Raw genomic sequence first — 54610 nt, 5'->3', positions numbered from 1 at the left:
ACGGTGAGGCGGACCTGTCGGGCTTTTCGCTGGCGACCTATCGCGACATACGTTGCTCGCGCTGGCATCGGGGACAGGCGGTGCTGATTGGCGATGCGGCACACGGCACCAGTCCGCAACTCGGACAGGGTGCCAATCTGGCGCTCGGCGACGCGGTCGCACTGGCTGACACGCTCGAACCGGGGCGGCTTCTGCATCCGGTCCTCACGCGGTTCGAAAACAGGCGGCGGCCAACCGTGCGCTTCTACAGCTGGGCGAGTTGGGCGCTGACCCCGCTGTTTCAGAGCCGCTCGCGCTTTCTCGCCTTCTGGCGCGATCTGCTGTTCGGCCCGCTTTCCCGCCTGCCGGTCATCCGCAACATCATGGCCGCGACACTGACCGGAAGGGGCGCCTTCCCGCCCTGGGGCGGAAACCGCCGCTAGACCCGGTCGCCGAACGACGCGGCGAGGTGATCGACGAACAACCGTACCCGGCGGGCGAGGTAGCGGCTCGAGGGGTAGACCGCCCACAGATCGCGGTGATCGGGCTCCCAGTCCGGCAGGATGCGCACCACGCGGCCCTGGTCCAGCGCCTCGCGCGCCGCCCATTCCGGCGAGCAGGCGATACCGACACCCTGTGCCGCGGCCTCGATGGCCGCTGTCGCGCCGTTCAGCGTCAGCCGGCCCTTGATCCGGACTTCGGTCGTCCGGCCGTTGCGGGTGAAATTCCATTGCTGCGGGGCGGGCTTGTTGCGGTCGATGATGCAGTCATGCCGGGTGAGATCGTCCGGCGTTTCCGGTGACCCCGCCGATTCGAGATAGGATGGCGCGGCCACGATCGTCATGCAGGCCGCCGCCAGGCGCTTGGCAATCAGGGTTGAATCCGCCAGCAGGCCGATCCGGACCGCGACATCGAAACCTTCGTCGACCAGGTCGACCATCCGGTCCGACAGCGACATCCGCACTTCCACACCCGGCCATTGCGCCATGAAGTCGGACACCGGCTTCATCAGCCGCCGCGCCCCGAAATCGACCGGCGCGGACACGCGCAGCAGGCCGACCGGAGCGGAATTGTCCTCCGCGAGACCGCTTTCGAGCGCTTCGTATTCCGCCAGCCAGGGCCTGACCCGTTCGAGCAGTGCGGTTCCGGCATCGGTCAGGCGCACGGACCGCGTGGTCCGTTCCAGCAGACGCGCCTGCATGCGCGCCTCCAGCGCGGTAATCTGCTTCGAGGCCGCACCGGGCGTCATTCCCTCGCGTTCGGCCGCCTTGGTAAAGCTGCCAAGCTCGGCGACGGCGGCGAACAGACGCAGGGAGTCGATTCGGTCCATTTGTGTCATCCCGGAAACGATAAGGCGTATATCGCGCTATTAATGAATTCCGGAAAGCGTGTCATGTGAAATCGGTATGATCCACGGGAGCAACCGATGACCGTCCGAAACCCGATATTCCTCTCGCATGGCGCCCCGAGCCTTCTGATTGACCGGTCGCGCGCCAACGCCTTCCTGCGCAGCTGGGGTCCGACGCTCGGTCAGCCAAAGGCCTGGGTCGTCGTCTCCGCCCATTGGGAAAGCAGCCCGATCCGGGTCACGGCCTCACAGCGCCCCGAAACGATCCACGACTTCCGTGGCTTTGGCCCGGTGCTTGAGACGTTTCAATACAATGCCAAAGGCGACGCGGCGCTCGCTGAGAGGATCGTCAAGTTGATCGAAGCCGAGGGACTGAAGGCGGTCGCTGACCCGAATCGTGGCCTCGATCACGGCGTCTGGGTTCCGCTGGCCCTGATCGACCCGCACCCGGTTGCGCCCGTCATGCAGGTCTCACTGCCGGGACGGCACGCCAGCGAAGACGACACCGTGACGCTCGGACGCGCCCTCGCCGCGCTGGCGAAAGAGGGCGTGCAGTTGATCTTTTCGGGGTCGATGACGCATTCCCTGCGCGACGCGCTCGGAGCCGCGGAGGACGAAACCCCGCTGGCCTTCGCCGAAGACTTTGCCGCCTGGACGCGCGAAGTCTTCCGGTCCGGTGACTCGAATGCGATCCGGCAATGGCGGTCGGCCCCGCAGGCGCAACGCAATCACCCGACACCGGAACATTTTCTGCCGCTCATAGCGGCAATGGCCGCGACGGGCGGCCCAGGCAGACCGCTCCACCAAAGCTGGTCGCACGCCGCACTCGCGATGGATGTCTGGGACTTCCCGCCGCAATAGAAAAAGCCCGCCGGAATGGCGGGCTTCAACTCATTTCTTTTTCTTCTCGTCCTCGGGATTCTTGATATTCGAGGGGTCCGCCGTGCCCGGCGACCAGGCCGGCGGGTCGGATGCCGGGAATGTCTCTTTCAGCGCCTCGTCGACATCACCGCGATCCTGTTTGGGATCCTTCGGCTTGCCCTCGGGCGTATCGTTGTTCGCGGCCCGCTCGAGCGCTGCTTCGGTTTCGCTTTCGGGCCGGACGCCGTTCAGCTCGGCGCCCTCGCCGGCTGCGACGCCGCGATCACGTCCGGCGCGTTCGGCGGCGTCTTGGGGAACGGTCTCGTCGAACCGTTCGCCCTGACGACCGGCAATGCTTTCATCGACTGGAGCGAACCCCTTGCCCGCGTCGGGGCGGCGCTGATCGGCCCGCCCGCCATGCTTGTCCTCATCGAAAATCTCCGATTCGTCGGGAGTCGGGGCGGCATCGGGGCCATCGTATCGGTCGGCCATGGCACTCCTCCATTGTGACTTGAGGAGAAAACGCCCGGCCCGGCATGCCTGTTCCGTTATTCGGGCAGTCTTTCCCGGATCGCCCGAACGACATCGTCCCATTCATAGGCTTCGGCAGCCGAAAGCGCCGTATCGCCGAACCGGCCTTCCACCGACAGATCGGTGCCCGCCTCGACGAGGCGCAGTGCCGCCTCGTGCGAGCCTTCGAACGCGGCCCACATCAGCGGGGTCGCGCCCATCGTGCCCACGGCGTCCGTATCCGCCCCGGAGCCCAGCAGGGCTCCGACCACATCGACATGATTGCCGATCGCCGCAAGATGCAGCGCCGTCAGCGACAGCGCATTCTCGTTGCTGACATGGTTCACGTCCGCACCGGCGGCGATCAGCGCTTCGACCGCGTCCAGCGCGCCGTCCCGAGATGCTTCGAACAGCGCGGTAAAGCCGATCGAATCTTCCCCGTCGACCGGAGCCCCCGCCGCGATCAACGCAGTCACTGCATCGGCGCGGTTCGCCCGCGCCGCGGCGTGCAGCACAGGCCGCCCGGCCCAGTCGCGGGCGGTGGCCATATCGACATAGGGCGCCAGCACCGCAATGGACTCTCCGTCGCCCGCCAGAGCCGCTGCCTCCAGTGCTGCTTCGGCCGCGCTGCGATCCGGGCGTTCTCCGCGATGGTCGAGCAGCAGCGCGAACGAAGCCTCATGCCCGCGTCGCATGACGATCTCGACCGGCGTGCCATGCCCGATCAAATCGGTATCCGCTCCGGCGGCGAGCAGCAGCGCGATCGCATCCGTATTGCCGTAATAAGCCGCCCAGTTGATCGCCGGATCGCCCATCGCATCGCGCACATCGACCTCGGCCCCGGCCTCCAGCAGCACCCGGGTGTAGTTCGCCTCACGCCCCGTCGACCACATCAGCGGCGTGGCTTCGAGTCCTTCGCTCTGGCGCTGGTTGACGTCCGCTCCGGCTTCGATCGCCGCTTCGAGACCCGCCATGTCGCGGTCCGAGATCAACGCGAACAGGTCCGGCGCTTCGTCCTGAGCGAAGGCATTTCCGGTCAGCACGGCGAGCGCGGACAGGATGGTGGTCAAACGGATCATGGCGCTCCCCCTCTTTGGCACAGCCAGACTAGTCCCGCGGCGGCGGAAGGGGAGTCACGATCTTGTCAGCCCGAGTGGGCGCAGTCACGCCGGTTGAAGGACAAGACTTCGCTCCCTCGTCGCGATCCATGCCATGATGGGCGTGCCGGTTCGACGGCGGAGGCATCACCATGGCTCGCGACATCAACGATCTGATCGCGCATATCCGGGCGCTCGAGGAGGAGTTGGAGACTGAGCTGATCGCGCGGCGGCGCGAACTCGGCTACCGCTTCACCGAAGGCCGCGCCCGCTTCACCGAGGCCGTAAAGGAACGGCAACGGGAGTTGAAGATTTCCGCCGGGCGCTTCCTGGCACAGTCGGGTTTTCTCGAAATCCTCACCGCGCCCTTCATCTACGCCGTCCTCGTACCGATTGCCTTGCTCGATGCGGTGGCGAGCCTGTTCCAGGCGATCTGCTTCCGGGTTTACGGGCTGCGGCAGGTGAAACGGCGCGAATACCTGGTCTTCGACCGCCACCGGCTGGCCTATCTCAACTGGATGCAGAAGCTGAACTGCCTCTACTGCTCCTACGCCAACGGCGTACTGGCCTATGTCCAGGAAATCGCCTCGCGCACCGAGCAATACTGGTGCCCGATCAAGCACGCCGAACGCATCAAGGGCACCCACAAGCGCTACCCGGCCTTCCTCGAATACGGCGACACCGAGAATTATCCCCACAGCCTTCGAAAGCAGCGCACAAGGCTGCGCGATGAGGAGGAGGCGGGCGAAACACCGCCACAATGAAAAAGGCCCGCCCTTCGAGACACCGCCTTGTGGCGGCTGAAGACAGGCCTTCGTGTGTGGAGTCATAAATACATGGGGCTCCCGCGAAAGCGGGAGTCCGAAGTGTGGCGGGACATTCGGGTCCCCGTTTGCACGGGGACCCTATGTCGGTTGACCTACGCCGCTGCCTTGTCCTTGCCGAAGCGGGAGTAGAAGCTCTCCCCCTTCTGGGCCATTTCGCGCAGCAGGTCCGGCACCTTGAACGGGTCGCCATATTTCGGGCCAGCGCATTTGTGTCGCGACCCGGAATTGGTGATCGGATTACCGGCGCTTCCGGTTGCCGCTGCCACGGCCATATCCCGCAGTGTCTGCGTTGGCACCGTTGTCGGCGTCCGTCAGGCCGGTATAGCCGCTGCCTCCGCCACTCCCTCGGCCGGACTGCGAGCCCCGGCCATAGCCCGCGGCATCGGCATTCGTCCCTCTGTCCGAGTCTGTCAGACCGGAATAGCGACGGTATTGCGCCAGGCCGCCATTCCCGTAGCCGGCGCGGTCGGCGTTGGTGCCGGTATCGGTGTCGGTATAGCCGGTGTATCGGCCGGTCGATCGTCCCTGACCGATTCGATCACGCGTATCATTGTCGCTGACGCCCGGAAGCCGACCGCCGGTCCCCCGGCCCGAGAGATCGGTCGGGTCCTGATCGGAATATCCGGTGCGCGGGTTGCGTTGCGGACTTCCCGGAGGCCGCACACCATCGCGAAAATCACTGTCACGAACGTTGAACGTGCCGCCATATCCGCGCTCGTCACGCGTATCGTGGTCCGTAAGCCCGGTATAGTGCCGGTTGCCGCCTTGCACCGTTCCGCGTCCCCTGCCCGCCGCGTCGGCACCAGCACCCTGGTCGGCATCGGTGATCCCGGTGCCGCCGCCGCGCCCCTGACCGACTGGATCGGCATTCTGTCCGCCATCGGAGTCCGTGATCCCGGTGTAGTTCCGCCCGGGTGCCTGCGTTCCGCCCGTGCCCCCTCCCGCCGGGTCGGCATTGGGACCGCCATCGGCATCGGTCATGCCGGTATAGACATAGCTTCCTGCCCCGCCGCGGCCCCGGCCCACGGGGTCGTTGGGATCTCGGTCGACATAGGGCGTCTGCCTGGCCCAGGCTTCGCCGGTCACGACGCCAAGCGATCCGCTTGCCAGGGCACCTCCCGAGACCTGTAGCAGGAAGGACCGTCTCGATATCTTTCCCTTTTTCATGGCTCAGCGCTCCACCTGAACGAAGCGGAAACTGCCGTGATAGGCGCCGTAGGCCGATGTCGTCAGGCCATTGCGTGAACCAGCTTGGTAGCTTTGCTGGCCAGGCAGGATCTGGATCCAGACCAGCCCGCCGGCATCGCCGATCCAGCCTTCGAATTTCGCCGCCGTGCAGATGGAGGAATCATCGGTATAGATGCCCGATCCCCAGACCGCCCCATGGCTGCTATTGCCCCGCTCGGGACACCGGAACAGGAAGGCCATGTTATCCTGACCACGAAATTCACGGGCGCTTGTTCCCCAATTGGCGTCGCGGGCCCGTGGGTCGCTGGGGCCTCCGCCCCCTCCGCCGCCGGGGTTGCCGCCACCGGAATTTTGTCCTGCACAAACACCGTTCAGCATGCAGTCGCGCAGATAATTCCGGATGTTTCCGGAATTCTGCTGCAGCGAATTGACTTCGATGACGATGAGCACGCGCGGCGCTGCAGCATTCGCGAGGCGCTCTGTGTTGTCGTCACCGACACAGGCAATCTGAAGGTGGATGGGCTCGTTGCTGTTTCCGACCAGCCAGCCGTCATAGTCGCCGATGGTAAGGCCGAGTCCGAACGCGGAATTGGCCTGCCGGGCGGCCTGCCGGGCGCGATTGAAACATTCGCCCTGCGTGATGTTCACCCAGTTGAACTGGCCGGCCGGGTAGATCACCTGCGCCGACGCGGCAGGTCCGATTGCCACAAAGAATAGAGTTGAAACCAGGAATGCCAGGATCCAGCGTAGTCCCCGGTTCGGCAGCATGAATTCCATCTACCCCTCCTGCAGTGTCGCTCCTGCGGGAGAATGTAGCATGAAATCAAGTCTTGTTCGCAGAATCTTCTAACTTGACTTGAACATTAAGAATTTCTTGATTTTTTTGATTTGCGTCCGCGCCTTCAGCGTCGAATTTTAACGAAAGGCGGGCGCCTGCGGGCGCCCGCCTTACCGCTCTTGATTGTATTCAAATCAAGCCGCTGCCTTGTCCTTGCCGAAGCGGCCGTAGAAGCTTTCGCCTTTCTGGGCCATCTCGCGCAGCAGGTCCGGCACCTTGAACGGGTCGCCATACCTGGCGGCCAGCTCATCGGCGCGGGTCACGAAATTCGCGACGCCCACCGTATCGATGAAGGACAGGACACCGCCGGTATAGGGCGCGAAGCCCCAGCCCAGGATCGAGCCGACATCGGCCTCGCGCGGGTCTTCGACAATGCCTTCGGCCATGGTCCGCGCCGCCTCGATCGCCTGGGCATAGAGGATGCGGTCCTTGATCAGCTGCAGTGACGGCTGCTCGCCCAGCGGCAGGACGCCGTTCAGCGCGAACTGACCGAGATTGTCCCACAGATGCTTGCCGGCGTCGGTATAGACGTAGAAGCCCTTGCCATTCTTGCGGCCAAAGCGACCGGCCTCATACATGCCGGTGATGATCGCCTCGGTCGGTCCCGGATTGTAGTCCGGACCGAGGTCGCGCTTGGTCTGCTGCAGCACCTTGTAGCCGAGATCGATGGCGACCTCGTCCTGCAGCGAGAGCGGCCCGACCGGCATGCCGGCGGCCTTCGCGCCATTCTCGATCAGCGCCGGCATATAGCCTTCCGACAGCATCGCCATGCCCTGCTCGATATAGCGCATGACGCAGCGATTGGCGTAGAAGCCGCGCGTGTCGGCGACGACGATCGGGGTCTTCTTGATCTTCGCGACATAGTCGATGCACAGCGAGATTGCCCGGTCGCCGGTCTTCTCGCCGACGATCAGCTCGACCAGCATCATCTTTTCCACCGGCGAGAAGAAGTGCACGCCGATGAAATTCTCCGGCCGCAACGACGCCTTGGCCAGCGAGGTGATCGGAATGGTCGAGGTGTTCGATCCGAAGATCGCGCCTTCCGGCATGTGCTCTTCGGCCATCTTCGTGATCTTGTGCTTCAGCTCGCTGTCCTCGAACACCGCCTCGATGACGAGATCGACGTCCTTCAGCATGGAATAGTCGGTCGTCGGGGTGATCAGGTCGGCCAGCTTCTGCGCCTTCTCGGCGGTCAGCTTGCCACGCTGCGCTCCCTTTTCGAAGAAGTCGGTGGCGTGCTTCTTGCCCTTGTCGGCACCTTCCTGGCTGACATCGATCAGCACGACTTCGATCCCGGCCTGCGCCGAAACCGTGGTGATGCCCGCGCCCATGAAGCCGGCACCGATCACGGCGATCCTCTTGACCTCTTCCCTCTCCTGTCCGGCGGGGCGGCGACCGCCCTTTTCCAGCGCCTGTTTCGACAGGAAGAGCGAGCGGATCATGTTGCGGCTTTCCGGCCGCATCAGAAGCTTGGTGAAGTACCGGCTCTCGATCCGGAGACCCGCATCGATCGGCACCTGAATGCCTTCATAGACGCAGGACAGGATGTAGCGCTGGGCCGGGTAATTGCCCCAGGTTTCCTTGCGCAGCATCGGGTTGGCCGCACCGAACACCTGCATGCCCTGCGGCGTGTAGACCGCGCCGCCGGGGATCTTGAACTTGTCGCCGTCCCAGGGTTGTTTCGACTGAAGCGGGTTTTCCTTCACCAGCGCCTTCGCCCTGGCGACGATCTGGTCCATCGGCACGACCGCCTGGACGAGGCCTTGCTGCAGCGCGGTGGCGCCGTCGAACTGCTTGCCCTGCAGCATGATCGGTGCGGCATTCATCACGCCGACAAGGCGCGGCAGACGCTGCGTGCCGCCGCCGCCCGGCAGAACGCCGACGAGGGATTCGGGCAGACCCAGCTTGACTTTCGGGTGGTCGGCCATGACGCGGTAATGGCAGGCCAGCGTCACCTCGAAACCGCCGCCCAGCGCAATGCCGTTGATCGCCGCGGCGACCGGCTTGCCGCAGGTTTCCAGCTGGCGCAGCGTCGCGTTGAGCGCGAACGCCATGTCGAACAGCTTCTGCTTGGCCTCGTCCTCGGAGAGGTTCTTCAGGTCGGCCATGCCGCCGCCGAGTTCCGACAGGTCGGCCCCGGCACAAAAGCTGCCCTGCTTGCCCGAAGTGATGACCGCGCCCTTGATGGCGTCGTCACTGGCGATCTTTTTGGTGAATTCCTGCACCTCGGCGATCACCTCGCCGGACAGGACGTTCATCGACCGGCCCGGGCTGTCGAAGGTGATCAGCGCAATGCCGTCGGAATCGATTTCAAGTTTGAAGTGTTTCATCTGTTTGATCCTTCGGTCCGATCCTAGACGCGCTCGATGATGGTGGCCGTGCCCATGCCGCCGCCGACGCAGAGCGTGGCGAGGCCGGTGCCCTTGCCGGTGCGCTCCAGCTCGTCGAGCAGCGTGCCGAGGATCATCGCGCCGGTGGCACCCAGCGGGTGACCCATCGCGATGGCGCCGCCATTGACGTTGGTCTGGTCATGGGAAATGCCCATATCGTCCATGAAGCGCAGCACGACCGAGGCGAAGGCCTCGTTCATCTCGTAGAGGTCGATATCCTCCGCGCTCATGCCCGCCTTCTTCAGCGCCTTCTTCGCGGACGGCGCCGGACCGGTCAGCATGATGGTCGGCTCCGACCCGATCGACGCCATGGCCCGGATGCGGGCGCGGGGCTTGAGGCCCAGCCTCTCGCCGATCTCCTTGTTGCCGACGAGGATGGCGGCTGCGCCATCGACGATGCCCGAGGAATTGCCGGCGTGGTGGACGAAGTTGATCTTCTCCACATGCGGATATTTCTGGATCGCGACCGCATCGAAACCGACGAAAGCCGAAAGATCCTTGAATGCCGGATTGAGCGAGGCCAGCGACTGCATGTCGGTGTCCGGGCGCATCAGCTCGTCATGGTCGAGCTGCGTCAGGCCGAGCTGGTTCTTCACCGGCACGACCGACTTCTTGAACCGGCCTTCTTCCCACGCCTTCGCGGCGCGCTTCTGGCTTTCCACGGCATAGGCGTCGACATCGTCGCGCGAATATCCGCCAAGCGTGGCGATCAGGTCGGCCCCGACGCCTTGCGGCACGAAATAATGGTCGAAGGCCATTTCCGGGTCGGCGGCCATCGCGCCGCCATCGGAACCCATCGGCACGCGGCTCATCGCCTCGACGCCGCCGCCGATCGCCATTTCGGCTTCGCCGGACATCACCTTCGCGGCGGCCATGTTGGTCGCTTCAAGGCCCGAGGCGCAGAAACGGTTGATCTGCACGCCCGCCGTCGACTCCGCGTAGTTGGCGTTGATCACCGCCGCGCGGGCGATGTCGGAACCCTGCTCGCCGACCGGCGAGACGCAGCCCAGGATCACGTCGTCGACGTGGGCCGTGTCCAGATTGTTGCGATCGCGGATCGCCTGGAGTTGCTGGGTGGCCAGCTGCAGCGCGGTAATCTCGTGCAGCGAGCCGTTCTTCTTACCCTTGCCGCGCGGCGTGCGCGTGGCGTCGTAGATATAGGCTTCGGTCATGGGGGTAACTCCCGTTAAATCGATAGGGACTAAAGCGTCCGCGAGATCAGCAGCTTCATGATTTCGTTCGTGCCGCCATAGATGCGCTGCACGCGCGAATCCCGCCACATGCGGGCGATCGGATACTCGTTCATGAAGCCGTAGCCGCCGTGCAGCTGGACGCATTCATCGACCAGCTCGCACTGGATGTCCGAGACCCAGTATTTCGCCATCGAGGCGGTCGAGGCATCGAGCGTGCCCTCGATGAGGCGCTCCGAGCAGTGGTGGCAGAACACCTCGGCGATCGTCGCCTTGGTCTTCAACTCGGCCAGTTTGAACTGCGTGTTCTGGAAGGCGATGATCGGCTTGCCGAAGGCATGGCGTTCCTTGACGTAGCGGATCGTCTCGTCGAGTGCCCGCTTCATCATGCCCACGCCCTGCACCGCGATCTGCAGGCGTTCCTGCGGCAATTGCTGCATCAGCTGGATGAAGCCCTGGCCTTCCTCCGTGCCCAGCAGCGCTTCGGAGGGAACCCAGACGTCGTCGAAGAACAGCTCGGCCGTGTCCTGGCCCTTGAGCCCGACCTTGTCGAGCAGGCGGCCGCGGCGGAAGCCTTCGAGGCCATCGGTCTCAACCATGAAGAGCGAGGTGCCCTTCGCGCCGGCCGCCGGGTCGGTCTTGGCCACGACGATGATGAAATTCGCCGTCCCGCCATTGGTGATGAAGGTCTTCGACCCGTTGATACGGTAGCCGTTGCCGTCCTTCTTCGCCGTCGTCTTGATGCCCTGCAGGTCGCTGCCGGCCGCCGGTTCCGACATGGCGATGGCGCCGACATATTCGCCGGAGACCATTTTCGGCAAGATGCGCTGCTTCTGCTCTTCCGTGCCGTAATGCCAGACATAGGGCGCGACGATGGAGTTGTGCAGCGAGGCGCCCCAGCCATCGACGCCCATTTCCGCGGCGGCCATGTGGAAGACGTAGTCGTGACGCCAGTCACCGCCGGCACCGCCATATTCCTCCGGGCAGGCCGGGACCAGAATTCCGGCTTCTCCCGCCTTGTTCCAGACTTCGCGGTCGACCTTGCCGGATTTCTCCCAGCGGTCGCCATGCGGTGCGCATTCCTTCTCGATGAAGCCGCGCACGGCATGATCGAACATGTTCACGTCCTCCTGGTCGAGCCAGGACGGTTTCGGGACGTTGAGCGGATCGGCTTGCATGGATCAGAACTCCTCGGATTCGAGCGCCATCATCGAGGCCGCCCCGGCCTTGACCTTGGCCAGGTGCATTCCGGCTTCCGGGACCCAGCGGTCGAGGAAGTAGCGCCCGGTTTTCAGCTTGGTGTCGTGGAAGGGATCGCCCGCCTTCTTCGCGGCGGCCTTGGCCATCAGCGCCCACATATAGGTCAGGCAGGTCAGGCCGAAGAGCTGCAGGTAGTCGTGGCTCGACGCCCCGGCATTGTTGAAGTCCTTGAGGCCGTTTTCGACCAGCCAGTCGGTGGCTTCCTTCAGCGCCGCCTTGGTCGAGGCAACAGCGTCGAGGAAGGGCTTCACCGTCTCGTCGCCGCCTTCCGCCACGCAGGCATCCAGTTCGGCGAAGAAGCTGGTGATCGGACGCATGCCGTTCATCGCCAGCTTGCGGCCGACGAGGTCGAGCGCCTGAACGCCGTTCGTGCCTTCATAGATCAGCGTGATGCGGGCATCGCGCACGAACTGGCTCATGCCCCATTCCTCGACATAGCCCGAACCGCCGAACACCTGCAGACCATTCGACGCCGACAGGAAACCCTTGTCGGTCAGATAGGCCTTCACGATCGGGGTCAGCAGCGCCATGTAGTCGCCCGCCTTCTCCCGCGTATCGGCATCGTCGGAATTGTGTTCGAGATCCGCCTGAAGCGCCGCCCACGCGATGAAGCAGCGCGCCGCGGCGATGAAGGACTTCTGGTCCATCAGCATCCGGCGCACGTCCGGGTGGACGATGATCGGATCGGCCGGACCATCGGGATTCTTCGGCCCGGTCAGCGACCGGCCCTGGAGACGGTCCTTCGCGAAGGCCAGCGAGTTCTGATACGCCGCCTCGGCGATCGCGAGCCCCTGCAGGCCGACGCCCAGACGCGCCTCGTTCATCATGACGAACATGATCTTGAGGCCCTTGTTCTCTTCGCCGACCAGCCAGCCCTTCGCGCCGTCATAATTCATGACGCAAGTGGCGTTGCCGTGGATGCCCATCTTCTCTTCGAGCCCGCCGCACTGCAGCGTGTTGCGCTCACCGGCATCACCGTTGGCATCGGGCAGGAATTTCGGCACCACGAAGAGCGATATGCCCTTCACGCCGTCCGGCGCACCTTCGATGCGCGCCAGGACAAGGTGGATGATGTTGGACGAAAGATCGTGCTCGCCCGAGGAAATCCAGATCTTCTGACCCGAGATCCGGTAGCTGCCATCGGCCTGCGGCACCGCCTTGGTGCGCAGAAGGCCGAGATCCGTTCCGCAATGCGGTTCGGTGAGGTTCATCGTGCCGGTCCATTCGCCGGAGATCATCTTCGGCAGATACATCTGCTTCTGATCTTCCGAACCGCCGGCGACGAGCGCGCGCACCGCCCCGCCCGTCAGACCGGGATACATGCCGAACGCCATGTTCGCGCCGGACGTCATTTCCGCCACGGCGAGCGACAGGATGTGTGGCAGGCCCTGACCGCCATATTCCGGGTCCTGTCCGAGGCCCATCCAGCCGGCCTCGGCGAATTGCTTGTAGGCATCCTTGAACCCGTCAGGAGTCGTCACGGAGCCATCGTCATGTCGGGTGCAGCCCTGGATGTCGCCGGTCCGGTTGATCGGCGCCAGCACCTCGCTGGCGAACTTGCCGCCCTCTTCGAGGATGGCGTCCAGCGTCTCCTTGTCGAGGTCGGAGAAGCCCGGAAGATTGCTGTATTGCGACACGCCCAGAACCTCGTGTAGGAGGAATTGGTAGTCGCGGACGGGGGCGGAATAACTCGGCATCAGAAGTCTCCGTGCAGTGGGATTAGCTGGGTTCGGGGGCGGCACCTGTCCAGGCGCTCATGCGCGCCTCGGCCAGGGCTTCAAAGGCACGCAAACGCTTGCGCAGGTCTTCCGAAGGTTCACGGTCGGCGAGGCGTTCTTCCATCCAGCGGCAGCCGGCCTCGAGCTCCTCGATCGCCGCGTCGATATCCTCGCGCTGGCGTTCCAGGTCGCCGATGCGTTCCCGGAACCGCTTGACCGATTCCAGGAGGTGCGCCCTGCCACCGGAATCGATCGCTTCGAGATCCAGCATCTCCTTGATCTCGTCGAGCGAGAAACCGACCCGCTTGCCGCGCAGGATGAGCGCAAGCCGTGCACGATCGGCAGCGGAATAGATGCGCTTGGCGCCTTTCCGGTCGGGGGTCAGCAGACCCTTCTGTTCGTAAAAGCGCAGCGCCCGCGCCGTGACGCCGAATTCGGCCGACAGGTCGCGAATCGTGAAGGATGAAGCGGGTGAAACCGGCTTGATCATGTGTGTGAACCTGACTCACGTTTACGCGAACGTCAACGTCAATTTAGCGACAATCCGGTGACGCCTGTGGAAACATGGGCTTGACCTCGCGCAGCCCCCGCCCTTCCCTCGCCGCAATCCCCGGTCATCTCACGCCGGATCCGCCACCGTCAGGACTCGTCCATGCGCGCGCTCATTCTTGCCCTGCTCATCGCCTTTCTCACCGCTCCGGCGCATGCCATTCCCGGCGTGACCATTCCTTTCCCGGAGGACGTGCAGGAGGAAGAGGATGACAGCGAGGGCGCGGTCGATCCCGCGGACGCGGTGGCCGACTTCGTGCTCGACACCGACGCGCCGGTCGAGACTCCGGCCGGGATGGAACCGGTCCCGGCCACCGAAGCCGGTCCGTGGCTGATGTCGGATGACTATCCGCGCCCGGAGATGATGGAAGGCTCCGTCATTCGTCTGGTCTGGCAGGTCCAGGTCGAGACGATGGAGGGTGAGGCGCAAGGCGAATCGTTCACCCGCACGCTGCTGATCGGACCCGATTTCGCCTACGACACCGGCGAGACCCCGCCCGTGCTCTATGACTTCGCACATGATCGCCGTCTGGTCGCGAACACGGAATCCGGGACCTATCGCAACACCAGCGTCTATGGCGATGTCCGCCGCCGGCTCGACACCTATCTGGCGCTGTCGCGGGGCGGAACGCTCGAGGACATTCCCTTCGGCCCCGGCCGCGCCTTCGACCGCTTCTGGCTGGAATCGGCGATGGGTCTGAGGATGACGCCGGTGGAATTGTCGGTCCGGCAGTCCGGCGGGATGATCTCGGTGCTGCGCGCGGGCGGCCTTGATGTCTTTTCCTTCGATGAGTCCGCGACGCGCGGCGATCCCTTCGTCGTCGAAGAAGAAGCGGTCGACAATGCCGAACAGGCAGACGACGCCGCTGCTGCTGACGGGATCACCGACGAAGACGCAGCGGAGACCGAAGACGAGGCGACGGAAATCGAGGAAGAATTCGCCGGCGTGCCGACGAACGACATCGAAGCCCTGTTGCGCGGCGACACCGGCGAAGCCGATGAATCCGGCGCTACCGAAGAGGCTCCGGCCGCGGACGACGAGGCCGAACCGGCCCCGGTCATTACCGAGGACGACCGCCATTACGGCCTCTACCAGCCCGGCTTCGTCCGCGTGTTCAGGGGCTGGATGCGCCACGCGCTGCCGGTGCACCCCGATGCATTCGCAGCCTTCACAGACGCCGAGGCGATTCCGCAGCAATTCAGCTTCGTTGTCGTCAGTCCGAACAGCCCGGAGGGCCGCCGCGAGGTGTGGACCCTGACGTCGGTCGGGGATCCCGAATCCGTCTTTCCCCTGCCGGACGGTCTCGAACCCGGCTTCGACGGTCCGCTGGCGGCCGTCGCGGCCCCGGCCTCGGACGCCTTGCGTGCGATCGACAACGCCAACCCGCCGGCCAGTTCCGACATCACCGGCACGGCGGAGCGCCTGCGTCAGGAAGGCGAACTCGCGCTGGCCTATCTGACGCTCTACCAGGACTCCGCGCATCGCGGGCAATGCCAGATGGGTGACACCTCGCGCGCAGCCTGCCAGGCGCTTGGTTCGCTGGTCGCTTCAGGCCTCGGCAATGCGGAATTCGAAGCGCTTTTTACCGGGCTCGCCGGCCTGTCGACAGGCGAATCCGAGGCCGCCTATGAAGCGGTCCTGCCCTATCTCGACGCGCCGGGCTTTGGCGGAGCGGCCGCCAACATGATCGCCGGAAACGAGCTGATCGCCTGGGCTGCGAGCGCCGGCGCGGAAGCCGACCTCCCCGACACCGACCCCTTTGTCCTGCTCGCGAATTCCGCCGACAAGGATGCCTATGCGCCGGCCATCTACTGGCACCTCGCCCAGGCGCACCTTGCGGCCAATCGCGCCGATGCGGCCTGGACCATGCTCGACCTCGGCCGCCGGATTCCGGGCGGCGCGGATCATGAATTGCTGCGTCAGGCCGGCGTGGTCGAGATCCGGCTTCAGCGCCTTGCTCCGGATTTCTTCCCTCTGCGTTAACCGAGCTTTACCGCACGTTAACCGGCGCAATTGTCATTAACCAAGATGCGCGGAGTTATCGGCGGACCCGCCCCGGGAAAGAGGTGTGGAAACACCACATCTTGGGGCAGCCCGGTTGGTTTACACTAAATTAACCGCTGGATACGGTCTGCAAAACGGCGGGGAGTGTGATTCGTATGTCGTCCGGGGGACCGTGGAGCGTAAAGGGGATTGATCCCCGCGCCCGCGCGAGGGCCAAAACGGCCGCCCGGCGCGAAGGCATGACGCTGGGCGAATGGCTCAATCGCGTCATCCTTGACGACGGCCCCACCGATGATCCGGATACGCCGGCCTGGGAGCAAAGTCTCGAGACCTTTCCCGGATTTTCCCAGCGTTCTGACGAAGGCGAGGCCCTGCTGCGCGGCATGGTCGACCGGCTCTCGCAACGCCTGGAATCGACCGAACAATCCTCCGCCGAGGCGCTGGAGGACATCGACACCACGCTCGAAACCCTGAACGACCGGCTCGACGCCGCCGAAAAGGGTTATGGCGAGGAAAGCCGCAAGACCCGGGAGGCGGTTGAACGCGCCCGTTCGGTCGCCGAAGCGCTCGCCATGCGCGTCAAGCGGCTTGAGGAGACCGGCACCGAACTCGCACCGGAGACGACGAAGGCTCTCGAAACCGCGTTCGGCCGGCTGGCCACCCGTCTCTACCGCACCGAGACCGAAACCGGCCGGCAATTGCACGAAACCGGCGAACTCGCGCGCCGCGCCGACGAGACCGCCCGCACGCTTTCGGAAAAGCTCGTCGCGCTCGAGGCGCGCAGCCAGGCGCTCGACGCCGACCTCAAGCGGTCGGGCGACCGGGAACGTCTCGCTGGCGAAGCGCTGAACGGCCTGCATTCCGCAATCGACCGGCTCCGCCGCCGGCTCGAAGCAACCGAGGGCCTGTCCCACGACGCCGCGCGCACGATTGACGAATCCGTCGTGCGGCTCGACACGAGGCTGCGCGCCGTCGAGGCCCGCGCCAATTCGAACGATCCCGACGGGCTGAACCAGCGCTTCGATCGGTTCGCGGACGAGGTCGCCCGCATCGTGTCCGACACGCGCGCCGATTTCGCCCGTCAGATCGAACGCCTCGAACACGACCGCAATCCCGACCGCTTCGAGCAGCAACTGAAAGCCACCGAGCGCCGGATTTCCGAGGCCGAGTCCCGCCACAGCGAGGCGCTGTCGAAGATCGGCATCGAGATCACCCGCCTCGCCCGCGTCATGGACGACCGGCTGCGCGATCACGAACGCCAGCTCAATGACCGCGAACGCGACAGCCGAAGCGAACGCGAGCTGGACCGCCGGCTCGACGCGGTGCGCGACGAAAGCCGCGCCGGCATCAGGCAGATGGGCGACGAGATCACCCGGCTCGGACAGTCCCTGACCGAACGGGTCGCGGAATCCGAACAGAAATCCGCCGCGGCCATCGAAGCCTCCAGCAAGCGCATGACCGAAGCTCTGGAGAAGATCGAGCGCGCCCGGTCCACCGAGGACGATCTTGAATCGCGCCTGCTGCGCAGCGAGGAACGCACCGCCGAGCGCATCAAGGAGGCCCTCGCCGGGATTGGTGAGCGTCTGAGCGCGGCCCGGCAGGAAACCGAGGAAGCGCTGACACCGGTCCAGCGGGCGATGAACGCCCTCGCCGACCGCCTCGAGGCAATCGAACAAGCCCGCCATGCACCGGAACCCGCGCCGGTGCCTGAGCCAGCGGCAGCCTCATCCCCGGCGCGCGCCGAACGCGAGATTCCGGATTTCGATACGCCGCTCGCCCCGCCGCCGGAAGCAGAGACCCCGATGGGAGCCGGCGAAGATGAGGAAGACCCCTTCCTGATCACCGAGGATGCCGGCTCGGCCTGGACGAGTACAAGCGAGGCCGCGCGCTATTCCGCACCGGCCCCGCAACCCGAACCGCGCGCAGAACCAAGGCCGGAAGCTCGACCCGCACCGCAGGCCGAGGCACGCCGCGAAGCGCGCAGTGAACATCGCGTCGAGGCACCGGTCGAACCGGAATGGCGGGAAGAACCGGCCCCGCGTCAGTCCCGGCCCCGGCGCGAAGACCGGGCCGCTGCGGTCGAGGAAGCGCCGAGGCCCGAACCCCGCCGCCCTGCGCGGATCGGCGCCACCGCCGATGCCGATTTCCTGGCGGCCGCACGCAACCGGGTCGGTGCCAATCCCGGCTTCTCCGACTACGGATCGCAGCAGAATGGCGGGGGCCGCGGCCGTTCCCTGGTCATTGCGCTGAGCGTCGCCGGCTTCATCGCCATCGCGGGCGCCGCGGGTGTGCTGGTGTTCGACAGCCTCACCGGTGATCGCCCGGCACGCGAAGCCACGCTTGACGAGGTCGCGCTCGCCGAAGCACTGACCGGCGACAATCCTGCCGATATCAATGCCCCAGCCGCAGATGCCGGCCTGCCCCCCGCGCTGCAATCGGATTCGCAGCCGGACCCGGCCGGTGATCCGGACCTCGCAGGTCCAGACGCTGCCCCGGGGGCCGTGGCCCCGGACAGTGCGCCGTCCGAACCGCCGGCGCGAACCGCGACGGCCGAGGACGCCCCGCGCAACCAGGTCGCGTCGCTGAACAATTCGATTCCGGCCAGCCGCCCGCGCACGCTGGACGAGGCGGCGGCGGACGGCGATCCGGTCGCCCGCTACCAGCTCGCGCTGGAGCGGATCGAGGCCGGCGACGAAGCCGGCGCCGCCGTGCTGATGCGCCGCGCCGCGGAGCAGGGCGTCCCGGCCGCGCAATACCGTTACGCCAAGATGCTGGAACGCGGCGAAGGCGTGACCGCTGACCTCGAAGAAGCCCGGCGCTGGACCGAGATGGCGGCGAATGCCGGGCATCGCCGCGCCATGCACAATATGGGCGTGATGTATTCGTCCGGCTCCGGCGCGCCGCAGGACTGGGACCAGGCCGCACACTGGTTCGAGGAAGCGGCGCTTCACGGCATGACGGACAGCCAGTTCAACCTCGCCGTCCTCTATGAACGCGGGCTTGGCGTGCCGCAGAGTGCGCCGGACGCCTATGCCTGGTATTCGATCGCCGCGGCCGGCGGCGATGAAGGTGCACAGGCCCGCGCCAACACGATCCGCGCTTCGTTGTCCGATGCCGCGCGCGAGGAGGCCGACGCCGTCATTGCCGGTTTCACACCGCGTCCGGTCAATGAAGAGGCCAATGGCAACTATGCCGCTACTCCCTGGGGGCAGCCGCAGTCGACAACCCCGGCCATGGTCCGCCAGGCCCAACAGCTCCTGTCAGCGCTTGGCTATCAACCCGGCCCCGCCGACGGGGTCGCCGGTGCACAGACCGTCAACGCGGTGCGCGACTTCGAACGTGATGCGGGGATCACGCCCACCGGGCAGATCGATGCCGTTCTGATCGGCCGGCTTGAGCGCGCCGGTCAGGGATAAGGGGCGGTGCAGATCTATCTGCCCATCGCCGAGATCTCCGTAAACCTTCTGCTATTGTTGAGCCTTGGTGTCGGAGTCGGATTTCTCTCCGGCATGTTCGGCGTCGGTGGCGGCTTCCTCCTGACCCCATTGCTGATCTTCATCGGCATTCCACCAGCGGTCGCCGTGTCGACCCAGGCCAACCAGATCGCGGCCTCATCGGCGTCGGGTGCCATCGCGCACTGGCGGCGCGGCACGCTCGACATGAAGATGGGCGCGCTGCTGCTCGTCGGCGGCATGGCGGGCGCCTTCGCGGGTGTCCAGATATTCGGCTATCTGCAGGCGCTCGGTCAGATCGATCTGATCATTTCGCTCTGCTATGTCGGCTTTCTCGGCACGATCGGCACGCTGATGCTGATCGAGAGCATCAACGCCCTGGTTCGACGGTATCGCGGCACGAAGTCCTCGTCGAACAGTGCCGCGCGGCGCAAGCGGCGCTGGATCGACCGCCTGCCGTTCAAGACCCGGTTTCCGAAATCGGGCCTCTATCTGTCGGTCATCCCCCCGGTCGTGATCGGAACCTTCGTCGGCACGCTGACCGCCATAATGGGCGTGGGCGGCGGCTTCATCATGGTCCCGGCCATGATCTACGTGTTGCGGATGCCGACCAATGTCGTCATCGGCACATCCCTGTTCCAGATCCTCTTCGTCACCCTGCTGACCACCGTGTTGCAGGCCGGCCAGAACCAGACGGTCGACATCGTCCTCGCGCTCGCCCTGATCGTCGGAGGCGTGGTCGGTGCGCAACTGGGCGCGCGGGCCGGCCGGAAGATCCGCGCCGAGGAATTGCGCGTCGCCCTCGCGGTTCTTGTGATCGCCGTCTGCCTGAAGGTCGGCTGGGACCTCGTGGCGACGCCGGAAGACCTGTTCAACATCATCTCGCTCGGGCGGCCGCAGATATGAGGCTCTGGCTCGCCCTGCTGACCCTTCTCGCCCTCGCTCCGCACGCCGCAGCGCAGGACGAGGCCGAGACCCCGGCGGCGGACGGGGGTCCGGCCATCGTCGCGGCCCTGACCCAGGAACGGGTCGACATCCGGTCCGATTTCGCCGGCACGCAGCTCATTCTGTTCGGCGCGGCCCAGGGCATGCGCGAGAGCGACGACATAGTCATCGTCGTGCGGGGCCCGCAGGAGGATTTGCGCGTGATGCGGCAGAGCCGGATCCTCGGCGTCTGGGTCAATATGGCGCCGGTCCATTTCGAGGGTGTGCCGTCCTACTACACGGTCGCGTCAACACGCCCCCTGTCGGACGTCGGGGCGTTCTCCGCCCTGCGCCGCGAAGGCATCGGCCTCGACCATCTGCGCCTCGACGCACCGGACACCGAACACCGGGAAGTGCGCTTCGGGGTCGAGGTGACGGTCAGTGATATCGGCGCGGAGATCGCCGAATACCGCGCCGCGATCGCACGCAACCGGCGGCGTGAGGAATTGTTCGCCGAAACCTATGAGGGCGTCGACCTGCTCGAGGGCGGACTGTTTCGCGCCAAGGTGACCTTGCCGCCGCGTACGCCGGTGGGCGACTACACCGTTGACGTCTACCTGTTCCGCAATGGCCGTGCGGTGGCCGAACGGTCGGTGACGCTGGAAGTCCGCAAGGCGGGCCTCGAACGCATCATCTACGACTTCGCGCATCAATTCGCCTGGCTCTACGGCCTGGTCTGCGCCGCGCTGGCCGTCCTTTTCGGATGGGCCGCCGCCGCTATCTTCAATCGCCGCTGACGACAACGCGGAGTCCCGCCATGATCCCCGCCCCTGCTCTCTGGCTCGGCCTTGCCGGTCTGATCCCCTTCTACGCCCCGGTGATCTGGCGCCTCGTTGCCGAGGGACCCGATGTGAACCGCGCCGAGATCGCCTTTACCCTGTACGCGGCTGTGATCCTGTCCTTCCTCGGCGGAGCGCGCTGGGGGCGCGAAGTGGTGCTTTCCATGGCCGTGCCCCGTGCGCGCGAACTGACGCTCGCCATTTTGCCGTCGCTCGGGGCCTGGCTGGCCGCCGCGGCGCATCTCGGCGGTTACAAGCAGATCGCCTGGGCCGGACTGATCCTCGCCTTTGCGCTGGTCTTCTTCTGGGACTGGCGCGGCGCGAAGGACGGCACCTGGCCGGAGTGGTATGGCCGCCTCCGCCTGATGCTCAGCTTCGGGGCGGTCTTCTCCGCCACCGTGATGATCGTGTTGAACGTCTAGCGGACGCGGTCCGGCAACAGCCGCCGCGCCGCGATCGGATAGACCGTCCGCCGCCCGATCACCCACGCGTCGGGACAGCAACCGAACACTTTCGCGAAGGCCGCATCCCGCACATTGAGGCCGCCGGTGAACGCCCCGAAGGACGGCAGCACAGCGCGCTTGCCGTCGCTGGCGAAGCAGCGGGCACGCAGCGTCCGGCCATTGCCCGACACCTTGGCGCACGGGTGGAGGTGCCCCGCCACTTCACCGTCTTGGGCTGAAGGTTCGTGCCGGAAGGTCAAAGGGCCGAGCGAAAGCTCTCCGGCGATCATCCCGCCGAAGCGCGGCGGCGGGACCGGGTCGTGATTGCCCTCGATCCAGACCCAGTCAGCAACCGACCGGACCAGTGCAGCGAGCGTATCCGCATCCCCCGCATCCATCCGGCCATCGGCCCCGAGATCGTGAAAGCTGTCGCCGAGCGCGATGACGGTGTGCGGCTGCAGCCGCACGATCGCCTCCGCCAGCCGTTTCAGCGTGGCGCGCGTGTCGTAGGGCGGCAGGAAAATCCCCTTCGCCGCGAAGGCCGATCCCTTCTCGAAATGAAGATCGGCGACGGCGAGGACGCGCTCGCCCGGCAGATAAAGCGCGCCCGACCGGTCGGCGATGACCTCCACCCCCGACAGGCTCCATGCGGAGCGGTCCTCGAATGCCATCGCCTCGGCCACTCGCCAGCCCGTTCGTTCGCTTTTGTTCCGGGTCCGAAACTCGCCGCTTCGGCCCGCCCCGTCAACGCGCGGCGCGCAGCCTGTCCACATCTCCGGCGCGCAGGGCATCGAGATGGCGCGTCACCTTGTCGGCCGGCCAGTCCCACCACGCGATGTCGAGAAGCTCGGCCACCGCCTTTTCGTCGAAGCGCATCTTGCGGACCTCCGCCGGATTACCTGCCACGATGGTGTAGGGCGGGACGTCCTTCGTGACGACCGAATAGGAGCCAATGATCGCGCCATGCCCGATCGTGACGCCCGGCATGATCACCGCCTGCGTCCCGATCCAGACATCGTGACCGACCACGGTGTCGCCGCGATAGCCGCTGTCGAGGCTCGACGGATCGAAGCCTTCTTCCCACCCCGACCCAAAAATCTGGAAAGGATAGGTGGTGACGCCGCCGAGCGCATGGTTCGCCCCGTTCATGATGAAGCGGACGCCGGTCGCCAGCGCGCAATAGCGTCCGATCACCAGCCGATCGCCGGTGAAGTCGTAATGGTAGAGGACATTGCGGTCCTCGAAGCGTTCCGGCTCGTCCGGGTCGTCGTAATAGGTGTAGTCGCCCACCTCGATATTCGCCCGGGTGATCACCGGTTTCAGGAAACACACCCGCGGAAATCCGGGCATGGGATGGGGGTTCATCGGATCGGGTCCGTGCATGGGAAAACTCTTTTCTGGAATGGGATTGCGTCAGTAACGGCGTCACCTCCGCGGAGGCGGAGGTCCAGTCCGGGCGGGACATCTGGATTCCCGCCTGCGCGGGAATGACGGATCAGGTCACTGGATCATAATGCCCGACTGATGCCCCGGATTGCCCGAGCGATCAACCGGGACGGGTCGGAAATCAATCCCGTCCCATCGCTTCGGCGATCAGGTCCTCCTCCGAGATCGACGACAGAATGCTGTCATGCGCCTCGCCGAAGACCGGCTCCTTGCCGATCTCGAGCATCACCGGCACGGCGAGCGGCGAGACGCGGCCCAGCGCTTCGTGGACGATGCGCCCCTGCACACGGCGCAGCGCGTCGCCGAGGCGGCGGATGTCGAGCAAGCCCGTCCCGGCATCCTCCCACGCCGCCTGCAAGAGAATGTGATCGGGCTCGTGCTGGCGTAGGACGTCGTAGATGAGGTCGGCAGAGAAGCTGACCTGCCGCGACGTTTTCTCATGGCCCGGCATCTTCCGCTGGATCAGGCCGGCGATCACCGCGCAGCGCCCGAAGGTCCGCTTCATCAGCGGGCTTTCGGCGAGCCAGGCGTCAAGATCGTCGCCCAGCATGTCCTCGGCGAAGAGGTCGTCGAGATCGAGATCGGCCATGTCGGAAAGCCCCCAGACGGTCAGTGCGTACTCATTCGCGACGAAGCCGAGCGGGCGTTTCCGGAGGCGTTCGAGCCGGCGCGTCAGCAGCATGCCGAGCGTCTGGTGCGCCAGCCGCCCCTCGAACGGGTAGCAGACGAGATAGAAGCGGCCATGCCGGGGGAAGGTCTCGACGAGAAGTTCGTCCGGCCCAGGCAGGCGTGAGCGGAAGGCCTGCAATTCCAGCCATTCGCGCACCTGCTCCGGCAGGCCCGCCCATTGCGACCGGTCGTGCGTCAGCGCTCGGACGCGGGCGGCGAGATAGGTCGAGAGCGGGAACTTGCCGCCATTATAGGTCGGCACGCGCGGCGTTTCGTCGGAGGATTTCCGCACCAGCGCATCGGTCTCATTGAGGCCGACGAAAGCGAGGATTTCCCCGCCGAACACGAAGCTGTCGCCCGGCGCGAGCTGTTCGATGAACCATTCCTCGATCTGGCCGAGCACCCGCCCGCCGCGCCCGCCGGAGGACAGGCGGACATTCAGCATTTCCGATTCGATGATCGTGCCGATATTCATCCGGTGGCGCTGTGCGGTGCGTGGGTCGCGCACCCGCCACAGCCCGTCCTTTCCGTGGATCAGCTTGCGGAAGCGGTCATAGGTTTTCAGCGCATAACCGCCCGTCGCGTCGAACTCGAACACACGGTCAAAGGTCGCGCGGTCGAGATCGGCATAGGGTGCGGCGGAGCGGATCTCGGCATGGAGCCGGTCCGCATCGACCGCCTCGCCGCACGCCCGGCTCATGATGTGCTGCGCCAGAACGTCGAGCTTGCCCGCGGTCAGCGGGTCGCCATCGAGCACGCCTTCGGTGACGGCGTCCCGCGCAGCCGTGCATTCGAGATATTCGAACCGATTGGTCGGCGCGAGAACGGCGCGCGATGGCAGGTCGAGCCGGTGGTTCGACCGCCCGAGCCGCTGGATCAGCCTGGAGGAGCCCTTCGGCGCACCCAGTTGCAGGACCAGATCGACATCGCCCCAGTCGATCCCGAGATCGAGTGTCGAGGTGCATACCACCGCCTTCAGCTTGCCCGCCGCCATCGCCGCCTCGACCTTGCGGCGCTGCTCGGCGGCCAGCGAGCCGTGATGCAGCGCAATGGCGAGCCCGTCCTCATTGATCCGCCAGAGTTCCTGAAACGTCGCCTCGGCCTGGGCGCGCGTGTTGACGAAGATCAGCGCCATGCGCGCGTCCTGAATCCGCTCGTAGATCTTCGCGATGATGTGACGGCCGTAATGCCCGGCCCACGGGATCCGGTCCTCGGTCTCGAGGATTTCCACCTCGGGCGCCGGTCCCGGACCGCCGCGCACGATGCGGGCAAGGTTCGCTTCGCCGCCGGTCTGCGGCGCGATCCACCGCGCCAGCCCGCCCTCGTCGGCGATCGTGGCGCTCAGCCCCGCGCGCCGTGCCTGCGGGGCCCACGCCGCCAGCGTCGACAGGCCGAGGCTGAGGAGATCGCCGCGCTTCTGCGGCGCGAGCGCATGCACCTCATCGACCACGATCCGCCGCAGATCCGCGAAGAAGGCCTCGGCGTTGGGAGAGGCCGTGAACAGCGCCAGCTGCTCCGGCGTGGTCAGGAGAATGTCGGGCGGCTTCTCGCGCTGTCGCTGGCGCTTGGAGACCGGCGTGTCGCCGGTTCGGGTCTCGATCCTCAGACCCAGCCCCATCTCCTCGACCGGGGTCATAAGATTGCGCGCGACGTCGACCGACAGCGCCTTCAAGGGCGACAGATAGAGCGTATGCAGCCGGTGCGGCCGGTCCTTGCCCTCCTGCTGGACCCGGGCGTGCAGCTCGACCAGGCTCGGCAGGAAACCGCCCAGCGTCTTGCCCCCGCCCGTTGGCGCAATCAGCAGCGCATCCTCACCCCGCTCCGCCGCGTCGAGCATTTCCAGCTGGTGCGCGCGCGGCGTCCAGCCGCGCGCGGCGAACCAGCGCTCGAAGGCGTCGGGAAGTCGGGGCAGGCGCGCGGCGTCGTCCATGAAATCAACGTTAGACTCGGCTGCGCCGACTCGACAGCGCCAAGCGCTGGCCTAGGATCGCGGCCCGAAGATTGACAGCAAACAGCATGGGTTCCCCGCGGACGCGGGGACCCGAAGCTGGCACCCGGTTTCCGGTCCCCGTTTTCACGGGGACCCCAGTCTTGCGCTTATACGAGGACCGTCATGCCCCGCACCCTGTTTTCCGCCCTTGCCCTGACCACAGTGCTGGCCGGCACCGCCGTGGCGCAGGAGGGTGAATATCTTGACTACCCCGAGACCGCGACGGTCGATCAGGTCGACACCTATCAGACGCCGGACGGCACCGAAGAGGTCGCAGACCCCTATCGCTGGCTCGAGGATTCGGTCCGCACCAACCCGGATGTCGCGGCCTGGGTCGCTGCGCAGAACGAGGTGACGAACGCCTATCTCGAAACCCTGCCGGGCCGGACGGCGATCGAGGACCGGCTCACCGAGCTGTGGAATTACGAGCGTTTCGATACGCCGGAAGAAGATGGCGGCCGCTATTTCTACAGCCGCAATGACGGGCTGCAGAACCAGTCTGTCTATTACGTCCAGGACGGACTCGACGGGCAACCCCGCGCCCTGATCGATCCCAATGCCTGGGCCGAGGATGGCACAAGGGCGCTGGCCGGCACCGCCCCCAGCCCCGACGGCTCCATGGTCGCCTATCTCGTCGCCGATGGCGGGTCGGACTGGCGCACCATCCATGTGATCGACGTCGACACCGGCGAGGTGATCGATGACCGCATCGAGTGGGCGAAATTCACCGGCGTCAGCTGGGCCGCCGATGGCACGGGCTTCTACTATTCGCGCTATCCGGCCCCGGACGAAGGTGCGGAATTCACCTCGCTCAACATGAATCAGGCGGTGTATTTCCACACCGTCGGGACGCCGCAGTCCGATGACGTGATGATCATGTCCGATCCGGACAATCCGGAACTCGGCTGGGGCGCGACGGTCTCCGAAGACGGCGACTTTCTGGTCCTCACCTCCTGGACCGGCACGGACGGCAACGGCACTTACGTCCTCAGCCTGACCGAGCCGAACGCCCAGCCGATCGAGATTTTCGAGGGCTTCGGCAACAACCACACCTACATCACCAATGTCGGCAGCCGCTTCCTGTTCCAGACCGATCTCGATGCGCCGAATGGCCGCGTCGTGGCGGTCGATGTCATGAATCCCGAAACGCGTGCCGATGTGATCGCCGAGGGCGAAACCCCGATCCAGGATGTCGGCGCGGTCGGCAACCATCTGATCGTGGAACGCCTCGAAGACGCCAAGGCCGCCGTCAGCGTCTATGATCTGGACGGCAATCTGGTGCGCAATGTCGACCTGCCGGGGATCGGCTCGGTCGGCGGTTTCGGCGGGCATCTGGACTCGCCGGAAACCTTCTACACCTTCGCCAGCTTCAACCGCCCGGCGACCATCTACCGCTATGACGTGGAGACCGGCGAGAGCGCGGTCTTCCGCGAGCCGGACCTTACCTTCGACCCTGAAGACTATGTCGTGGAGCAGGTCTTCTTCGAATCGACCGGCGGCGCCCAGGTGCCGATGTTCATTGTGCGCCATCGCAGCGTCGAGGCGACCGGCGCCCAGCCGACCCTGCTTTACGGCTATGGCGGTTTCGGCATCGCCCAGCTGCCCACTTTCGACGTGCGCCGCCTGCAGTGGATGGAGATGGGCGGCGTTTTCGCTCTGGTGAACCTGCGGGGCGGCTCGGAATACGGCCGGGCCTGGCACGATGCCGGCCGGCTTCAGAACAAGCAGAACGTCTTCGACGACTTCATCAACGCCGCCGAGGAGCTGATCGATCTGGGCTGGACGACGCCGGACAATCTCGCCATCGAGGGCCGCTCCAACGGGGGGCTTCTGATCGGCGCGGTGGTCAATCAGCGCCCCGACCTGTTCGCCGCCGGCCTGCCGACCGTCGGCGTGATGGACATGCTGCGCTTCAACCAGTTCACCGCCGGCCGCTTCTGGGTCGACGATTACGGTTCTCCCCAGGACCCGGAAATGTTCGAGATCCTGCGCGCCTATTCGCCCTATCACAACGTGGCGGAGGGCGAGGATTATCCTGCGCTCCTGATCCTGACGGCCGACACCGACGACCGCGTCGTGCCGGGACATTCGTTCAAATACGCCGCCGCGTTGCAGGCCGCAGAGACCGGGCCGGCCCCGACCGTGATCCGCATCGAGACCCGGGCCGGTCACGGTGCCGGCACCCCGGTGTCGAAGCTGATCGAGGAAACCGCCGACAAGTGGGCCTTCATCGCCTTTCACACCGGCCTCGATCTGACGAACGGCCTGCCGCAGCTCGGCGAATAAGGCAGCGTCGCTCCCGGGGGGAATGCGCCGAAGGCCATTCCCCCTGCCCTCTTGCGGGCAGATTTGCGACCTTTGCTGCCTCAAGCCGGGGGGCGAGAGCAGTGAGGGACCCGACATGGCCCATGCCGTGATCGAACGCTTCCAGGAACTGGAAGAAGCATTCGCCGAAATCGCCGGTCGCGGTGGCCGCTTGCAGGCGCGCTTCTGTGCCGCCGCAGCGCTCGACTGCGATCTCGCCACGGACACGCTGATCCACCGCACCGAGCGTGAGCTGGAAGTGCTTGATGCAGGCCTGTCGCGCTGGCGGACACCGGCCCCGCAGATGCGGCTTGTCTATGCCACGGCACTGACCACCGCCGGGCGAGATGCCGGCCTGTTCCTCAACACCAAGGACACGCTGAAGGAGACCCGCCGGCAGCGTGGCGGCCGGCACCTCCAGGACGGCGGCGCCTGCGCGGCACTCGTTCTCGTTGCATCAGGCGGTTCACCCAGCCATTCCGGCATGTTCTTCGACATTCTCGCCTCCATTTCAGCACCCTGGTGGCGGCGCGTCCCGCAGCCGGAGGAAGCCTGCGCAGCGGCGCTCGCCGCCTCGGGCGAAACCCCGGAGAGCGCAGGCAGCCTCCTGTCGCGTACGCGGGTCCTGATGGATGCGGCGGGCGTGCCGGGCCGGCATATCGACAAGGCGGTCTATGACGTGGCGCTGAGCGAGCCGGATCCGGACATATATGCCCGCAGCTGGACGGCGCTCAATGTTGCGGCCCGCAGCAAGAAGGGCCTGGTCCGTCACAGCGGATTTGACGGACTCGCCATTCTCGCCGCGCAGGTGGAGGACGGATCGGAGGCCGCCGACGCACTCATCGCCGCGACCGAAGCCGTGAAGGAGATGCGCCCGCGCGTGTCGAGCCTGGCGTCCGGCCGGCTCGCCTTGCGCCTGGCCGGATCGATGTGCGGTTCGCGCACGCCGGGCGGTGCGGCGCGGGATCTCTCGGCAATCTATGCGATGCAGGCCGCCGTGATCGTCGCCACGACCGCCAGTGCCGCCGCCGTTGTTGCGGCAAGCTGACGCATTGGTCCGATCCCGCTTGCGGGGCGGGAAATGCCGCTTATCAACGGTAGCGGATGAGGGGTTTCATCCAAAGGAGGAAACCCGATATGAAATGTATTCTCGCCGCATCGGCGCTTTGCACGATCGCCGTGGCACCGGCATTGGCTGACGAATGGGGCTATACCGGCGCGCATGACCCCAGCCACTGGTCCGGCACATGCGCGACCGGTGCCGAGCAGTCGCCGATCGATCTCGACGGCGAGATCGAAGCGGAAATCGAAGGCCCGGCGTTGTTCTGGGGCACAGCCGAAGCCGATGCCGTGCGCAATGCAGGACACGCGCTGCAAGTCGACTTTGCCGAAGGTGCCGGCATGGTGCTCGACGGCGTCGAGTACGGCCTTCTGCAATTCCACATTCACACGCCCAGCGAGCACACGCTCGCGGGCGAGGCCTTTCCGATGGAAGTGCACTTCGTCCACGCAGCCGAAGACGGTCGTCTCGCCGTGCTCGGTGTTTTCTTCGCCGAGGGCGTGGCGCATCCGGAACTCGACGCGCTGATCGCGGCCATGCCAGCGACAGCCGGCATCTCTGACTGGGCCGGTGACCTCGATCTCGACCGCTTCCTGCCGGCCGAAACCGAAGTGCTGCGCTATGCGGGATCGTTGACCACGCCGCCCTGCAGCGAAATCGTTTCGTGGAGTGTCTATGACACGCCGGTCGAAGCGTCGGCGGAGCAGATTGCAGCCCTGCAGGCCCTTTTCGGCGCCAATGCACGGCCGGTTCAGCCGATCAACCGCCGCTTCCTGCTGATCGCGGATTGATCCGGGACCTGGCTCCGGCGGCGCCTTGCGCCGCCGGGGCAGGGTTTGACCCCGGCCGTCCGGATGCTAGGTGGTAAGACACCCCCAGCAACCGGAGATGTCTGTCGTGAGGACACCCGCCGAATCCCTGCCGTCCACCGGAGCCGGAACCGCCGAAGGCGTGTTCAACCAGCAATTCATCGCCCAGCTCGTCGATATCGGGTTCGACGCCGTCGTGAACGTCGCGCTCGCCGCGCTGATCCTGTTCGTGGGATTCCTCGTCGCCGGTCTCGCCCGGCGCAGCGTGAAGCATCTCGTCGAGAAGAATCCGAAGATTGACCCGACGCTGGCGAATTTCTTCGGCGGCATCGTTCGTTACGCCATTCTGGCCGTGGTCGGCATCGCGGTTCTGACCCGTTTCGGGGTCGAGACCACCTCCCTGGTCGCCGCGTTGGGTGCCGCGACCCTGGCGATCGGCCTCGCCCTTCAGGGCACGCTGTCCAACGTGGCGGCCGGCGTGATGATCGTCTTTTTCCGGCCCTACAAGATTGGTGATTTCGTCGATATTGCAGACGCAAGCGGGACGGTGAAGGACATCACCCTGTTCACGACCGAACTGACCGCGATCGACGGCGTGCAGATCACCGTGCCGAACGGACAGGCCTGGGGCGATGTCATCACCAATTATTCGGCCAATCCGACCCGCCGCGTCGACTGGACCTTCTCGATTTCCTACGACGACGACATCGACAAGGCGATGCAGGTGCTGCGCGACACCATCCTGCCCGATGAACGCATCCATGCCGAACCCGAACCGGTCATCGTGGTCGTGGCGCACAACACGTCCTCGATCGACATATCGGTCCGCGTCTGGGCTGCAACGGCGGATCACTGGGCGATCAAGTGGGACATGTGGAAGAAGGTGAAGCATGCCTTCGACGCCAACGACATCGAAATTCCCTATCCGCACCAGGTCGAGATTCACAAGGAAAGCTGATAGTCTCTGCCGCGATTAGGCCCCAATCACAGGGGAAAGAGGCGGCATGAGCAACGACACTCGCACCGAGCCGACACCGGCAGACGAACCGCGCAGCTTTCTCGGCCGCTGGCTGAAGATCACACCCGGCGACATACTTCGCCTCGTTCTGATCTGCGTGGTGGCCGGCCTCATCCTGGCCGCCTTTCGTGTCGACCCGCGCCGTCTCTGGGTCGACTTCTTTGGCACCATGGTTGACGCCTGGCGCGAATTCATCGGCATCTCGGCCGATCTGGTCACCTGGGGCCTCGACTACTTCCTTCTGGGCGCGGTTCTGGTGATCCCGATCTGGCTCATCGTGCATACCGTGCGGGCAATGCGCCGCCGCCCGCGTTAGGAAATCCTTCAGCCTGAGTCCACGTTTCACGGGAAATTTCCGCGAATTCGTCTTACGGGTGCTCCCCAAGGGGGAGAGGCATGGGCTTGAGAAATACCGTCGTTGCGATCGACGCACCTGCGCCTTGGCGTGAAGGGCAGACCCTCATCGTCGAACCGGGCTCACTGTTCCGCCAACTCTTGGTCGGCGTTGTCCGCGAGGAGTCGCGCTCGCGGGTCGTTGCTGTCGGCTGTCCGCAGGAAGCCCTGGACATCGTGCGATCCGAAGCCCCTAGCCTGATCGTGATGGACTGGGCGCCGTTCGATTCCGACGGAGCCGAGCTCGGGCTGATCCGCGAGCTTCGCAGCAAGGACAATCCCTTCGAACGCCAGATACCGGTCATCGTCACCAGCAGCCGCGGGCGCCGCCGCGATATCGAGTGCGCCAGGAATGCGGGCGCAACCGACTACGTGTTGAAACCTGCCGCCCCGGTCCAGGTCTTGAGGCGCGCAGATGTCGCTGAAAGATGGCCGCGCCCCTTCGTGCAGGCGACGCGCTTCCGGGGGCCTGACCGCCGGACGCAGGCACGCGGCGTGATCGGGCTTCGCTACAAGCGGCGTATGGACGTGCGCGCAGGCCTCGTGGATCCGCTCGACGCCGCCCGCCACGCTCTGGCGGCGCTGGCGAGCGAAGTCGAAATCCATGGATGCCATCTAACCAGGCGTGTCGTGATGTCCCTGAAATCCTTCATCGCTTCGCTGTCAGAATTCACCGAGCGGGAAAACCACGTCGTCGAGATCCACCGTGCCGCGCTGGTGCAATTGGAACGGGCCAGGTTCGAGGGAGAAACCGGCATGGCCGTGGTGCTCGGGCTGGAGCGGGTCGTGAACAATCGCCTCACCCGTCACTGAACTCGCGTCCGCGTTAGCAAAAAATTCAGCCTGAATCCGCTTTCCGCAGGAAATCGCTGGACATTTACCGTATCACACGTCCTCCGGGAGAGGACGAATGTCGGCTTGTTCAGCCATCGCGACGATCGATGCGCCCCCGCCTTGGCGGGAAGGGCACGCGCTCGTGCTCGATCCGGGTTCGCTCTTCCGTCAGCTTCTGACCAGCACTCTGCGCCGGGAGTCCGGCGCGCGCGTCTTCGCCGTTGGCAATCACGACGAGGCAATGGAAGTCATCCGCAGCGAGGACCCGAGCCTCGTCGTGATGGACTGGTCCCCGTTCGACGAAACCGGTCAGGAAATGCGGCTCATCCGGGCCCTGCGCGAGCACGAAAACCCGTTCGTCCAGCAGGTCCCGTTGCTCGTGGTGAGCAATCGCAGCCGACGCAGCGACGTCATTCATGCCCGGAATATGGGCGCGACGGATTACATGCTGAAGCCGGCCCCGCCGGCCCGCGTCATCGGCCGCGCCGATCATGCCGAGCAGAACCCCCAGCCCTTCATCAAGGCGACCCGCTATCGCGGTCCGGACCGCCGCCGCCGCGGGCGCGAGGTCAGGGACGAACGCTACAAGCGCGGCGCCGACGTTCGTGCCGGCCTCGTCGATCCGCTGTCCGCCGCGCGCAACGGCGCCATCGCCGTTGCGGAGGAGGTTGCCATCTTCGGCTGCGCCCTGACGCGCCGGGTGGTGGTTTCGCTGAAGCGCTATCTCGAAGCCGTCGAAGTCTTCACCGAGCGCGAGAACGAGGTTGTGGAAATTCACCGCGCTGCCCTCGTCCAGCTTGAACGCGCCCGCTTCCAGGGCGGTGCCGGCACAGCCGTCGTGACCGGCCTCGAACAGGTCGTCGCGAACCGGCTGGCACGGGGCTGATCCGGGCGTTTGGCCGGAACGGCAAACACGCCTTGCGATTTTGACGGCGTCCGCCCCTGTCATTTGCACGCCCCAGCGTCTAACTCTCGGCGATCGGAACGCCAGAGGACGCCATGGCCGAAAGCCTTCAGGACCTGCTCGATCGCTTGTCACCCCTTCTGGTCGACGGCTCGCCGCATGCCCAGGCCCTGGGGCTGGCGCTCGACGGTCTCGGACCGGGCCGCGCAACCATGCGCGCGCCCTATCGCGATGATCTGGTCGGCGATCCGGAAACCGGCGTGCTGCACGGCGGCGTGGTCACGGCTTTGCTCGACCATGCCTGCGGCGTCGCCGCCTTTTCCGGCCTCGGCGCGAGGGAAACCCCCGCCACGCTCGACCTTCGGATCGACTACATGCGCCCCGCCCAGCCGGGCAAGGACATCATCGCCGAGGCCGAATGTGTCCGCGCACACGGCCTGATCGCCTTTGTCCGCGCCACCGCACATGACGGCGACGAGAGCGACCCCGTGGCCACTGCACAGGCCGCCTTCATGGTCACCCGGCCGTCGAAAGAGGCCGCCGATCGTGTCCGCACCATCATCGCGGAAGGAAAGCTCTAGATGAGTGACGATCTGATCCGCACGCTTCTGGAAGCCCCCTATGTGTCCAAATTCGGCGTCCGGTTCGAACGCCGCGGCGACGAACTGACGGGCGTCCTGCCCTATGCCGAACACCTCGTTGGCAACCCGCTCGTTCCGGCGCTGCATGGCGGTGCGGTCGGCGCCTTCATGGAAGTCGTCGCGTCCGGCGCACTGCTCGCGGCCCAGCCGCTGATGCGCCTGCCCAAGCCGATCGACGTGGCGGTCGACTATCTCCGGCCCGCCCGGCCGCAGGACGTCTACGCCCGCGCGGTGATTGGTCGGTCGGGCTCGCGCGTGGCCAATGTCCGGGTCGAGGCCTGGCAGAACCGCCGGGATGCGCCGGTTGCGACCCTGCACGGCCATTTCCTGATCAAGCCGGTGCCGGCGGACTCCTGAGTTCACCCCACCCTGACCCTCCCCTCAAGGGGAGGGAATTGGCATGGCGTTTCGACTCCCTCCCCCCACGGGGGAGGGCTGGGGTGGGGGGAGGTGCGGCGACCTGCCCCGTCGCCCGGCGGCGGGTTCCGCCCTATGTTCGACGGCATGAAACAGGACACGGTCATTGCCTATTATGACGGCGCGTGCCCGCTCTGCGTTCACGAGATGAAACTCTATGAGCGCCGCGGTCAGGGCCATGTCGTGCTGCAGGACGTGACCGGCGAGATTCCCGAGGATATCGACCGGCAGGCTGCGCTCGACGCGCTTCATGTCCGTCTGGACAATGGACAGGTCGTCACCGGCTGGGCCGCCTTCATCGAGATCTGGCGCGTGACGCCGGGGATGGGCTGGCTTGCCGCCCTGACCAGCCCCGCCCCGATCCGGGTGCCGCTCGACTGGCTCTATCGCAAGTTGGCGCCCTACCGCCCGCGCCGCAAATGCGCCGACGGGGCGTGCAGCCTCTGACCGTGCCGTGGCGCACAAGAAGCCCAACCTTCCGGAAAAGACCTGCCCCGTCTGCCAACGCCCCTTCGCCTGGCGCAAGAAATGGGCGCGGAACTGGGAGCAGGTGAAATACTGCTCGAAACGGTGCGCGTCTCAGGCGTAGCGCGCGAGACTTTCACCGAGCGCCCGGAACATGCCGGCATGGCGGCCGGCCAGCGCCTCGACATCCCTCGAATATCCCCCGCCCAGAACCCCGCACAGCGGCAGGCCGAGCGCCATCACCCGGTCGGCCACCATCCGGTCGCGCGCGAGCAGGCCGTTATCCGAGAGCGAGAGCAGGCCGAGCCGGTCGTCCGCATGGGGATCGACCCCGGCATTGTAGAAGACGAGATCCGGCTTCGGGCCATCCAGCACAATGTCGAGCGCGTCCGAGAGCGCGGCGAGATAGTCCGCGTCACCCATGCCGTCCGGCAGACCGATATCGAGATCGCTCCGCGCCTTGCGGCGCGGCCAGTTCTTCTCGCAATGCAGCGACAGGGTGAAGACGCGGTCATCGCCCTCGAAGATGCGGGCCGTGCCGTCGCCCTGATGCACGTCGAGATCGATGACCAGAGCGCGGCTGATCGCGCCTTCGGCCAGCAGCACCGACGCGGCGACACCGACATCGTTGAACACGCAGAAGCCCGCCCCGCCCTCGCGGCTGGCATGGTGGCTGCCCCCGGCAGCGCTGGCGGCCGCGCCCTGTCCCAGTGCCAGGCGCGCGGCCAGGGTCGTGCCCGCAGCAGAGGTCCGGGCGCGGCGCGCAATCGGCTCGGTGACCTTGAACCCGATCCGGCGCTGCACATCGTCCGGCAGGCTCTGGGTCAGAACGCCATCGACATACGCCCCGTCATGCGCCAGTTCGAGCCAGCTGGCCGGCGCGGCGATCGGTGCGTGGAAGGCGCCGAAGGACGCCACGATTCCATCCGCCACGAGACGCCGGGCCACGGCTTCGTACTTCCCCATCGGGAAGCGGTGATGGTCCGGCACGTCATGCGCGGTGTAGTCCGGCGACCAGACAACACTCAGTCCCGTCACGCGAAATCATTCTCCAGAACAATGCGATAGCGGGCCTTGCCCTCGCGCAGATGGTCGAACGCCTCGTTGATTTGCGACATCTTCATGTGCTCGGTTTGCGGCGCGATGCCATGCCGGGCGCAGAATTCCAGCATGGTCGCGGCGATCGCCGGCGTGCCGACCGACGTCGCCGACAACTGTGCCTGCCCGCCCATCAATGCGATCGGGGCAAGCCCCATCGGTTCGGTCGCCGCCCCGACGAAGTTGAGCCGGCCGTCCGGGGCGAGCGCCTGGACATAGCGGGCCCATTCCAGCGGCACATTGACGGTCGAGAGCACCATGTCGAACCGGCCGCGTTCGGCTTTCAGCGCGTCCTTGTCGCGCGAATTCACGACGCGGTGCGCGCCCAGCGACTTCGCTTCCTCTTCCTTGCCGGGCGAGGAGGTGAAGGCGGTCACTTCACAGCCCCAGGCGCGCGCGAATTTCAGCGCCATATGCCCGAGCCCGCCAATCCCGATGATGCCGACCCGGTCGGTCGGGCGGATGCCATAGTGCACGAAGGGATAGAAGACGGTCAGCCCGCCGCAGAACAGCGGCCCGGCCTTGGCCGCATCAACGCCGTCCGGGATCGGGATCGCCCACGCGCCCTGCGCGCGGACCCGCTCGGCAAAGCCGCCGAACCGGCCCTTCTTGGCGGACGCGACGCCCGTGGCGTCTGCACACAGATTGTGCTGGCCGCTCATGCAGGTGTGGCACCCCAGGCAGGAATGCGCGAACCAGCCCACGCCGACCCGGTCACCGACCTTGAGGTGCTTCACCGCAGGACCGGCCTCCACAATCCGTCCGACGATCTCGTGGCCCGGCACCAGCGGATAGGCCGAGATATTCCACTCGTCGTCGACCAGCGACATGTCGGAATGGCAAAGCCCGCAGGTCTCGACCGCGATCTCCACCTCGTCGTCGGGCAGCGGTCCGGGATCGTATTCGAACGGCGTCAGCTTCCCGCCGGCTTCATGTGCGGCCCAGGCCCGGATCATGTGCGTCTCCTCGCTCGTCTCGAATCCAGCATATAGGGCGCCGCGCGCCGCTGTCGCGGGCGTGTTTTCGCTTCACCACGGGATTTCCCCCGCTATTCTGCGCGCGGGCGTTGCAACAAAAGGGATGAGACATGCCGATACTGTTGGGGGCACATGTGCTGATCGCGATACTGTGCGCGATCCACGCCCTGAAAACCGGCCGCCAGATGTACTGGCTCTTCATCCTGTTCGCCTTTCCCGGCCTCGGGTCCGTTGTCTATGTCGTGGTCGAAATCCTGCCGGGGCTCACGGAGTCTCCGCAAGCCCGCGCTGCCGGTTCGGCGGCGCGCCGGGCGCTGGATCCGGGTCGCGAATTACGTGAAGCGCGCCAGCAACTCGACGTCGCGCGTACTCCGGCCAATCTCCGCCGCGTCGGCGATGCCTATCTGGCCATGGATCGGCCGGGCGACGCCTTGCCCCTGCTACAGGAAGCCGCCACCGGCATTCTCTCCGACGATGAAGGCCTGCTCACGGCCAAGGCGCGGGCCGAATATGGCTGCGCGCTTTACGACGACGCGATCGCCACCCTGGAAGCGCTGAAGGACGCCCATCCGCGCACCTCCATGCCCCAGGCGCACCTGCTCTATGCCAGGGCACTTGAAGGCGCCGGCCGAGACGTCGATGCGCTCGAGCAGTACGAGAACGTGTCGGGCTATTACCCGGGCGCCGAAGCACGGGCCCGTTGGGCAATGCTGCTGGAAAAACTCAGCCGCGGCGACGAAGCCGCCGAACGCTGGAACGAGATCCTCTCTGCAGCGCGTATTGCTCCGAAATTCGCGCGCAAGGCACAGGCCGAATGGGTCGAGATGGCCCGTACCCGGGCGTCCCGCGTCGCGTGATGCTTGCAGCCGGGCCGGTGCCACTCTAAGCGCGGCCCATGACCGTCACGCCGCTCACCCGTCTCAACGTGCTGCAACGCGCATGGCCGCTGGTCTTCGCCAATGCCGCCGTACCGCTGGCCGGTGTGGCGGACACATTCGTGCTCGGCCTGCGCGGCGATGCCAGCGACCTGGCCGGAGTGGCGCTCGGCGCGGCGATCTTCAACATCGTCTACTGGTCGGTCTATTTCCTGCGCATGGGCACGACCGGCCTGACCGCCCAGGCCAACGGCACCGACGACGAGGCCGAGGTCCAGCGTACCCTTGTTCGCGCCGTGATCCTCGCTGCAATCATCGGCATGCTGGTCTGGCTGATCCGTGCGCCGCTCGCAGAGCTGGGTTTCGCCATCCTGCAGGGCGGTCCGGAAGCCGAAGCCGACGGCACCGCCTATTTCACGGCCCGCAGCTGGGGCGCCCTGCCCGCTTTCGGTGTCTTCGCCGTCACCGGCTGGCTGATCGGGCTCGGCCGCTCGTCCGAAACCCTCATCGTCCACGGCGTGATCAGCGCGGTGAATATCGGTCTCGACCTCTGGTTCGTGCTCGGGCTGGGCTACGGCCCGGGCGGGGTCGGGGCCGCGACCGCGATCGCCGAAGCCGCGGGACTGATCGTCGCGATCGGCCTGTTGTGGCGAATCCTGTCGCGACGCGGAGGCCTGTTGCCGGGACTATTCGGACGCGCCGCCCTGCTCGATCCGGGCGCGATCCGGCGCATGGTCGATATCAATATCAACCTGATGCTGCGCACCTGGGTGATGATCATCGGCTTCACCTGGTTCGCCAATGCCGGCGCGCGGCGGGGCACGGTGTTGCTGGCCGGCAATCACGTCCTTTTACAGGTCATCACGATCTGGGCCTTCGTGCTCGATGCCTTTGCCTTCATCGCCGAAGCCGAAGCCGGTCGCGCCGTGGGACGGAAGTCGGTGGCGCACATGCGACTTACCCTGCGCCTGACCGCCGAGCTGGCCCTGGCGACCGGGGCCATCCTTGGGCTGCTGACATGGCTGATCGGACCCGCAGCACTGTCCGCCGTAATCGGTGATTCCGGCGCGCGGGCAGCGGCGATTGCCTTCCTGCCCTATTGCGCGGTCGTGCCGGTTCTGGGGGCGATGGCATGGACGTTCGACGGCATCTTCATTGGCGCGACCCGGGGGGCGATGCTCCGCAATGCCAGTCTCGCGGCCCTTGCCATCTACCTCGTGGCCGACCTCATCCTGACGCCGCCACTGGGCAATCACGGCGTCTGGCTCGCCTTCCTCGTCTACTATCTCGCGCGCGCCGGTTCGCTCGCGGCGTACTACCCGGCGCTGGAGAAACGGTTGGTCTAGCCGAAACATGGGGTTCCCGCGAACGCGGGAATCCGAAACCAGGTGCGGACGTCAGGTCCCCGTTTTCACGGGGACCCCGGATTTGAGCCTAACCCGCCCCGACCGCCTCGCTTACCGCCGCGAATCCGTCCGCCTTCAGGCGTTCGGTAAGCCCCCGCTTGATGCGGGTGACGAGGCCCGGCCCTTGATAGACAAGCGCGGAATAGAGCTGGATCGCCGAAGCTCCGGCGCGGATCTTGGCGTAGGCCGTCTCGGCGTCCTCGACACCGCCCACCCCGATCAGCGGCACTAACGGCCCGATGGCCGCGCGAAAATCCTTGAGCAATGCGGTGGAGCGTTCGAACAATGGCCGGCCGGACAAGCCCCCGGCCTCGCCCTTGTCGGCGCTCGTGAGGCTTTCGGGGCGTTCGATCGTCGTGTTCGAAACAATCAGCCCGTCGAGACCGTGCGCCGTCACCGCGCCGGCGATGTCGGACACGTCGGTATCGGTCAGGTCCGGTGCAACTTTCAGGAAGACCGGCTCCGCCCCCTTCGCCGCCATCACGCGTGACAGCAGATCGTCCAGCGCGGCGCGCGACTGCAGCGCTCTGAGGCCCGGCGTGTTCGGCGAGGAAATGTTGACCGTGAAGAAACTGGCGAGACCGGCCAGCCGCGTCAGGCTGGTCACATAATCCGCGGCCCGGTCATCGCTGTCCTTGTTGGCCCCGAGATTGACCCCGACCACGCCGGTTCGCCCGCGTCGCGCTTCGAGCCGGGCGGCAAAGGCGTCGAGACCGTCATTGTTGAAGCCCATCCGGTTGATCACCGCCCGGTCCTCGGTCAGGCGAAACACGCGCGGCTTCGGATTGCCGGACTGCGGGCGCGGCGTGACCGCGCCGCATTCCACGAAGCCGAAGCCGAGACCGAGCAGCCGGTCGGGCGCCTCGGCATTCTTGTCGTATCCGGCAGCCAGACCGACCGGATTGGACAGCTTCAGGCCAGCTAGTTCCGTCGCCAGAACCGGATCGTCGGGATGATGAACCGCCGGGACGAGTCCGGCCTTCAGCGCCTTCAGGCTCGCCTGATGCGCCATCTCCGGCGGCAGCAGGCGCAGCGCGGCAGTGCCGAGCCGGTGGATCGCCGTCATGACAGGAAATCCCCGGGCAGTGTCCACTCGCCGTCCGCCCCGCGCGACAGGAGATGCGCCTCGATCACCGCGCTCAATGGCAGATCGCCGTAAAGATGCGGGAAGTCCTCGCCGCCGCGCGATTGTTCCCATTTGAGCGCCTCGCCGAGCGCACCGGGATCGACCGCGGCGAATATCAGGCGCGTCGCCTCTGCGAAGTGCCTGAACAGCGTGCCGGGCGTCTGGTCCGCGGTCGAGAAGTGGATGAAGCCGTCACGGCGATCATGTTCCGATCCGGTATAGGTCCCGGAAAGCAGCGCGGCCCCCCAGTCGGCGGGATCGGCGATCTTGTAGATGCGGGAAGGTCGCTGGCTCATGCCGCTCCGGTTATCCCCGCACCGCCGCGCGCGCAAGAGAGGCGGTTGCGCCCGGACCCGTGAGAGGATAATAATCCTTTCAGGTAGCACAAACCGGAAACAAAAGGAGGGGTTGCATGTTGACTCACCTTCAGGTGTGGCGCGGCGTCGACCGTCTGGCCGCGCGCGCCGGGCTGACCCCTTCCGGTCTGGCGAAGGCGGCCGGGCTCGACCCGACGACATTCAACCCCTCCAAGCGCACGTCCGATCACGGCACCCGCCCGCGCTGGCCATCGACCGAAAGCCTCGCCAAGGCGCTCGACGCCACCCGGGTCAGCTTCGAGGACTTCGCCGCCATGGCGACCGGCGCATCGACCGGGCGGACCGTACCGCTCATCGGCATGGCCCAGGCCGGAATTCTGGGCTTTTTCGACGATGCCGGCTTCCCCGCCGGCCAGGGCTGGCGCGAGGTCCACTTCCCCGGTGTCGAGGACCCATCCGCCTATGCGCTTGAGATCACGGGGGACTCCATGCTGCCGGTCTATCGCGAGGGCGATGTCGTGGTCATCGCGCCGGGCGACAATCCGCGCCGCGGTGATCGGGTCGTGGTGAAGACACGCAGCGGAGAAGTGATGGCCAAACGGCTGGAGCGAATGACCAGCCAGTCGATCACCCTGTCTTCGTTCAATCCGGATTTCCCCGACCGCATTCTCGATTTGCGCGAAGTCGTCTGGATGTCGCGCATCGTCTGGGCGAGCCAGTAATCCCCCCGGCTTTCACAAATCCGCCACGAATGCGTCACGAAACGGACCGCGAATCAACGGCGTAAGGGGAACCGATCAGGCGCAAAAGCGTTCGATCATGGTTAACGGACACGCGTATCCTGAGAACAAGGAGTGCCGCCCATGTCCATCCTCCCCCGCATCACCACTGCGCAATCCCTTCATGGCATCACGGTCGTGTCGCCCTCCGGTCGCCGCATCGGCGAGCTGGAAGACATCGCCGTCGGCGTGACAACGGGCCGCGTTCTGCACGCCGTGCTGGCGCTCGACACACCGAGCGAACTTGGCGAACGCTTCTACGCCGTGCCGTGGGAAACCCTGACACTCGACAGCGCCCATGACCGCTGTGTGCTGAACGTGCCGGTCGAGACGCTCCGCGCCGCCCCGGCCCTGCCAACCGCCGACGCGATCGACCACGCCGATCCGCGCCTGCGCAAGGCGATCGCGACGCATTTCGGGCGCTATCCGAACGCCGCATAGGAGGGCGGGAGGCATCACGCCTCCGGATACTGGAACACCTCCTCGAGCGGCACGCCGAACACCCGGGCAATCCGGAACGCGATTTCCAGCGAAGGGGAATACTTCCCCTGCTCGATCGCGATGATTGTCTGGCGCGTGACGCCGACCTGTTGGGCCAGCTCCGCCTGCGTCATCTCCTGCGAATGAAAGCGCAATGCGCGGATCTGGTTGGTGATGGGGGTCGGCTTGGCCATCCCTCTATCCCCCGAACCGGTAGGCCCAGGCGCGCAGCACGCCCTTGGTCAACTCGCTGAGCACCAAGGCGGCCAGCAGCGCATTGGCGCTCCAGAATGGCGCCACATCCATCACGGTGAGCGCGATCGCGCCGAACACGCCGGCCGCCAGAACATAGCCCGCCCGTGCATCGGCCCGCATCTCGATCAACCGGTCGCGTTCGTCAGCATTGTCGGACTCCTTCATCGCGAAAATCTTGATCGCGACATGCGCGACGATCGACAGCGCGATCAGGAGAAGGGTCAGGAAGACGAGCAGCCCGCCGAACGCCGCGGGCGGAGGCGCCTCGAGCGCGCCGAAATGCGGCAGAACGCCCGCGAAATACCAGCCGAAGACCCCGGCCACGATCGCCAGCATGGCGATATTGCTTTTTTCGTGGAAACTCATGTCAGCCTCGCTCGACCTTATGTCTGTTATATTTGACATTTGCAGATGTAAGAACAAGCCGACACCGTGTCCATAATTTTTGTCTTATTGGCCACTGTTGACAATAACAACTGTTAAGTGCTACTTCGTCTATGCCGTCATGGAGGCAAAAGTTATGTCCAAATATGCCGCTTTCAGTGACGCGCTGAAATCCCGTCCCGGTTCGTATTGGCGCGTGGGATTCGAGGAGATCGAGGCTCTGCTCGGCAGCCCCCTTCCAGGAAGCGCCTATCGCTACCCGGCCTGGTGGAGCAACAATCCGTCGAACAACACGATGACGCCGGTCTGGCTCAATGCCGGATGGAAAACCGCCGATGTCGATATTCCGGGCCGCAAGGTGACCTTCCGGAAGACCGGGGGTTCCGGGCCCAAGCCAGGACCCGGAATGTCCGAGCCTCCAACGACCGGATTCAACCGGGAAGTGAATGTAGAACTCGACCCGGTCACGCAGGAAGCGCTTCTGCAGCTTGCGGTGGCAGAGGAGACACCGATCGAGGCAGTCGCCAAGCGGCTCCTGACGGAAGCACTTGAGCGCGCCATCCCGTCCTTACGCGCAGCGCGGGCCCGGCAGGCCTTGTCGAAACGCGGCGACCTGCCGGTGATCGACCTCGAGGCCGTAGTGGCGCAGGCGCGGGACATGCACTGATGCCCGTCGTGGACGCGAATGTCGCCCTGGCCTGGGCGGTACCGTCATCCCGCACACAGTCCGCCCTTCACGTGCTTGAGTCGCCCGGCGACATCATCGCACCCACCCTCCTCGTTCACGAAGTCGCGAATGCCGTCTGGCTGATGATCAATCAGCAATTGATCGCGCCCGATGAAGGCGAAGCGATCCGCGCCGAGGCGATCGCTCCGGTCCGGATACTGGAGTCCGATCGGGTCCTGGCTTGGCGCGCTCTGCAGATCGCGGCCGAACTCCGGCACCCGGCCTATGACGCCTTCTATCTTGCAGTGGCTGAGGCTGAATCCATGCCATTTATCACCGGCGACAGGAGACTGATCGCGCGCGCGGCGGGATCGCCCTATGCCAGCATGATCCGCGAGCTTGGCGGCTAGCGCACCCCGGCCAATTCCCCGGCGAGGCCGCGCTCGATGAGGGCGATGGTTTCCGGAATGCCGTAGACCGCCACGAAGCCGCCGAAGCGCGGGCCCTGGCTCTGGCCCAGCAGAACTTCGTAGAGCCCCTGGAACCAGTCGCGGAGATTCTCGAACGGCTGCTCCTTGCCCGCGGCATAGACCTCGCTCTGGATCGTCTCCGAATCCGTCTCGCCCGGGTCGAGCGCCTTCAGCCGAACGACCAGATCCTCCATCGCTACGCGCTCGACATCCGTGGCGAGGCGATAGGATTTGTTCGGCTTCACGAAGTCATCGTAATAGGCGACCGCGCGTTCCGCGAGCCCGTCGAGGACCGGATGCGTATCCGGCGTCGCGCCGTCGACATAGCGGCCGATAAAGCCCCACAGCGCCGTCTTGTCCTCTGCCCCGGAAGCCGAGGCGAGATTGAGGAGCAGCGCAAAACTGATCGGCGGCACGTCCGACGGCGGGTTGCCGTCATGGATATGCCAGACCGGGTTTTCCAGCTGCTTGTCCTTCTCCTGCCCGGCATAGGCGGCCAGGTGCTGGTAGTATTCGTCGACCGCTTTCGGGATCACGTCGAAATAGAGCCGCTTGGCGGTGCGCGGCTTGGCGAAATTATAGAGTGACAGGCTCTCTTGCGTGCCGTAGCGCAGCCATTCCTCGACCGACAGCCCATTGCCCTTGGACTTGGAAATCTTCTCGCCCTGCTCGTCGAGGAAGAGCTCGTAGACATATTGCACCGGCGGCTCGACGCCGAGGATCTTGCAGATGCGCGAATAGATCGGCGCATTGGTCTGGTGGTCCTTGCCGAACATCTCGAAATCGACGCCCAGCGCTGCCCAGCGCATGCCGAAATCCGGCTTCCACTGCAGCTTCGTGCGTCCGCCGGTGACCGGCATGGTGACGTCCGTGCCGTCTTCGTCCTCGAAGGTGATCGTGCCCGCCTTCGGGTCGGTCGCCTTCATCGGCACGTAGAGCACCCGGCCGGTCGTCGGCGAGATCGGCAGGAAGGGCGAATAGGTCGCCTGCCGTTCCGCACCCAACGTCGGCAGCATCACGCCCATGATGTCATCGAACTTTTCCAGCGCCCGGATCAGCACGTCGTCGAACGCGCCGGAGCGGTATTGCTCGGTCGCCGACATGAAGTCGTACTCGAAGCCGAAACTGTCGAGGAAGGCGCGCAGCCGCGCATTGTTGTGCTGGGCAAAGCCCTCATGCGTGCCGAACGGGTCCGGCACATCGGTCAGCGGCTTGCCGAGATGGGCGTGCAGCATCTCCTGGTTCGGCACGTTGGACGGCACTTTGCGCATCCCGTCCATGTCATCGGAAAAGCAGATCAGGCGTGTCGGATACTGGTCCCCGGTCAGAACCCGAAAGGCGTGGCGCACCATGGCGGTCCGCGCCACTTCGCCGAACGTGCCCATATGCGGCAGGCCGGACGGGCCGTAACCGGTCTCGAAGATCACCGCCCCGCCATCGAGCCCGTTCCGCTCCACGCGTTTGAGCACGTCCCGCGCCAGTTCGAACGGCCAGGCCTTGGCGTTCCGGGCAAGGGCGGGAAGATCACTCATTGCGTGTCGCTTTCTTTCTGGTGCTGCATGTCCCGCGCGGACTAGGCCCGGCGGCGCGCGCGGTCAACTGCCGGAAGACGAGTTCAGAGCTCAGTCTTCGGGAAGGGCAGGCAGAAGCAGGATCAGCAGGGAAATTCGCTCGACGGGGTCTTCCGGCAGGGCGTTGTAGACGGTCAGCAGCAAGGCTTCGGCGTCCTGCCGGTGTCCGGAATTGACTGCCCCTTCCGCCCAGATGCGCGAGAAACGAACGTCGGCATCACTCAGCGGCCCGTCAAAATCCATCGCATCCGCAGGCATGAGCCGGTGAACCGCCTCGGCAAGCCGGTCTCTCTTGGTGTCGGAGCTGGCACGGTCATGAAGCAGAACAAGTTCGCTACGTGTCATGTCATAGGTCAACGAATAGTCCGCCCCATTGGCAATGTCGTATTCGGCGAACATTTGATTGATTTGCGCCTGCCGGTCTGCTTCCTGCGTCATCACGAGCCGCACAGCCTCTCCCGCAGCCCCGCACTCCAGCGCCGCGGTCGGGTCCGCGCTTCCGATGCCAGGCACAAATGCCATGGAGTCCGGGGTGTCGCCAAAACGCAGCCGCCTGATCTCTGCAGCAATGCGTTCGAGTTCGCCGATCTGACCGGATAACGCGCAATCCCCCAGCAAGGCGGCGACACGCCGGGCTTCCCTCAGGACTTCCCGGCTTTCATATGGGGGATCTTGCGACAGGGCATGGCCCAGCGCGATGTGGAGGTAACGCGCCGCCTGCGGGCGGTTTCCTTCCTCAAGCGCCGCATTCGCAACGCCGACCTCCAACTGGGCCTGTTCGGTCAGATCAAGATGCGTGGCCATGATCTCCCCCGCAATGGCTTCCGCTTGCGGATCGCCGGTGCGGATCAGGACGTAGGGCAGCATTCTCGGTCCCATAAGATCGAACATCGCCGCCGAATTGCCGTCGAGGCTCGACAGGAGTGATTGAAGCATTTGGTACGCTTCGGAGCGATATCCGGCCCGGGCCATTTCCGAGACCCAGCCCATCTGCACCCACAGGGAATAGGTATCGTCAGGCGCAGAAAAGCGGCTGCGCGCAAAGGCTTCGCGGGCCAGCGAAATATCGCCCGTCTCGAGCCAGGCAAAACCGGCGAACCCCCAGACCCGCGCAATCTCTCCCTGGTCAACGTCCTGCGGAGGAACGAGCAGAAAGTCCCGCGTTGGCCCCAGCACCGTGCGGGCTTCGGCGTCGCGCCCGAGTTCGGCAAGCGATGCCGCAAACATGACCTGGGCAAGCGCAACCGAGGTTGAGCGCGTGTCGCCCGCCGCCGCCATCGCCTCATCGATAAGAGGTTGGGCATAATCCGAGGCATCGGTTTCGAACAGGCTCAGCGAGGTCATGGCCAGAAGTAGCAGGACGGCATCCGTGTCGCTCACCATATCGACAAGGAATTCCGGCGGACTGTATTCCTCGGCTTCCGCAGCGGCATCCTCAACCAATACCGAGCGGTCGTTTCGAACAGCCGTGAAAAGCGCGTGAACCTCACCGGCCGCCTCCGCCCGCGTTTGCAATTCCGTCGCAAGGACGCGTTCCGGCTGATCGGTTACTTCGGCCTCCTGCGCAGCGGCGGGCGGCAGGGCGAGGGCCAGGGCGGCCAGCGGAATCAGGATCGCTCTCATGCCCGTAAAGGTAGCAGGACCCGCCCTCGCCCGCGACGGGAAATCAGGCAGGACCGGCCTTCGACTGGAAGCTGATCATCTGACCGTTCGGGGCGGTCAGCATGTAGATCCGTTCGCCATGGGCGTCGGTCGGGCCTGTCGGGTCGAGCCCGTTGGCGCGGGCGTTGGCCGCGAAGGCGTCGGCATCGTCGACGACGATCTGCAGCATGGTCATCTCGCCCATGCCTTCGCTTGACGGCCAGAACTCCATCCAGCTGCCCTCGCCCGCTGGCAGGACCGCGCCGTGGAAGCTGCCATCGTCCGGCATGCCGAGATCGCGCGGCGCGATGCCGAGCCCGCCTTCGCCGAGAAACCCGGCCAGCGCCTCGGCATCCTTCGAAACCTGGCACCAGCGAATACCCAGAACCTTCATTGTCCAATCCTCCCGTTATCGTCCGGCAGGGTCGGGTTCGAGCGGAGAAGAGTCCAGCGGCATCAATCCTGCCCCATTCCCTCCCCTCTAAGGAGAGCGGGGTGGAGTGAACCGGCAAGATTGTGTTCGACGTTTCCCGGACGGCGACTCCCGCCTTCGCGGGGGCAGGAGCCGGTCCGGGATCCAGTCGGGCCCCGGTCTTCGCTTCGCGAAACCGGGGAACGTCGAAATGGTTGAACCACTCTCGCCGTCACTCCCGCGAAGGCGGGAGTCCAGATTTTCCGACGCTCTGGATTCCCGCATGCGCGGGAATGACGCGGAGAATGCTCTGACTCTCTGTTTGCAACTGACTGACCGGTCAGTTATTAACACCGCATGATCCGACCCAAGCGCCAGCGCCGCCCCGAAGACCGGCCCGACGAGATCCTCGACGCCGCCCTTGCCGTGTTCACCGAGCAGGGTTTCGCCGCCGCGCGCGTCGACGACATCGCCAAACGCGCCGGCCTGTCGAAGGGCGCGGTCTATCTCTACTTTCCGTCCAAGGACGCGATGCTCAACGCGCTGGTCGAGCAGTCCGCCGGCCTCGTTGCGCAATCGGCCGAACGCATGGTCGCCGCCTCCGCCCCGGACGATCCCGAACAGGCCTTCCGCGCCGTGCTGCGCATGGTGCTGACCGTGCTGTCCGACCCGGAGGTTTCCGCCGCGCCGCGTCTGGTTCTTTCAGAAGCCCCGCGCTTTCCCGAACTGGCCGCCTACTACCGCACCCACGTCATCGACATCGGCCAGCGCGCCTTCCGGGCCCTGTTCGCCGCCGGGATTGCGCGCGGCACGTTCCGCGCGGTCGACCCTGACGCGGCGATGCGCACCCTGATGGGCCCGGTAATCGCCCACATGCTGCTGACCACCGTCTTCAACCGCCCCGGCGACCCCGATCACGACCCTGGCGTGATGGCGGACGCCCTCGCCGACATCGTCCTCAATGGCCTCAAGCCGCGCCCCGGAGATGCGTCATGAAGCGCCTTTTTCTGCTTCCCGCCCTTATGCTGGCCGCCTGTTCCGGCGAGCCGGACGCGGGATTTCACGGCTATGCCGAAGGCGATTTCACCAGCCTCGCCCCGCTCGGTGCCGGACGGATCGAAAGCGTCGAGGTCCGCGAAGGCGACGCGGTCAGCGCGGGCGCGCTTCTGTTCACGCTCGACACCGAAAATGAAGACGCGGCGCTGGCCGCCGCAGACGCCCGGCTCGCTGCCGCCGAAGCCCGTTTCGACGATGCCGCCGCCGGCGGCCGCGCCCCGGAAATCGCCGCCGTCCGCGACCAGTTGAGTGCCGCCCGTGCCAGCGCGGCGCAAGCGCAGGAAGACCTGACCCGCGCCCGCGAACTTTTCGGGCGCGGCGTCGTGCCACGTGCCCGGCTCGACGATGCCGAGGCCGCAGCCTCCGCCGCCAATGCCCGTGTCAGCGAATTGCGCGAGCGCGTCACAGTCGCCGAACTGCCCGCCCGGGAAGGCCAGCTGCGTGCCCTGACCGCCGAGATCGAAGCCGCGGAAGCCGGTGTGGTTCAGGCCCGTGAGGCGCTGTCGCGCCGACGCGTCAGCGCGCCGTCTGACGGCCGCATCGAGCGCCAGATCCGCTTCCCCGGCGAACTCGCCGGGCCGGGCCAGCCTGTCCTGCGCTTCCTGCCCGACGGGGCCGTCTTCGCCGTGCTCTTCATTCCGGCACAGGACCTGTCCTCGACCCCGGTGGGCACGGTGCTGACCGTATCGTGCGACAATTGCCCGTCCGGGCTGACCGCAACGGTGACGCGGATCGACAGCGAAGCGGAATTCACCCCGCCCATCATCTATTCCGACACCGAACGCGCCCGCCTTGTCTGGCGCGCCGAGGCCCGCTTCGAGGGTGAGGCCCCGCCGCCGGGGACCCCGCTGGCGCTGGAACCGCGCGGATGACCGGCACCGGCTTTGTCATCGACGTGAAGGGGCTGACCAAGACGTTTGGCGACACCAAGGTCGTCGACGATTTCGACATGCAGGTCCCGAAGGGCGCGATCTACGGATTTCTCGGGCCGAACGGTTCAGGCAAGACGACGACGATCCGGATGATGTGCGGCCTTCTGAAACCCGATGCTGGATCGGGAACCGCGCTTGGCCTCGACATCATCGAACAGAGCCGCGAGATCAAGGCGCGCGTCGGCTACATGACGCAGAAATTCTCGCTCTATGAAGACCTGACCGTGCGGGAAAATCTCGACTTCATGGCGCGGCTCCACGCCCTCGATGACCGCAAGGGCAAGGTCGAAGCCGCGCTCGAGGAATACGATCTCGGTCCGCGCGCGAAACAGCTCGCCGGCCAGCTCTCCGGCGGCTGGAAGCAGCGCCTCGCCCTGGCTGCCGTCTCGCTGCACAATCCGGGCCTGCTCCTGCTGGATGAGCCGACTGCGGGCGTCGACCCGAAAGCCCGCCGCGACTTCTGGGACCGCATCCGCGCCCTGTCGCGCAGCGGCGTCACCGTGCTGGTCTCGACCCACTATATGGACGAGGCGGTGCAGTGCGATTCCATCGCCTTCATCGCCTATGGCCGCAAGCTGATCGACGCCCCGTCGGGCGAGATTCCCAAAGTGATCGGGCTGCATACCTGGCGGATCGAGGGCAAGGGCCTCGCCGCGATCCAGCAGGATCTCGAAGCCAATCCCGATATCGAGCAGATCGCCCGCTTCGGGTCGGCGATCCACGTGTCGGGACGTGATGAAGCGGCTCTCCGGCGTGCCGTCGAGCCCTATGCCGCGCGGGAGGGGATCGAGGTCAGCCCCGCCAGGACGGGTCTGGAAGAGGCCTTCATCTATCTGATGACCGGCGCACAGGACAATTTCCGATGAGCCCGGAAAAGCCAGGAATCGCCGCCTCCCTCTCCCGCGTCGCCGCGATCCTGGCGAAGGAATTCATCCAGATGCGGCGCGACCGGCTGACCTTCGGCATGATGGTCGGCATCCCGATCATGCAACTTTTGTTGTTCGGCTATGCGATCAACACCGATCCGCGCCATTTGCCGACCTTCGTCGAAATGGGCGATACCGGCCCGGCCGCGCGCGCCATCGTTCAGTCGATGGAGACCAGCGATTACTTCGATATCGAGGGCGTGATCTCCGGCCCGGAAGAAGCCGACCGCCTGCTGCGGGAAGGCGAGGCCAGCTTCATCCTGACCATCCCGCCGAATTTCGAACGCGACCTGTTGCGCGGCGAAAATCCGCAATTGTTGCTCGACGTCGACGCTTCCGACCCGGTCGCGGCCGGAGCCGGCACCGGGGCCTTCCCGACCATCGTCCAGGAAGCACTCGAGCCCTTGTTGGGCGATCGCGAACTGCCCGTCGAACCGGTCATCCACCGGCGCTACAACCCGGCGGGGCGAACCGCGCTAAACATTGTTCCCGGTCTTCTCGGCATCATCCTCACCATGACAATGGCCATGATGACCTCGATGGCGCTGACCAAGGAGGCCGAGCGCGGCACGCTCGAAACCCTGCTCGCCACGCCGACCCGGCCGATGGAGGTGATGGCGGGCAAGATCGCGCCCTACATCCTCGTCGGTGCGATCCAGGTGATCCTGATGCTCGCCGGCGCACGCTTCCTCTTCAACGTGCCCTTCCTGGGCGACCCCGTCGCCTTCACCCTTGCCGTCTCGCTTTTCATCCTGGTCAACCTGTCGCTCGGCTTCCTGTTCTCGACCGTCGCGCGCAGCCAGATGCAGGCGATGCAGATGACCTTCTTCGTTTTCCTGCCGTCGATCCTGCTGTCCGGCTTCATGTTCCCGTTTCACGGCATGCCCGGCTGGGCACAGGTGATCGGTCAGGTCCTGCCGACGACGCATTTCATCCGCGCGGTCAGGGCAATCATGCTGAAGGGCGCAAGCTTCGCCGACGTGATCCCCGACCTCTGGCCACTGGCCGCGATCTTCACCGTGATCGCCGCGCTGGCGATGCTGCGCTACCGCCGGACGCTGGATTAGTCCGCCTTCGGATTGAAGGCGGTGATCAGGCGCGGTTCGCCTAGCGAGGCGCTGACGTCGAACACGGTCGCCGCGCTCGTCGGATAACCGTCGGGAAGCGCCGCATTCGCCCCGGCCTTCCAGGCGAGATCGTGGGCAAAAGCGCCGATGCCCGGATTGTGGCCGACCATCACGATGGCGCTGGCACTCGCGAACGCTTCGATCGCGGCGCGCTCGAGAAAATCCTGCGAGGCGTGATACAGCGCCATTGGCGACTCGACGGGGATTTCGCCCAGCGCCCCGGACAGGATCGACCAGGTTTGCCGCGTCCGTTGCGCCGGGGAGACCAGAGCCAGTGCCGGCACCACGCCTGCTGCCGTGAGCGCGGCGCTCGCGCGTGCCGCGTCGTCGCGTCCGCGCGGCGTCAGACCGCGGGCGAAATCGTCCTCGGCATCCATCCGGTCGACGGCTTTGGCATGGCGGACAAGGATCAGGACGGGCATGGGCGGCAAACTCTGCGGATTGTGACGAAGATTCGCGTCTGCAAACCTTGCATAGCCCGGTCCGCACTGCCATCTCGGAAGGCGAAACCGACCATCACACGACGACCAAGGAGACAGAGATGGGCCTGCTGCTGGGCGACATTGCCCCGAATTTCGACGCCGAAACCACCGACGGCAAGATCAATTTCCACGACTGGATCGGCGACAACTGGGTGGTCTTCTTCTCCCACCCGGCCGACTACACGCCGGTCTGCACCACCGAGCTGGGCTATACCTCGAAGCTCCATGGCGAGCTCGCCAAGCGCAATGCCAAGGCCATCGCCCTGTCGATCGACTCCGTCGAGGACCACAAGGGCTGGATCAAGGACATCGAGGAAACCCAGGGCTGCACGGTCAATTTCCCGATCATCGCCGACACCGACAAGAAGGTCGCCGACCTCTATTCGATGATCCACCCCAACGCCGATGCCAAGGTCACCGTGCGTTCGGTCTATGTGATCGACCCGAACAAGAAGATCCGCGCCACCTTTACCTATCCGCCGAGCGCCGGCCGGAATTTCAACGAGATCCTGCGCCTGATCGACTCCCTGCAACTGACCGACGGTTACAAGGTCGCCACGCCGGTGAACTGGGAATCGGGCGATGACGTGATCGTCGTGCCGTCGCTGTCCGACGCGGACGCCGACAAGCTCTTCCCCAAGGGCTACAAGAAGATCAAACCCTATCTGCGCGTCACGCCGCAGCCGAACAAGTAACGGTCTGAATTCCGTTCGATGACAATAGGCCCGGCCGGGAAACTGGCCGGGCCTGCTTGTTTTTGCCGCCATCCGCGCCATGCTCGCCCGCATCAGCCGGCCCGCGGGAATCGATGCGCTATCTGCCCTTCGTGATCATCGTCCTCACCGCCGCCGCATTGTCGGCGCTGGCACTCCTTCATGCGCCCTGGTGGTGGATCGGCGCCGCACCCCTGCTGATCCTGGCAGGTATCGGGATCTGGGACCTCGTCCAGGGCGCCCACACGCTGATGCGCAATTATCCGGTGATCGCGCGCATACGCTGGCTGTCGGAATCCCTGCGTCCCTTCGTCCAGAGCTATTTCGTCGAAGGCGATACGGAGGGCAAACCCTTCTCCCGGGAGGAACGCGCCCTCGTCTATCGCCGCTCGAAGAATATCGAGGGCGTGCAACCCTTCGGGTCCGAGCTCGACTTCCGCGCCCCCGATGTCGAATGGCTGGAACACTCGATCGCCGCACGCACCGGAAAGGGAGCCGACGTCCGGCTCGACATCGGCGGACCGCAATGCGCAAAGCCCTATTCGGCCTCGATCTACAACATCTCGGCGATGAGCTTCGGTTCGCTCGGCGCACGGGCGATCGAAACGCTGAATCTCGGCGCGAAGCTGGGCGGGTTCGCGCAGGACACCGGCGAAGGCGGGATTTCGAAATATCACCGCAAGCATGGCGGCGACCTGATCTGGGAGATCGGCTCGGGCTATTTCGGCTGCCGCAACAGGGACGGCAGTTTCGATCCCGAGGCATTCAGGGCCCGCGCCCTCAGCGACCAGGTCAAGATGATCGAGATCAAGCTGTCGCAAGGGGCCAAGCCCGGTCATGGCGGGGTTCTGCCCGGCTCGAAGGTAACCGCGGAGATCGCCGAGGCTCGCGGTGTTTCGGTCGGCGAGGAATGCGTCTCCCCACCCGCTCACTCCGCCTTCTCCACGCCGGCGGAGATGATGGAATTCATCGCACAGCTGCGCGAACTGTCGGGCGGAAAACCGGTCGGCTTCAAGCTGTGTGTCGGCCGCAGGGTCGAACTCTTCGCCCTGATGAAGGCGATGAAGACGACCGGCATCCAGCCGGACTTCATCGTCGTCGACGGCAAGGAAGGGGGCACTGGTGCGGCGCCGGCGGAATTCATGGACAGTGTCGGATCGCCGCTCCGTGAAGGCCTGATCGCGGTACGCGATGCCCTCATCGGGTCAGGCTTCCGCGACACGGTTCGCCTAGGTGCCAGCGGCAAGATCGTCACCGGTGTGCGCTTCGCGACGAATATCGCGCTGGGCGCCGACTGGTGCAATTCGGCACGCGGCTTCATGTTCTCGCTCGGCTGTGTCCAGTCGATGCTGTGCGACACCAATCGCTGCCCGACCGGAATCACCACGCATGACCCGCTGCGCCAGCACGGCCTCGTCGTCGAGGACAAGGCGAAGCGCGTCGCGGCGTTTCACAGGAATACCGTCCAGGCTCTGGTCCACATGGCCGCCGCGGCCGGCTGCGACCACCCGCACGAATTGCGCCCGGAACACGTCATGCGCCGTGTCGGTCCCGACCGCGCAATCTCGCTCCGCGACCTCTACCCCCAGCTTCTGCCCGGGCAGTTCTGGGACGATGCCGGCGCCACGACCTATGGCCGCGAATGGGCCGCCGCCACCCCGGACAGCTTCCACCCCCTCGCGCCCGCGTCCTGATTCGATTCGCCAATTCGAATCACTCGCATTAAAGTTGTCTTCGGATGGGGCAGACCGGGAGAACCGGCATGCAGGGGATGGCACGGGCAAGACCCGGGGACGGCGCACTGCCGGTCCGGCGCGCACTCGAGCGCATCCTGTCCCCGTCCCGCGCCCGCGACTGGGCTGATGAGGCCGCCAACGGCCTCCACAACCGAGCGCCGTTCGCCTCGGCCCGCCAGGGACTGCAATCCGGTCAGGTGGTCGCGGTTCTGGCGCCACTTGTGTTTCTGGTCGCCTGGGGCGCGGCCTGGCCGCCGCTGACCGGCGTCCTCCTGATCCTGTCATCCGCCATGATCCTTGCCCTGTCGGCCCTTCGGCTCGTTGCAGCGGCTGTGCCGGCCCGGCCGCTTACCGCACCGGAGGTCGACGATTCCCGGCTTCCCGTCGTCACGATTCTCGCGCCGATGTTCCGCGAAGCGGCGGTGCTTCCCCAGCTTGTTCGGGCGCTCGACCGGATCGACTACCCGGCCGAAAAGCTCGATATCAAACTGATCGTCGAGGCCGTGGACGGGGCCACGCTCAAAGCAGCCCGGGCCTGCGATCTCGACGCCCGCTTCGAGATCGTGGTCGTCCCTGACGGCGCACCGCGTACCAAGCCCCGCGCCCTGAACTACGCCATGCGCTTCGCTCTCGGTTCGATCGTGTGCATCTATGACGCCGAGGATGTGCCGCATCCCGGCCAGGTGCGGACCGCGGCGGGCGTGTTCAGCGCCGCACCGGCGCGCCTCGCTTGCCTGCAGGCCCCGCTCGGCTGGTACAATCACGACCGGAACTGGCTGACCCGGCAATTCGCGCTGGAATACGCCGCGCAC

General features: G+C 65.7%; 56 protein-coding genes (2 of these 56 only partly in view). 32 read left to right on the top strand and 24 right to left on the bottom strand.

From position 1 onward, the window contains the following. Positions 1 to 422: the end of an FAD-dependent oxidoreductase gene (locus ACFOOR_RS10075; protein WP_343164242.1), read on the top strand. The gene continues 781 nt to the left of window position 1, outside the view; 422 of the gene's 1203 nt are visible here — the last part of the coding sequence; the start codon falls outside the window, past its left edge; it ends in the stop codon at positions 420 to 422. Here ACFOOR_RS10075 and ACFOOR_RS10070 read toward each other — a convergent pair. Beyond that, positions 419 to 1309 (bottom strand): LysR family transcriptional regulator, encoded by an 891-nt coding sequence (locus tag ACFOOR_RS10070; protein WP_343164241.1) that lies wholly within the window; start codon positions 1307 to 1309, stop codon positions 419 to 421. The genes ACFOOR_RS10075 and ACFOOR_RS10070 overlap by 4 nt on opposite strands. A gap of 96 nt (positions 1310 to 1405) precedes the next feature. Here ACFOOR_RS10070 and ACFOOR_RS10065 point away from each other — a divergent pair, with 96 nt between their 5' ends. Then, positions 1406 to 2188, top strand: a complete 783-nt coding sequence (locus ACFOOR_RS10065) for a DODA-type extradiol aromatic ring-opening family dioxygenase (RefSeq protein WP_343164240.1) — start codon at positions 1406 to 1408, stop codon at positions 2186 to 2188. A 30-nt stretch (positions 2189 to 2218) separates the two neighbouring features. Here the strand turns inward: ACFOOR_RS10065 and ACFOOR_RS10060 are convergent, their stop codons facing one another. Both ACFOOR_RS10060 and ACFOOR_RS10055 read right to left on the bottom strand, forming a co-directional pair. Beyond that, positions 2219 to 2680 carry a hypothetical protein gene (locus ACFOOR_RS10060; RefSeq protein WP_343164239.1) on the bottom strand — a complete coding sequence of 154 codons (462 nt, stop codon included), beginning with the start codon at positions 2678 to 2680 and terminating at the stop codon, positions 2219 to 2221. Between the two features lie 56 nt (positions 2681 to 2736). Next, positions 2737 to 3777: an ankyrin repeat domain-containing protein gene (locus ACFOOR_RS10055; protein ID WP_343164238.1), complete on the bottom strand. Its 1041-nt coding sequence runs from the start codon at positions 3775 to 3777 to the stop codon at positions 2737 to 2739. Positions 3778 to 3947: 170 nt separating this feature from the next. Between ACFOOR_RS10055 and ACFOOR_RS10050 the strand changes: the two genes are divergently transcribed. Next, positions 3948 to 4559 (top strand): hypothetical protein, encoded by a 612-nt coding sequence (locus ACFOOR_RS10050; protein WP_343164237.1) that lies wholly within the window; start codon positions 3948 to 3950, stop codon positions 4557 to 4559. A gap of 155 nt (positions 4560 to 4714) precedes the next feature. Here the strand turns inward: ACFOOR_RS10050 and ACFOOR_RS10045 are convergent, their stop codons facing one another. From ACFOOR_RS10045 to ACFOOR_RS10010, 8 genes are all read right to left on the bottom strand, one after another. After that, positions 4715 to 4888 carry a hypothetical protein gene (locus tag ACFOOR_RS10045; protein ID WP_343164236.1) on the bottom strand — a complete coding sequence of 58 codons (174 nt, stop codon included), beginning with the start codon at positions 4886 to 4888 and terminating at the stop codon, positions 4715 to 4717. Further along, positions 4860 to 5789 (bottom strand): hypothetical protein, encoded by a 930-nt coding sequence (locus ACFOOR_RS10040; protein ID WP_343164235.1) that lies wholly within the window; start codon positions 5787 to 5789, stop codon positions 4860 to 4862. Before ACFOOR_RS10040 ends, ACFOOR_RS10045 begins: the two co-directional genes overlap by 29 nt. A 3-nt stretch (positions 5790 to 5792) precedes the next feature. Next, positions 5793 to 6587, bottom strand: a complete 795-nt coding sequence (locus ACFOOR_RS10035) for an LCCL domain-containing protein (RefSeq protein WP_343164234.1) — start codon at positions 6585 to 6587, stop codon at positions 5793 to 5795. Positions 6588 to 6782: 195 nt separating this feature from the next. Next, a complete protein-coding gene (locus ACFOOR_RS10030) occupies positions 6783 to 8978 on the bottom strand; it encodes a 3-hydroxyacyl-CoA dehydrogenase NAD-binding domain-containing protein (RefSeq protein ID WP_343164233.1) in 2196 nt (731 codons plus the stop codon). A 23-nt stretch (positions 8979 to 9001) separates the two neighbouring features. Beyond that, positions 9002 to 10210 (bottom strand): acetyl-CoA C-acetyltransferase, encoded by a 1209-nt coding sequence (locus ACFOOR_RS10025; RefSeq protein WP_343164232.1) that lies wholly within the window; start codon positions 10208 to 10210, stop codon positions 9002 to 9004. Positions 10211 to 10239: 29 nt separating this feature from the next. Next, positions 10240 to 11406 carry an acyl-CoA dehydrogenase family protein gene (locus tag ACFOOR_RS10020; RefSeq protein WP_343164231.1) on the bottom strand — a complete coding sequence of 389 codons (1167 nt, stop codon included), beginning with the start codon at positions 11404 to 11406 and terminating at the stop codon, positions 10240 to 10242. 3 nt (positions 11407 to 11409) lie between these two features. After that, positions 11410 to 13185, bottom strand: coding sequence for an acyl-CoA dehydrogenase C-terminal domain-containing protein (locus ACFOOR_RS10015; RefSeq protein WP_343164230.1), 1776 nt, complete (start codon positions 13183 to 13185; stop codon positions 11410 to 11412). A gap of 22 nt (positions 13186 to 13207) precedes the next feature. Further along, complete coding sequence (locus ACFOOR_RS10010; RefSeq protein ID WP_343164229.1) at positions 13208 to 13696, bottom strand: MerR family transcriptional regulator; 489 nt, start codon at positions 13694 to 13696, stop codon at positions 13208 to 13210. 162 nt (positions 13697 to 13858) lie between these two features. On the opposite strand from ACFOOR_RS10010, the gene ACFOOR_RS10005 reads away from it, so the two are divergent. The 5 genes from ACFOOR_RS10005 (at position 13859) to ACFOOR_RS09985 (ending at position 21397) form a co-directional block, all read left to right on the top strand. Beyond that, positions 13859 to 15739: a hypothetical protein gene (locus tag ACFOOR_RS10005; RefSeq protein WP_343164228.1), complete on the top strand. Its 1881-nt coding sequence runs from the start codon at positions 13859 to 13861 to the stop codon at positions 15737 to 15739. Between the two features lie 260 nt (positions 15740 to 15999). Continuing rightward, positions 16000 to 19176, top strand: a complete 3177-nt coding sequence (locus ACFOOR_RS10000) for a peptidoglycan-binding protein (RefSeq protein ID WP_343164227.1) — start codon at positions 16000 to 16002, stop codon at positions 19174 to 19176. A 6-nt stretch (positions 19177 to 19182) separates the two neighbouring features. Next, complete coding sequence (locus tag ACFOOR_RS09995; protein ID WP_343164226.1) at positions 19183 to 20118, top strand: sulfite exporter TauE/SafE family protein; 936 nt, start codon at positions 19183 to 19185, stop codon at positions 20116 to 20118. Continuing rightward, on the top strand, positions 20115 to 20933 hold the full coding sequence (locus ACFOOR_RS09990; protein ID WP_343164225.1) for a TIGR02186 family protein: 819 nt from the start codon (positions 20115 to 20117) through the stop codon (positions 20931 to 20933). The genes ACFOOR_RS09995 and ACFOOR_RS09990 overlap by 4 nt, the downstream gene beginning before the upstream one ends. Positions 20934 to 20953: 20 nt before the next feature. Continuing rightward, a complete protein-coding gene (locus tag ACFOOR_RS09985; protein ID WP_343164224.1) occupies positions 20954 to 21397 on the top strand; it encodes a DUF3429 domain-containing protein in 444 nt (147 codons plus the stop codon). Here the strand turns inward: ACFOOR_RS09985 and pdeM are convergent. From pdeM to ACFOOR_RS09970, 3 genes are all read right to left on the bottom strand, one after another. Then, positions 21394 to 22101, bottom strand: coding sequence for a ligase-associated DNA damage response endonuclease PdeM (gene pdeM / locus ACFOOR_RS09980; RefSeq protein ID WP_380214435.1), 708 nt, complete (start codon positions 22099 to 22101; stop codon positions 21394 to 21396). The genes ACFOOR_RS09985 and pdeM overlap by 4 nt on opposite strands. 61 nt (positions 22102 to 22162) lie before the next feature. Beyond that, positions 22163 to 22801: a CatB-related O-acetyltransferase gene (locus tag ACFOOR_RS09975; RefSeq protein ID WP_343164223.1), complete on the bottom strand. Its 639-nt coding sequence runs from the start codon at positions 22799 to 22801 to the stop codon at positions 22163 to 22165. A gap of 184 nt (positions 22802 to 22985) precedes the next feature. Further along, complete coding sequence (locus ACFOOR_RS09970; RefSeq protein WP_343164222.1) at positions 22986 to 25463, bottom strand: ligase-associated DNA damage response DEXH box helicase; 2478 nt, start codon at positions 25461 to 25463, stop codon at positions 22986 to 22988. 183 nt (positions 25464 to 25646) lie between these two features. Between ACFOOR_RS09970 and ACFOOR_RS09965 the strand changes: the two genes are divergently transcribed. From ACFOOR_RS09965 to ACFOOR_RS09915, 11 genes are all read left to right on the top strand, one after another. Beyond that, positions 25647 to 27809 carry a prolyl oligopeptidase family serine peptidase gene (locus tag ACFOOR_RS09965; RefSeq protein WP_343164221.1) on the top strand — a complete coding sequence of 721 codons (2163 nt, stop codon included), beginning with the start codon at positions 25647 to 25649 and terminating at the stop codon, positions 27807 to 27809. Between the two features lie 115 nt (positions 27810 to 27924). After that, complete coding sequence (locus ACFOOR_RS09960) at positions 27925 to 28875, top strand: hypothetical protein (RefSeq protein WP_343164220.1); 951 nt, start codon at positions 27925 to 27927, stop codon at positions 28873 to 28875. An 89-nt stretch (positions 28876 to 28964) separates the two neighbouring features. Beyond that, positions 28965 to 29678, top strand: a complete 714-nt coding sequence (locus tag ACFOOR_RS09955) for a carbonic anhydrase (protein WP_343164219.1) — start codon at positions 28965 to 28967, stop codon at positions 29676 to 29678. Positions 29679 to 29784: 106 nt separating this feature from the next. Further along, a complete protein-coding gene (locus ACFOOR_RS09950; RefSeq protein ID WP_343164218.1) occupies positions 29785 to 30654 on the top strand; it encodes a mechanosensitive ion channel family protein in 870 nt (289 codons plus the stop codon). A gap of 46 nt (positions 30655 to 30700) precedes the next feature. Beyond that, positions 30701 to 31030, top strand: coding sequence for a DUF6460 domain-containing protein (locus tag ACFOOR_RS09945; RefSeq protein WP_343164217.1), 330 nt, complete (start codon positions 30701 to 30703; stop codon positions 31028 to 31030). A gap of 86 nt (positions 31031 to 31116) precedes the next feature. After that, complete coding sequence (locus tag ACFOOR_RS09940; protein WP_343164216.1) at positions 31117 to 31920, top strand: response regulator; 804 nt, start codon at positions 31117 to 31119, stop codon at positions 31918 to 31920. Positions 31921 to 32017: 97 nt separating this feature from the next. After that, a complete protein-coding gene (locus ACFOOR_RS09935) occupies positions 32018 to 32827 on the top strand; it encodes a response regulator (protein WP_343164215.1) in 810 nt (269 codons plus the stop codon). A 113-nt stretch (positions 32828 to 32940) separates the two neighbouring features. Further along, positions 32941 to 33426 carry a PaaI family thioesterase gene (locus ACFOOR_RS09930; RefSeq protein ID WP_343164214.1) on the top strand — a complete coding sequence of 162 codons (486 nt, stop codon included), beginning with the start codon at positions 32941 to 32943 and terminating at the stop codon, positions 33424 to 33426. After that, positions 33427 to 33843, top strand: coding sequence for a PaaI family thioesterase (locus ACFOOR_RS09925; protein ID WP_343164213.1), 417 nt, complete (start codon positions 33427 to 33429; stop codon positions 33841 to 33843). A gap of 147 nt (positions 33844 to 33990) precedes the next feature. After that, on the top strand, positions 33991 to 34350 hold the full coding sequence (locus ACFOOR_RS09920; protein WP_380214426.1) for a thiol-disulfide oxidoreductase DCC family protein: 360 nt from the start codon (positions 33991 to 33993) through the stop codon (positions 34348 to 34350). Positions 34351 to 34357: 7 nt separating this feature from the next. Next, positions 34358 to 34492, top strand: a complete 135-nt coding sequence (locus ACFOOR_RS09915) for a DUF2256 domain-containing protein (protein WP_343164211.1) — start codon at positions 34358 to 34360, stop codon at positions 34490 to 34492. Here the strand turns inward: ACFOOR_RS09915 and ACFOOR_RS09910 are convergent. Beyond that, the gene (locus ACFOOR_RS09910) at positions 34483 to 35406 is read right to left on the bottom strand and encodes a histone deacetylase family protein (protein WP_343164210.1); all 924 of its coding nucleotides are present in this window, start codon (positions 35404 to 35406) and stop codon (positions 34483 to 34485) included. The genes ACFOOR_RS09915 and ACFOOR_RS09910 overlap by 10 nt on opposite strands. Beyond that, a complete protein-coding gene (gene ahr, locus ACFOOR_RS09905) occupies positions 35403 to 36422 on the bottom strand; it encodes an NADPH-dependent aldehyde reductase Ahr (RefSeq protein ID WP_343164209.1) in 1020 nt (339 codons plus the stop codon). The genes ACFOOR_RS09910 and ahr overlap by 4 nt, the downstream gene beginning before the upstream one ends. 131 nt (positions 36423 to 36553) lie before the next feature. On the opposite strand from ahr, the gene ACFOOR_RS09900 reads away from it, so the two are divergent. Then, the gene (locus ACFOOR_RS09900; protein WP_343164208.1) at positions 36554 to 37300 is read left to right on the top strand and encodes a hypothetical protein; all 747 of its coding nucleotides are present in this window, start codon (positions 36554 to 36556) and stop codon (positions 37298 to 37300) included. A gap of 38 nt (positions 37301 to 37338) precedes the next feature. Further along, positions 37339 to 38664 (top strand): MATE family efflux transporter, encoded by a 1326-nt coding sequence (locus ACFOOR_RS09895; protein WP_343164207.1) that lies wholly within the window; start codon positions 37339 to 37341, stop codon positions 38662 to 38664. An 88-nt stretch (positions 38665 to 38752) separates the two neighbouring features. Here ACFOOR_RS09895 and ACFOOR_RS09890 read toward each other — a convergent pair whose 3' ends face one another. Then, positions 38753 to 39790: a quinone-dependent dihydroorotate dehydrogenase gene (locus ACFOOR_RS09890; RefSeq protein WP_343164206.1), complete on the bottom strand. Its 1038-nt coding sequence runs from the start codon at positions 39788 to 39790 to the stop codon at positions 38753 to 38755. Then, on the bottom strand, positions 39787 to 40146 hold the full coding sequence (locus ACFOOR_RS09885) for a DUF952 domain-containing protein (protein ID WP_343164205.1): 360 nt from the start codon (positions 40144 to 40146) through the stop codon (positions 39787 to 39789). Before ACFOOR_RS09885 ends, ACFOOR_RS09890 begins: the two co-directional genes overlap by 4 nt. A 116-nt stretch (positions 40147 to 40262) precedes the next feature. On the opposite strand from ACFOOR_RS09885, the gene ACFOOR_RS09880 reads away from it, so the two are divergent. After that, positions 40263 to 40889, top strand: coding sequence for a S24 family peptidase (locus tag ACFOOR_RS09880; RefSeq protein WP_343164204.1), 627 nt, complete (start codon positions 40263 to 40265; stop codon positions 40887 to 40889). Positions 40890 to 41030: 141 nt separating this feature from the next. Continuing rightward, a complete protein-coding gene (locus tag ACFOOR_RS09875) occupies positions 41031 to 41387 on the top strand; it encodes a PRC-barrel domain-containing protein (protein WP_343164203.1) in 357 nt (118 codons plus the stop codon). A 14-nt stretch (positions 41388 to 41401) separates the two neighbouring features. On the opposite strand, the gene ACFOOR_RS09870 is transcribed toward ACFOOR_RS09875, so the two are convergent. Together ACFOOR_RS09870 and ACFOOR_RS09865 are read right to left on the bottom strand one after the other, a co-directional pair. Then, positions 41402 to 41620, bottom strand: coding sequence for a helix-turn-helix transcriptional regulator (locus ACFOOR_RS09870; RefSeq protein ID WP_343164202.1), 219 nt, complete (start codon positions 41618 to 41620; stop codon positions 41402 to 41404). A gap of 4 nt (positions 41621 to 41624) precedes the next feature. Next, positions 41625 to 42047: a hypothetical protein gene (locus tag ACFOOR_RS09865; protein ID WP_343164201.1), complete on the bottom strand. Its 423-nt coding sequence runs from the start codon at positions 42045 to 42047 to the stop codon at positions 41625 to 41627. A 154-nt stretch (positions 42048 to 42201) separates the two neighbouring features. Between ACFOOR_RS09865 and ACFOOR_RS09860 the strand changes: the two genes are divergently transcribed. Both ACFOOR_RS09860 and ACFOOR_RS09855 read left to right on the top strand, forming a co-directional pair. Continuing rightward, complete coding sequence (locus ACFOOR_RS09860) at positions 42202 to 42732, top strand: DUF7662 domain-containing protein (RefSeq protein WP_343164200.1); 531 nt, start codon at positions 42202 to 42204, stop codon at positions 42730 to 42732. Next, the gene (locus tag ACFOOR_RS09855; protein ID WP_343164199.1) at positions 42732 to 43142 is read left to right on the top strand and encodes a type II toxin-antitoxin system VapC family toxin; all 411 of its coding nucleotides are present in this window, start codon (positions 42732 to 42734) and stop codon (positions 43140 to 43142) included. Before ACFOOR_RS09860 ends, ACFOOR_RS09855 begins: the two co-directional genes overlap by 1 nt. On the opposite strand, the gene ACFOOR_RS09850 is transcribed toward ACFOOR_RS09855, so the two are convergent. The 3 genes from ACFOOR_RS09850 to ACFOOR_RS09840 form a co-directional block, all read right to left on the bottom strand. Further along, complete coding sequence (locus ACFOOR_RS09850; protein WP_343164198.1) at positions 43139 to 44734, bottom strand: lysine--tRNA ligase; 1596 nt, start codon at positions 44732 to 44734, stop codon at positions 43139 to 43141. The two genes, ACFOOR_RS09855 and ACFOOR_RS09850, sit on opposite strands and share 4 nt — an antisense overlap. A gap of 90 nt (positions 44735 to 44824) precedes the next feature. Next, positions 44825 to 46396, bottom strand: a complete 1572-nt coding sequence (locus ACFOOR_RS09845) for a hypothetical protein (RefSeq protein ID WP_343164197.1) — start codon at positions 46394 to 46396, stop codon at positions 44825 to 44827. A 43-nt stretch (positions 46397 to 46439) separates the two neighbouring features. Then, a complete protein-coding gene (locus ACFOOR_RS09840) occupies positions 46440 to 46808 on the bottom strand; it encodes a hypothetical protein (RefSeq protein WP_343164196.1) in 369 nt (122 codons plus the stop codon). Between the two features lie 375 nt (positions 46809 to 47183). Between ACFOOR_RS09840 and ACFOOR_RS09835 the strand changes: the two genes are divergently transcribed. The 4 genes from ACFOOR_RS09835 to ACFOOR_RS09820 are packed head-to-tail and all read left to right on the top strand — an operon-like array spanning position 47184 to position 50807. Next, positions 47184 to 47822, top strand: coding sequence for a TetR/AcrR family transcriptional regulator (locus ACFOOR_RS09835; protein WP_343164195.1), 639 nt, complete (start codon positions 47184 to 47186; stop codon positions 47820 to 47822). Then, a complete protein-coding gene (locus tag ACFOOR_RS09830; RefSeq protein WP_343164194.1) occupies positions 47819 to 48754 on the top strand; it encodes an HlyD family secretion protein in 936 nt (311 codons plus the stop codon). Before ACFOOR_RS09835 ends, ACFOOR_RS09830 begins: the two co-directional genes overlap by 4 nt. After that, on the top strand, positions 48751 to 49680 hold the full coding sequence (locus ACFOOR_RS09825; protein WP_343164193.1) for an ABC transporter ATP-binding protein: 930 nt from the start codon (positions 48751 to 48753) through the stop codon (positions 49678 to 49680). Before ACFOOR_RS09830 ends, ACFOOR_RS09825 begins: the two co-directional genes overlap by 4 nt. Further along, positions 49677 to 50807 (top strand): ABC transporter permease, encoded by a 1131-nt coding sequence (locus ACFOOR_RS09820; protein ID WP_343164192.1) that lies wholly within the window; start codon positions 49677 to 49679, stop codon positions 50805 to 50807. Before ACFOOR_RS09825 ends, ACFOOR_RS09820 begins: the two co-directional genes overlap by 4 nt. Here ACFOOR_RS09820 and ACFOOR_RS09815 read toward each other — a convergent pair. After that, on the bottom strand, positions 50804 to 51289 hold the full coding sequence (locus ACFOOR_RS09815) for a SixA phosphatase family protein (protein ID WP_343164191.1): 486 nt from the start codon (positions 51287 to 51289) through the stop codon (positions 50804 to 50806). The genes ACFOOR_RS09820 and ACFOOR_RS09815 overlap by 4 nt on opposite strands. Positions 51290 to 51408: 119 nt before the next feature. On the opposite strand from ACFOOR_RS09815, the gene ACFOOR_RS09810 reads away from it, so the two are divergent. The 3 genes from ACFOOR_RS09810 to ACFOOR_RS09800 all read left to right on the top strand — a co-directional run. Continuing rightward, complete coding sequence (locus ACFOOR_RS09810) at positions 51409 to 52044, top strand: peroxiredoxin (protein WP_343164190.1); 636 nt, start codon at positions 51409 to 51411, stop codon at positions 52042 to 52044. A 113-nt stretch (positions 52045 to 52157) separates the two neighbouring features. Next, positions 52158 to 53756 (top strand): FMN-binding glutamate synthase family protein, encoded by a 1599-nt coding sequence (locus ACFOOR_RS09805; RefSeq protein WP_343164189.1) that lies wholly within the window; start codon positions 52158 to 52160, stop codon positions 53754 to 53756. 68 nt (positions 53757 to 53824) lie between these two features. Beyond that, positions 53825 to 54610, top strand: the beginning of a protein-coding gene (locus ACFOOR_RS09800) for a glycosyltransferase family 2 protein (protein WP_343164188.1). It continues 807 nt past the right edge of the window; only the first 786 of its 1593 coding nucleotides appear in the window; it begins with the start codon at positions 53825 to 53827; its stop codon lies off the right edge, out of view.

The sequence above is a fragment of the Hyphobacterium vulgare genome, assembly GCF_042643335.1.
Classification (GTDB): domain Bacteria; phylum Pseudomonadota; class Alphaproteobacteria; order Caulobacterales; family Maricaulaceae; genus Hyphobacterium; species Hyphobacterium vulgare.
This window is presented reverse-complemented; position numbering and strand designations above follow the sequence as displayed.

What these genes read in the sequence shown, in the direction of transcription:
- ACFOOR_RS09825 (WP_343164193.1), top strand. Translation starts at nt 48,751, where the DNA reads ATGACCGGCACCGGCTTTGTCATCGACGTGAAGGGGCTGACCAAGACG.
- ACFOOR_RS09975 (WP_343164223.1), bottom strand. Translation starts at nt 22,801, where the DNA reads ATGCACGGACCCGATCCGATGAACCCCCATCCCATGCCCGGATTTCCG.
- ACFOOR_RS09985 (WP_343164224.1), top strand. Translation starts at nt 20,954, where the DNA reads ATGATCCCCGCCCCTGCTCTCTGGCTCGGCCTTGCCGGTCTGATCCCC.
- ACFOOR_RS10000 (WP_343164227.1), top strand. Translation starts at nt 16,000, where the DNA reads ATGACGCTGGGCGAATGGCTCAATCGCGTCATCCTTGACGACGGCCCC.
- ACFOOR_RS10010 (WP_343164229.1), bottom strand. Translation starts at nt 13,696, where the DNA reads ATGATCAAGCCGGTTTCACCCGCTTCATCCTTCACGATTCGCGACCTG.
- ACFOOR_RS09815 (WP_343164191.1), bottom strand. Translation starts at nt 51,289, where the DNA reads ATGCCCGTCCTGATCCTTGTCCGCCATGCCAAAGCCGTCGACCGGATG.
- ahr (WP_343164209.1), bottom strand. Translation starts at nt 36,422, where the DNA reads ATGATCCGGGCCTGGGCCGCACATGAAGCCGGCGGGAAGCTGACGCCG.
- ACFOOR_RS09845 (WP_343164197.1), bottom strand. Translation starts at nt 46,396, where the DNA reads ATGAGAGCGATCCTGATTCCGCTGGCCGCCCTGGCCCTCGCCCTGCCG.
- ACFOOR_RS10020 (WP_343164231.1), bottom strand. Translation starts at nt 11,406, where the DNA reads ATGCAAGCCGATCCGCTCAACGTCCCGAAACCGTCCTGGCTCGACCAG.
- ACFOOR_RS09810 (WP_343164190.1), top strand. Translation starts at nt 51,409, where the DNA reads ATGGGCCTGCTGCTGGGCGACATTGCCCCGAATTTCGACGCCGAAACC.
- ACFOOR_RS10050 (WP_343164237.1), top strand. Translation starts at nt 3,948, where the DNA reads ATGGCTCGCGACATCAACGATCTGATCGCGCATATCCGGGCGCTCGAG.
- ACFOOR_RS10015 (WP_343164230.1), bottom strand. Translation starts at nt 13,185, where the DNA reads ATGCCGAGTTATTCCGCCCCCGTCCGCGACTACCAATTCCTCCTACAC.
- ACFOOR_RS09935 (WP_343164215.1), top strand. Translation starts at nt 32,018, where the DNA reads ATGTCGGCTTGTTCAGCCATCGCGACGATCGATGCGCCCCCGCCTTGG.
- ACFOOR_RS09955 (WP_343164219.1), top strand. Translation starts at nt 28,965, where the DNA reads ATGAAATGTATTCTCGCCGCATCGGCGCTTTGCACGATCGCCGTGGCA.
- ACFOOR_RS09870 (WP_343164202.1), bottom strand. Translation starts at nt 41,620, where the DNA reads ATGGCCAAGCCGACCCCCATCACCAACCAGATCCGCGCATTGCGCTTT.
- ACFOOR_RS09965 (WP_343164221.1), top strand. Translation starts at nt 25,647, where the DNA reads ATGCCCCGCACCCTGTTTTCCGCCCTTGCCCTGACCACAGTGCTGGCC.
- ACFOOR_RS09925 (WP_343164213.1), top strand. Translation starts at nt 33,427, where the DNA reads ATGAGTGACGATCTGATCCGCACGCTTCTGGAAGCCCCCTATGTGTCC.
- ACFOOR_RS09920 (WP_380214426.1), top strand. Translation starts at nt 33,991, where the DNA reads ATGAAACAGGACACGGTCATTGCCTATTATGACGGCGCGTGCCCGCTC.
- ACFOOR_RS09900 (WP_343164208.1), top strand. Translation starts at nt 36,554, where the DNA reads ATGCCGATACTGTTGGGGGCACATGTGCTGATCGCGATACTGTGCGCG.
- ACFOOR_RS09865 (WP_343164201.1), bottom strand. Translation starts at nt 42,047, where the DNA reads ATGAGTTTCCACGAAAAAAGCAATATCGCCATGCTGGCGATCGTGGCC.
- ACFOOR_RS09805 (WP_343164189.1), top strand. Translation starts at nt 52,158, where the DNA reads ATGCGCTATCTGCCCTTCGTGATCATCGTCCTCACCGCCGCCGCATTG.
- ACFOOR_RS10035 (WP_343164234.1), bottom strand. Translation starts at nt 6,587, where the DNA reads ATGGAATTCATGCTGCCGAACCGGGGACTACGCTGGATCCTGGCATTC.
- ACFOOR_RS10025 (WP_343164232.1), bottom strand. Translation starts at nt 10,210, where the DNA reads ATGACCGAAGCCTATATCTACGACGCCACGCGCACGCCGCGCGGCAAG.
- ACFOOR_RS09930 (WP_343164214.1), top strand. Translation starts at nt 32,941, where the DNA reads ATGGCCGAAAGCCTTCAGGACCTGCTCGATCGCTTGTCACCCCTTCTG.
- ACFOOR_RS09880 (WP_343164204.1), top strand. Translation starts at nt 40,263, where the DNA reads ATGTTGACTCACCTTCAGGTGTGGCGCGGCGTCGACCGTCTGGCCGCG.
- ACFOOR_RS09885 (WP_343164205.1), bottom strand. Translation starts at nt 40,146, where the DNA reads ATGAGCCAGCGACCTTCCCGCATCTACAAGATCGCCGATCCCGCCGAC.
- ACFOOR_RS10065 (WP_343164240.1), top strand. Translation starts at nt 1,406, where the DNA reads ATGACCGTCCGAAACCCGATATTCCTCTCGCATGGCGCCCCGAGCCTT.
- ACFOOR_RS09840 (WP_343164196.1), bottom strand. Translation starts at nt 46,808, where the DNA reads ATGAAGGTTCTGGGTATTCGCTGGTGCCAGGTTTCGAAGGATGCCGAG.
- ACFOOR_RS09960 (WP_343164220.1), top strand. Translation starts at nt 27,925, where the DNA reads ATGGCCCATGCCGTGATCGAACGCTTCCAGGAACTGGAAGAAGCATTC.
- ACFOOR_RS09855 (WP_343164199.1), top strand. Translation starts at nt 42,732, where the DNA reads ATGCCCGTCGTGGACGCGAATGTCGCCCTGGCCTGGGCGGTACCGTCA.
- ACFOOR_RS09850 (WP_343164198.1), bottom strand. Translation starts at nt 44,734, where the DNA reads ATGAGTGATCTTCCCGCCCTTGCCCGGAACGCCAAGGCCTGGCCGTTC.
- ACFOOR_RS10005 (WP_343164228.1), top strand. Translation starts at nt 13,859, where the DNA reads ATGCGCGCGCTCATTCTTGCCCTGCTCATCGCCTTTCTCACCGCTCCG.
- ACFOOR_RS09945 (WP_343164217.1), top strand. Translation starts at nt 30,701, where the DNA reads ATGAGCAACGACACTCGCACCGAGCCGACACCGGCAGACGAACCGCGC.
- ACFOOR_RS09895 (WP_343164207.1), top strand. Translation starts at nt 37,339, where the DNA reads ATGACCGTCACGCCGCTCACCCGTCTCAACGTGCTGCAACGCGCATGG.
- ACFOOR_RS09890 (WP_343164206.1), bottom strand. Translation starts at nt 39,790, where the DNA reads ATGACGGCGATCCACCGGCTCGGCACTGCCGCGCTGCGCCTGCTGCCG.
- ACFOOR_RS10060 (WP_343164239.1), bottom strand. Translation starts at nt 2,680, where the DNA reads ATGGCCGACCGATACGATGGCCCCGATGCCGCCCCGACTCCCGACGAA.
- ACFOOR_RS09990 (WP_343164225.1), top strand. Translation starts at nt 20,115, where the DNA reads ATGAGGCTCTGGCTCGCCCTGCTGACCCTTCTCGCCCTCGCTCCGCAC.
- ACFOOR_RS10055 (WP_343164238.1), bottom strand. Translation starts at nt 3,777, where the DNA reads ATGATCCGTTTGACCACCATCCTGTCCGCGCTCGCCGTGCTGACCGGA.
- ACFOOR_RS09830 (WP_343164194.1), top strand. Translation starts at nt 47,819, where the DNA reads ATGAAGCGCCTTTTTCTGCTTCCCGCCCTTATGCTGGCCGCCTGTTCC.
- ACFOOR_RS09860 (WP_343164200.1), top strand. Translation starts at nt 42,202, where the DNA reads ATGTCCAAATATGCCGCTTTCAGTGACGCGCTGAAATCCCGTCCCGGT.
- ACFOOR_RS10070 (WP_343164241.1), bottom strand. Translation starts at nt 1,309, where the DNA reads ATGGACCGAATCGACTCCCTGCGTCTGTTCGCCGCCGTCGCCGAGCTT.
- ACFOOR_RS10030 (WP_343164233.1), bottom strand. Translation starts at nt 8,978, where the DNA reads ATGAAACACTTCAAACTTGAAATCGATTCCGACGGCATTGCGCTGATC.
- ACFOOR_RS09835 (WP_343164195.1), top strand. Translation starts at nt 47,184, where the DNA reads ATGATCCGACCCAAGCGCCAGCGCCGCCCCGAAGACCGGCCCGACGAG.
- ACFOOR_RS09875 (WP_343164203.1), top strand. Translation starts at nt 41,031, where the DNA reads ATGTCCATCCTCCCCCGCATCACCACTGCGCAATCCCTTCATGGCATC.
- ACFOOR_RS09820 (WP_343164192.1), top strand. Translation starts at nt 49,677, where the DNA reads ATGAGCCCGGAAAAGCCAGGAATCGCCGCCTCCCTCTCCCGCGTCGCC.
- ACFOOR_RS10040 (WP_343164235.1), bottom strand. Translation starts at nt 5,789, where the DNA reads ATGAAAAAGGGAAAGATATCGAGACGGTCCTTCCTGCTACAGGTCTCG.
- ACFOOR_RS09970 (WP_343164222.1), bottom strand. Translation starts at nt 25,463, where the DNA reads ATGGACGACGCCGCGCGCCTGCCCCGACTTCCCGACGCCTTCGAGCGC.